Below are 57,671 nucleotides of genomic sequence, written 5' to 3'. Positions count from 1 at the left end.
GGGTTTGTGAACAATAAAGCTGAGAATTTGGCACTGCTTGATGTTGTCAAAACCCACAACACGGATATAGCTGGTGTTGAATTGAGAACGGCATCCTTGAACTTCGCTCAATACTTCTTGAGTGGATCTAGCACCGAACAGAGGCAGCTTCCACAGTGTCCAATATAATTCTGTTGGCTCAGAAGTTTCGTTAAACTCGATCGCTGGAATGTAACCTTGATTCAAAATGTACTGGATCTGCTTGGCAATTTGAGCGTCAGACAGGGGGGGCAGATAAGAAAGGGTTTCGTAACGACGCTCTTTTGGTAAAGTTTGCATAGCTTTTGATAATGGGTTGCGATTTTTTACTACTAGGTTGACCGAACTAATTGGATAAGTTATCCAAATTCGGATCTGAAGTTGCTTGCTGTTCTGGTTGCAGACTGGGGTTAGATGTGTCTATTCGTGTGATGCGTTCTAAATGCTGGCGACGCTGTTCCATGTTGGCTTGCTGAATGCCAGTGCGAACCATTTCCGGTAAAAATTCGATGATTTCTTCGGCAATGTGTTCCCTGACAGTCATGATTCGCAAAGCCAAATCTGGTTTTTCTTGCAACAGTTGCTCAATGTATGATTCACCATTCTGAATTTTGCCAGACGAAAAGTTATGCAACCAAAGTTCTAATGGAGGATTCGTTTCGCCTAGCTGTGCCAGTACTATCCTTAGAGCCTGATAAGTCAGGTAGCTTTGGAGAGTCTTGGCTGTGTCCTTCGCAATTTGCTTAAGATTCATGCTTCACCCCAGCCCTGAAGAGTTATGAGTTATGAGTTATGAGTTATGAATTAATGCAAATCCTAACTCTTGTACAGACGCGATTAATGAGCCAGCGCGTTGCGGTGAAGGGGTCGCAGTCTTGGCGGTTCCCGTCGATTGCGAACCCTCGAACCCGAAGGGGGGTTCCCACGCCACTTGCTCCACTTGGGGAAACCCCAGACGCTCGATGACTCGCTACCGCTTCGCTATCGCCCTTGGCGTCTCCCCTTGGGAGAAGACCGCAGTGGCTCCCCGTTGTAGCGACTGGCGTCGCGTCTCTACTGTACAGACGCGATTAATCGCGTCTCTACTTCTAACTCTTAACTCTTAACTGTTAACTCAGATCAGACGGTATCCATTGCTTCAAACTCGAACTTGATTTCTTTCCACAGTTCGCAAGCAACAGCTAGTTCAGGAGACCACTTGGCAGCTTCGCGGATGATATCGTTACCTTCACGAGCCAAGTTGCGGCCTTCGTTACGAGCTTGAATAACGGCTTCCAAGGCGACGCGGTTAGCGGTTGCACCAGGAGCGTTACCCCAAGGGTGTCCCAGAGTACCACCACCGAATTGTAGTACGGAGTCATCACCAAAGATTTCTACCAGCGCGGGCATGTGCCATACGTGGATACCACCAGAAGCAACTGCCATTACACCAGGTAGAGAAGCCCAGTCTTGGGTAAAGTAAATACCACGAGACTTGTCTTGCTCAATGTAGTTTTCACGCAACAGGTCAACGAAGCCCATTGTGATGCCGCGCTCACCTTCCAACTTACCAACTACGGTGCCAGTGTGGATGTGATCACCACCGGATAACCGTAGAGCTTTAGCCAATACACGGAAGTGGATACCGTGGTTTTTTTGACGGTCGATTACAGCGTGCATGGCACGGTGAATGTGTAGCAGGATACCATTGTCACGGCACCAACGAGCCAATGTAGTGTTGGCGGTGAAGCCTGCGGTGAGGTAGTCATGCATGATGATGGGCTGTTTGAGTTCCTTAGCGAACTCAGCCCGTTGCAACATTTGTTCACAGGTGGGGGCGGTGACGTTTAGGTAGTGACCTTTAATTTCACCGGTTTCTGCTTGGGCTTTGTTGATAGCTTCAGAAACGAACAAAAAGCGATCGCGCCATCTTTGGAATGGTGCGGAGTTGATGTTTTCGTCGTCTTTGGTGAAGTCCAAACCACCGCGCAAGCACTCGTATACAGCGCGTCCGTAGTTCTTAGCGGAAAGACCCAATTTCGGCTTAATTGTACAACCCAGCAAAGGACGACCGTATTTGTTTAACTTGTCGCGCTCAACTTGGATACCGTGAGGAGGCCCTTGGAAGGTCTTGATGTAAGCTACTGGAAAACGGATGTCTTCTAGACGCAGTGCCCGCAGGGCTTTGAAACCAAATACGTTACCTACAATTGAGGTCAATACGTTGGTTACAGAGCCTTCTTCAAACAAGTCCAAAGGATAGGCAACGTAACAGATGTACTGGTTGTCTTCACCGGGAACTGGTTCGATATCATAGCAACGACCTTTGTAGCGATCGAGGTCGGTGAGCAAGTCTGTCCACACAGTTGTCCAAGTACCTGTGGAAGACTCAGCCGCTACAGCCGCACCTGCTTCTTCGGGAGGAACACCAGGCTGGGGTGTCATGCGAAACGCAGCTAGAAGATCGGTATCTTTTGGTGTGTAATCGGGTGTGTAATAAGTTAGTCTGTAATCTTGAACACCGGCCTTATACCCAGATTTGCTCTGAGTCTTCGTTTGAGCGTAAGACATATTTTATCCTTCCCTGAAATCACTCTTTTTAATTATCAAATCACGTTTTGTGCAACTTCCCTTCACCGCACTCTTTCCCCCCTTCAGTGGCACAGGGAAATTTTTTGTTAGGGGTTGTCTTTGGAAAAAGGTAGTAGTTTTTTGCGGCAGACACTTTGGTAGCGGTAGTAACCCCCCTCACCAGTGTTTTCCCCTTCTGGGGATACACGTCCTAGCGCTTCTACTTTTCCCCCTTCCTACGAATCAAAATTCTTTTTTATCTCTTTTTCGCACCCAACTAAATCTTCTCAACTTCACCAAAACTTCCGCGCTTTGCTGGCAGCATTTAGATAATTCCCCTATGGATTGGGGTATTTAGGGGATTGGGCTGGCTGGCACACATTCCCGTCTCTACACTCCTTATATCTTACCCGTTGATGGAAAAGATACCATAAAAGAGTTTACTTCACAGAGATTTAGCATGGTGAGCGAAAGATAAAAAATTCCACACCACGTAATTTGTAACTTGTTTCACAATATATCAAGAAATTGATAAGTTATTCTTTGAAAGTTTTTAACTTAACTATATGAATTTGTTATTACATAAAGATTTAAACATTTTGTTACAAATGATTTACAAAGTGTCATGAATAACTGTATAGAGCCTTTGGGGACTGGGGACTGGGGAGTTATAGCAGGAGGCAGGAGGCAGGAGGTAAAACTATTACTATTCCTAGCTTTCACGCTGGTCATTATGTCCTAACCTATGTGACTACGGCTATATAAAAATAAGACTTACGCACTGTAAAAATTGGCTATTATGTGCATAACGATTGGTTGAGAGGATAAGTCTTTTGGTTGAGAGGACAAGTCTTTCGGTTTAGAGGACAAGTCTTTCGGTTCAGAGGATAAGTCTTTTGGTTCAGAGGATAAGTCTTTCGGTTCAGAGGATAAGTCTTTCGGTTCAGAGGATAAGTCTTTCGGTTCAGAGGACAAGTCTTTTGGTTCAGAGGACAAGTCTTTTAATTCAGAGGACAAGTCTTTTGGTTCAGAGGACAAGTCTTTTAATTCAGAGGACAAGTCTTTCGGTTCAGAGGACAAGTCCGTAGTGATGTCTATGAGGGGCTACGCCTACGCATTCGTAAAGCTATCATCACCCGGTTAAAATCGACAATACTTTGAGACAACCAAATATCCTTATTCGCATAATAGACAATTTGTACAGTGCGTAAGTCCTAAAGAATAGCCCTTTCAAGGTGGGTAAAAATGTTAGTCAAAAAACCTCTTTTTAACTTCTTACCTCTGTGTTCTCTGCGGCTCTGTGGTTAGATAAATTACTTTTAAACCACAGAGGCACAGAGGAGGGCAGTTGCGTGGGCGGGTTTCCCGACTTGAGCAAACTGCCCGTAGCGCAGAGAGAAAAAACGAGATTTTTCGAGTCACCTTGAAAGGGCTAGTCCTAAAGAATTACTTTCGCCAATGCTCAATACAACTCTTGGAAAGGCTGCGCCCTAAGCGTAGCTATGCCGCAGGCTTTACAACGCCGCCCTTACCTCGGCTTCGCCCAACTCTTGGAAAGGCTGCGCCCTAAGCGTAGCTATGCCGCAGGCTTTACGACGTCGCTACTTCGACTACGCTCAGTACAAGTCAGGGCAAGCTCAGGACAAGCTCAGTACAAGTGCCCAATGCCCATTGAATTTGAGAAAAATTCCAGATGACGTTTAATTAATCCCAGCTAGGGGAACACTGGAATTAACCTAAAGCCAGTTTAGGTAACGGCTATGGGTACTGTCTCCAAAGGAAATGTCACCGTGGTATTGTTTTACAAGCGTGCTAATTTATTGATTACTTCTATCTTGCTGGGGTTGATCGCTGTGCCAAGTATAGGATGGGCACAAAAAACCCCTGACACTAATTCATCTGATATAACCCCAGTTTACCCACCTTCTGCACCGCCACCGCGAGTAAAACCCTTACCCGATCAGCGGGGAGTGCAAGAACATTCGCCAGAAACTGATTATCGTGTCGGCAACTTACTAGAAGATTTTACGGGCAATCTTTGGGTAGGTTCTTGGCGAGGACTATCGCGGATTGATCCTAAAACCGGCAAGATTGTTTCTCGTGTAAGCTTATTGAATGCTACCATTGGTGCTTTAGCCCAAGACAAAGTAGGACGTTTGTGGGTGGGAAGTTATGAGGGACTAATGCGAGTTGACCCCCGTACTAGCGAAATTACCGCACAGAACTTATTTTTGCCTTCTAAACGGGTGTTGTCGCTGTTACTTGACAAGCGGGGTTATTTGTGGACTGGAACTGATAGCGGTTTAGCCCTAATTAGTCCCGACCAAGGCTTGATTATGACAACATTAAAAAATCTGCCTGGTGTCAGCGGCAACACCATGATTTTAGATGCTGAAGGTCAACTGTGGGTTGGCACTCTTGATGGATTAGTGCGGGTAAATACTGCTAGTGCAGCGATTATGAAGCGGATAGCCGATTTACCTGGGACGACTGTACAAGCTTTAGCTATTAGTCCAGAAGGATTAATTTGGGCGGGAATGCCGAACAATTTGCTAGTTATTAACCCAAAAACTGGTGCAGTGTTGCGGTCTGTGACTCGCCTACGTGGGCGTAACGTGACAGCAGTACGTTTTGCTAAAGATGGTAGTGTCTGGGTCGGGACTAACAATGGTTTGTTACGATTAAATCCAAATACAGGAGCTGTCTTAGACTCAGAAGTTGCTGGACTCCCTTCTAGTCGGGTTCTTACCCTTGCACCTGACATCGGCAATAAATTATGGATAGGTACTAGTGAAGGTCTAGCTTGGTTAATGCCCAAAACAAATAGTGCAAAACCCCATATTGCTTTCAGTCGCGCCGTTAAATGAGGGAATGGCGAGTGGGGAGTGGGGAGTGGTGAAATTCCCTACTCCCTACTCCCTACTCCCTACTCCCTACTCCCCACCTAGAAAAATGGCAATCACTACCCAGCAATTAATTCAATGGAAACAACAGGGACGTTCAATTGTGGCATTGACCGCCTGGGATTACGCGATCGCTCAACTCCTCGATGCAGCTGGTGTAGACTTAATCCTTGTGGGTGACTCTATGGCAGTAGTTCTAGGGTATGAAACAACACTACCGATAACTTTGGATGAGATGATATACCACGCCAAAGCTGTGCGTCGAGGAGTTAAACGCGCATTAGTAGTTGTAGATTTACCATTTTTGACGTATCAAGAAAGTCTCCAGCAAGCGATGCATTCAGCTGGGCGGGTACTGAAGGAAACAGGCGCTCAAGCGGTAAAATTGGAAGGTGGCTATCCAGCGATCGCAGAAACTATTGCTCGTTTGGTAGAAGCCGGAATTCCGGTAATGGGTCATGTTGGTTTGACACCGCAATCAGTACATCAACTTGGTTTGCGACAACAAGGGAAAACGCAAGAAGCGAGTGAGAGGATTTTACTTGAAGCGATCGCTCTGGAACAAGCTGGTGTATTTTCTCTAGTTTTAGAGCATATCCCCGCAGATTTGGCAATGGAGATTACACAAAAACTGAGCATTCCAACAATTGGTATCGGTGCAGGAACTCACTGTGATGGACAAGTTTTAGTTACCTCAGATGTAATCGGGCTTACAGAGAAGCAGCCACCCTTTGCCAAGGTTTACACAAATTTGCGCGAGACGATTACTAAAGCCGTGCAAGATTATGCTGTAGAAGTGCGCGATCGGAAATTTCCATAATAGTAGAATCTGAGTTGAGTCCAAATTTCTATGACTACTAAAACCCATACTTGGAGGTGCAGCAATGGTACAACAAGTTACACCAGAAACCACCACCGAAGTCATCTACCCGGAAAGCGACGGACAACCAATGGCGGATAATACAGAACAATTTGCATGGATTGTCAAAATTAAAGAAAATTTAGAAATCTTATTTGCATCCCAAGCTGATGTATTTATCGCCGGAGATTTGTTTTGGTATCCAGTTAAAGGAAACCCGAATATTAAACAAGCGCCGGATACAATGGTAGTTTTTGGCAGACCAAAAGGAAAACGGGGTTCCTATTTACAATGGAATGAAGATAATATCCCCCCACAGGTAGTATTTGAAATTCTATCGCCAGGTAACACCCTCAAAGAAATGACCAAAAAATTGCAGTTTTACCAGCGTTACGGCGTGGAAGAATATTATATTTATGATCCGGATAAGAACGATTTAAATGGCTTGATCCGTTCTGAGGATAGTTTTGAAGTTATCGAAGAGATGAATGGCTGGGTAAGTCCGCGTTTGGGAATCCGTTTTACATTAACACTGGATACCCTGGAAATTTTTTCTCCCACTGGACAAAAGTTTTTGACTACCGTAGAAATTAACCAGTTACGGGAACAAGAACGCCAACGTGCAGAACGGGAATGTCAAGCAAAGGAAGCGGCTTTACAAGAATTAGAAAAAGAGCGCGATCACTATCAAGAATTGTTAGCTAAACTCACAGAAAAGGGAATTGATACAAATAATTTATAATTATTGACTCCAAATCAGTTCTTTTTTGAAAGTTACAGAAAATCCAGGCATAGCAGAGATTATCTGATGTTGTTGCTCCACCATGTTTTACGCTGATTATATAGTCAGCATGACTTTTTATTTAATTTTACTTCTGTGATGCTGATGGATACTTATAATATAGAAATTAAAATTTAATTATGGAACAACAACCGATACAAGTAATTGGAGGTGGACTAGCTGGAACTGAAGCAGCTTGGCAAATAGCCCAAGCTGGAGTACCAGTAATTCTCCATGAAATGCGTCCAAAACGCTTCAGCCCTGCTCATCATACAGAACATCTGGCAGAATTAGTATGTAGTAATTCCTTTGGGGCAATGGCAAGCGATCGCGCAGCTGGATTATTGCACGAAGAGTTACGCCAACTTGGCTCTATCGTCATTTCTAAAGCTGATGAACACGCCGTTCCGGCAGGTGGGGCGCTAGCCGTCGATAGAGGACAATTTGGCCAAGACTTGACTCAAACTTTAACTAGCCATCCTTTAATTGAATTTCGTCGGGGTGAAGTGTCTGCAATTCCAGAAGGAATTGTGGTTTTGGCAACTGGACCTTTAACCAGTCCCGACTTAGCCCAAGATTTGCACCGCTTTACCGGGATGGAATACCTCAGCTTTTTCGATGCGGCTAGTCCGATTATTGTGGGAGAATCGATTAACCGTGACGTTGCTTTTATGGCATCACGTTATGACAAAGGTGAAGCCGCCTATCTCAACTGCCCAATGAATAAAGAGCAGTACTTGCAGTTTCGAGAAGAACTTTGTAAAGCTGAACAAACAGAACTCAAAGGTTTTGAACGGGAAACGGCAAAATTTTTTGAAGCTTGTTTACCCATTGAAGAACTAGCACACCGGGGGGAAGATACCATGCGCTACGGCCCCCTAAAGCCAGTGGGATTGTCAGATACTCGCACAGAAGAACGTCCTTATGCTGTGGTGCAGTTACGACAAGAAGATAAAGTCGGTCAACTGTGGAACATGGTAGGATTCCAAACTAACCTGCGCTGGGGTGAGCAAAAGCGAATATTTCAGCTAATTCCAAGTTTGGAAAAGGCGGAGTTTGTGCGGCTGGGAGTGATGCACCGCAATACTTTTATTAATGCTCCTCAGCTAATGCATCCGACTCTGCAATTTAAAGAGCGTCCGACATTATTAGCAGCTGGACAGTTGATTGGTACTGAAGGCTACACCGCAGCGGCTGCGGGTGGCTGCTTGGCAGGAATTAATGCAGCACGGCTAGCTTTGGGTAAAGAACCTTTAGTTTTACCACCAACAACAATGATCGGTGCGTTATTGGAATTTATTAGTTCCGCTTCGCCAAAGCATTTCCAACCAATGCCGCCCAACTTTGGGATTTTTCCCGAACTGGGTGCGAAAATCAAAAGTAAACAAGAGCGTTATGGACGTTACCGCGATCGCTCTTTAACTGATCTAGCAAACTGGAAAGCAAATCATAATTAATGGGCATTGGGCACATATCATGATCAAAAATCTCGCAAAAGGTAATATTTGCATCTCTTACAAATCATCTGAAACTCAATTATAGATAGGGATTTGAGTGACGCGATCGCAAGTATGAGCCAGAGCAGAAAAATCAACCGAGACCATGCCAAAAAACCCAGCGACCGATGATGGAAGATGAAGTGATATCATGTCCGGGTAATTAGTTACGATAAAAAATTTCCATAGTTCTTATATTTGAACATCTCAGCCTCAATTTTAGACCAGAGGCGAACAAAATCAGGACTGAAGTCCTAACTACGAAAATTTTTTTCAGGTTGATTAGCTGGACATGATATTACTCAGCACTCAGAACTGTTTCGGAGATGTCTGACGAAAAGTACACATCTACGTGTAGTTTATTAAACACCTGATTTTAAATTTATTTTGTTTAATAAAACTTAAAATAGGTTTATTATCCTTTAAAATCTTTTGCAGAGATTTAGGTAAGATATATGGCTGATATTGTTGATATTGCAGTTACGGCTGAGTCTTTTAAAACACTGGTAGCGGCTGTACAAGCTGCTGGTTTAGTAGAAACATTAAAAAGTCCTGGCCCGTTCACTGTCTTTGCACCAAATGACGATGCTTTTGCCAAGTTACCAGCGGGAACTATCCAAACTCTGTTACAGAATATTCCCCAGCTAACGCGGATTTTAAAGTATCATGTCGTTCCGGGAAAGCTGCTAAAGGCTGATTTGGCACAACTCGGTACGGTTAATTCTGTGGAAGGTTCACCCATTAAAATTGATTCTTCTGATGGTTTTGAAGTCAAAAATGCCACAGTTCTAGCAGCAGATATTGAAGCTGATAATGGTGTGGTACACGTTATCGATACAGTGATTTTACCGGGTTAATTCAGCTAGGGTGGGTATTTTCCACCCTAATTATCCAAAATCTTTATAATTAACTAACTATTGGTAGTATCAAAATGCAACTAAATAGTTTAAGTTATGTTATATTTGCAATGTGATTACTCACTCATATGTAAATGTAGATTTAGTTATTTGAAAATAGAATAAATTAAATTCTTAAAAAGCTAACGTCTATCCCAAGAAATTAATGCTCGATTTTAACACCTTACTTGAGTTCTCTCGTGGCAACTGCGTAAGTATTTGTGCATTTCTCGTCCCAGCGAACTTGCTTGTCACAATTTTAACGATGAGCTTGGTAGCGTTACGTCGCCCATCATATCAAGTGTGGCAATCTGCTGGAATTGCCAGCTTTTTCGCTTCCGTGATGATATTGCACGTATATACTTGGTTCATGATTGGGGTGGTGATGGCTCCTACTTATATCTTGCTGTGGTTAGCAATTAGCTGTTTGATGACTAATTTGGCAGCAATTCTTTTTCAAAGACGCTACGGTAATAGCCCTAGTCTTTCCAACAACGCCTGAAATTTACACATACGAGCGATGTCTAAGACAAGCCGCCTACGCCTATACGCACTATTTTTCCAACTCGCTGGTGCAAGTAGTGCGTATGTGTAGATAAAATTGATGGTCTGAATACAGTTTCAGTCGCTAATTTGATTCAATTTAGCACTGTTGCGAGTCTGCATCTTTCAGATGTACAGCAGCTATTGACTGCAACTGCTTTTGTGGCTAAAGCTGCGGTAACTTTCACTCTAAGTAAAGGCACTGCTCAGTAGACTTTTCTGGCAGTTAATGATAGTACTAATGGATTCTCTGCTCTCACAGATGCCGTGATTGAGATTAGTCGCTACAAAGGCAACTTAACTAACTTAGCCATTATCTAAGTTTAGTTACTTCAAAAAATTTGCTGGTATTGGCGGGTTGCACCCACGAATATATCAGATCATATCAGAAAAAGCGATCGCTTGCAGGTAAAAAATCGGTTCGAGTATCCCTACCTAATCGACGCTTCTTGATTCATGCTCAAGGATCGCATATAGCCAAGAGTCTCGCCATTCTCCTTTAATCCAATGGTGTTCTCGCAAATATCCTTCCTGCTGCATTCCAATTTTTTGCAAAACTCTTGCTGAGGCAATGTTTTCTGGGGAACAATTAGCAAAAATGCGATGTAAGCCTAACTCTAGAAAACCAAATGATACAACTGCTTTTACAGCTTCAGTCGCATATCCTTGTCCCCAAAATTCTTTACTAAAACAGTATCCAATAGAGCCTATTTTGTTGTCAGTATCTAGAGTAGAAATGCGACAAGCACCAATTAATTGCTTTTGGGCTTTTAAAGTCACAGCCAAGGCAAAATGCTGACGGGGTTCTTCGCCTTGCAATGAAATCTCTCTTTGCAAAAAATTTTTGGTATCTTCTTCGCTATTAGGGCCAAACGTCAAATAACGCACAACTTCATCATCGCTGGTATATTTATGAACCGCTTGCCAATCTGATTCTACAAAGTCTCGCAGTATAAGACGTTGGGTTTCTAGCGGTATCATTTGGGAAATTCTGCACGTAACTGATTGACTACCTGATCTAGTCCGACGGAATGGGCGGCTTTGAACAATAAACGATCGCCTGCTTGCACAAATGTCTTCAATCTAGCCACCAAATCAGCATGAGTTGCAAAGCACTCTGATGGGATACCTTCGGCACTAAGGGCGATCGCTTCGGCATCTTGTCCATCTACCAAAACCAACAAGCCGTCTAGATTCAATTTTCGCACTGTTTCTCCCACTCGCTGGTGCAACTGCTGCGATCGCTCTCCCAATTCTTTCATTGCACCCAATACAGCAATCTTTCGCTTTCCGGGTGTGTCTACCAATAATTGCAAGGCTGCTATCATAGCTTCTGGTGCAGCATTATAAGTTTCATCTAAGATTACCACATCGTTGGGTAAGGCAAACTGCTGCGATCGCCCTATGGGCATATCCACCACCACACCTGCTTTGAGACTTGCCCAATCGATCCCCAACACTTTTGCTACCGCTAAAGCTGCCAAAAAATTAGTCGCATTGTGACGCCCAGGCAACGGCAGAGGTAGTTGGATTCCTGCAACTTCCACAGTTTGGTGATCAATTAACTGCCCTTGGATATCCCCACCATAAAAGCCGTAAGTCAAAACTTGTCCGTGCCAAACTTTCGCTGCTGTGGCCATTAATAGGGGATTGTCGTGGTTGAGAATTGCCACACTATCAGCAGCCATTTCGGCTAATAATTCACATTTTGCCTGAGCGATCGCTTCTTCCGACCCCAGTAACTCAATATGCGCCGTCCCCACATTAGTAATCACTCCAATTGTTGGATGCGCTATTTGCGTCAGTTCGGCAATTTGTCCCGTACCGCGCATCGCCATTTCGATCACGGCGTAGTCATCTTCTGTGCCAAGTTCTAGGAGAGTTTTCGGAACACCGATTTCGTTGTTGTAATTTTCATAAGTTTTGTGAACTCGTCCCTTTGTTCCTAAAACTGCGGCGATCAGTTCCTTGGTTGTAGTTTTGCCCACGGAACCTGTTACGCCAATCACTGGAATGTTAAAGCGATCGCGCCACCATCTGCCAATTTTCTGATATGCCTTGAGGGTGTCTTTTACCTGTAATATAGGAAAGCCAGGATTTTCGTATTCAAAATCTACAATTGCAGCTATTGCACCTTTTGCGATCGCAGTTGCCACAAATTCATGTCCATCAAACTTATCACCTCGCAAAGCTAAAAATACTTCACTCGGTTTCAGGTTACGGCTATCTGTTTGGATACCGCTACTTACTTGTGTTAAAGCAGTTTCAGATAAGTTTACCGGACTGGCCAAAAGAACTTCAACCAGTTGGGTTAGGGTGGCAGAACAATGCATAAGTAATTTACAACTTAAAGTTCAAAATTATAAAATCGAATTATGACATAATACTGCATTGAACAACAAGATTTGCGACTTATTGAAAAAGTTGCGAATTTAAGCCTAATGAAAAAGATGAGGAAAGGGAACCCCATATTTAAAAATACTTGCTCTGTAACCTGTGGGGAAAAGTTATTTCTTTCTTCTTGCTTTACCCGCAATCCTATTCCCCTTTTACCTTTTTTGAGTTAAAGATTAAAAATTAATAATTTTGAAGAATAATTTTTAATTGGAGCGTTCGCCCAGCGTCTCGTAGAGAAGCGACTTAACCCTCTTTGGTCACAATAACACCAAAAATAGTGCCAAAGAAGCTTAACTCCTTTGGCACGCTTTGTTTATAAGCTATTTATATAGTTTAATTAAGCATATGTTTTATCGTCCTATCCCCGGTTTTTAATCAAGATTACTTGCACAATTTTGATTGCTATCTCACTAGAAACACCTAAAGCTTGATATAGATCATTTAAGAAGTATTTTTCTTCTTCAGCGAGAATACCTTCAGCTAAGACTAAATCAGTGGCTACTGCAAAGGCTGCTTCCCGCAAGTCTTGAGATAGAGAATTTTTTGCTGTGTCAAATAAACTATTAAAATCATCACCCTGGAGAATGCCCAAGATTTTGTCAAACAGCCTGTTCATCATCTCATGGGGATAACTTTTAAAAAGTTTCGTCCGGGACAGCACTGAAGTGATAGAATTTGCTTGCTCAACAGAAAGGTAACCGTCTGAGGCTGTTGCCATCAAGATAATCACAGCAAAAGCTTCTTCTGGATTGAGTGCTGCTTGGCTTTGGGTTTCTGTACCCAACACAGCGTCGAATAGACCCATTGTAGTAGCTCCTTGGTTAGAGTCCCAATAGCGCTACAGTTACCTGTGTGTTTGATGGATTTCCAGGTAAGACTGCAACGCTGTGAGACTTACATGCTTTAGTGTTCCCAAGATTTATTCACGGCGAACACATGCACCCAATGGTTTTTGGCAAGAACTACATTGCCATCTGTAAACTTAAGGTTCTCCTGTCTTTTCTATTGTTTCAATTACCGCCAAACCTATACTAGAAGCTGCTATTAACAGTACTGCTGACATTAAATAGGCATTGGTCAGCATTCGTAGGGCTTCATCGAAAAAAATGTAGGTGGTCATTGCTTCACCTTTTGAACTTTGTGCTGCTAGTACTTTTTATTTCTCCATACCCCGATAGGTAAATTTCGCTGAGAAACTGCTAGCAATTGCATCTTAACAAAACTTTAGCTCTTTCTGAACCAACTCAAACTTTTCTTTCTGAAGATTCGATGAAGTTTACAAAAAAGGGCATTGGGACAGAGAAGAAAGACTTACTGCAATTTCCCCTCTGTTCCCCTGCTTTTTTGGTCGAGAAACCTTTGCCTGGATCATTTCTGTAAACTTTTGTCCGGCAATGAGGTAAACAAGGAAAGCTTAAAGTAAACAGCGTTCAATCGTCGCTACAACTGATTGAGAAAGAGTTTCAAAGTCGTAGCCACCTTCTAAACCAAACAGAATTTTACGAGTTAACCCTAGACAATAATCAGTAAATAAAGCGTAGTCTTGTGGCTGCAAATTGATACTTGCCAAAGGATCTGCGGCATTGCCATCATAACCAGCACTCACAATCAGTAAATCCGCTTGAAAGTTAGCTAAAAACGGTACAACCTGTGTTTCAAATAGTGGCTGATATACTGCAATATCACTACCAGGGCGTACAGGTAAATTTAAGACATTATTATGAAAGCCGCGTTCTGTCGATCTTCCAGTACCGGGATAGCATGGGTACTGATGTAGGGAACAGTAGGCGATGCGTGCTTCAGTCTCGACGATCGCCTGAGTACCATTACCGTGATGCACATCCCAATCGAGGATGGCGACGCGGTTAATTCCAGGTTGTTCTAGGGCAAATAAAGCTGCGATCGCTGCATTAGAAAATAGGCAAAAGCCCATTCCCGCATCACTTTCTGCATGGTGTCCTGGGGGACGTGCTAGTACAAAAGCTGGATTAGCCGACTTTAATACGGCCTCAACTCCATCTAACCAGGCACTGACTGCCAACAATGCTACATCATAACTGCGAGGGGAAACTGGCGTGTCTCCATCCAAAGGGCCGCCGCCACTAGAGGCGATTTGCCAAAGTTTTTTGATATAGGCTGGGCTATGCGCTTTAACCAACATAGACATCAGTGATGGCTGTTCTAATGCTGGTGTGGGCGATCGCCAACCAATTTTATCTGCAAAGGTAGCTGCTTTTAGGGCAGTGGCGATCGCACTTAAACGTTCTGGTCTTTCGGGATGGTATTTTCCAGTCTTGTGATCTAAAAATTCGTCGGAATAGATGACTGGCAGCATAAGACGAAAAAGGTTGGCAGCAGGTCAATGAATGCTATTGTATCGTCACTGGTACAAACAGTTTTTCCTTGTGACTAGAGCATTGGTCGTTTACTTTCGAGGATTTCTGTTGCAATCTTTGCAGAAAGCGGCCGGTAGAGTAAAAAGCCCTGTACCTCCTCGCAGTTGATAGATTTCAAGAACTCCAGTTCCTCTTCTTTTTCTACCCCTTCGGCTGTCAACTTCAATCCCAAGCTGTGCCCCAAGCTAACTATGGCCTTGATAATATGAGCTACTTTGACATCCTGTGTCAAATCTTGAATAAAAGATTTATCTATTTTCAGATTGTGGAGTGGCAAAAGCTGTAGGCGCGAGAGCGAGGAATGACCCGTACCAAAGTCATCTATAGAGATGTAAATACCCATCTGCTGTAGATTTTGTAACACCGTTCTGGTAAAATTTAAATTTTCAATAGCTGTAGTTTCGGTAATTTCTAATTCTAAAAAGCGGGCTTCTAGCCCAGTTTGTTTTAAAACCTCGGCTATAGTCTCCACCAATTTGGGTTGGTGGAACTGCTTAAGAGAAAGATTGACTGCAATCATCATGGGTGGTAATCCTGCATCTTGCCAGGTTTTATTTTGGCTACAGGCTGTCCGCAGCACCCATTCGCCAATGGGGACAATTAATCCACTTTCTTCGGCGAGGGGAATGAAGACACTGGGTGCAACTAAGCCCATCTCTGGGTGCTGCCAACGCAACAGAGCCTCCATACCAGTAATTTCTCCTGTGATAATGTTCACACGAGGCTGATAGTACACCGTAAATTCTTTGCGTTCTAGGGCATAGCGCAAGCTCTTTTCTAAAGTCAGGAGTTCAGGATTTTTAGCGCTCAGGGAAACACTGTAGAATTGGTAGTTATTCCGCCCTTTGTCCTTGGCGTAGTATAAAGCGGCATCCGCGTGCTGGATTAGTGTTTCGGCATCAGGACTGTTGTCATCAAGCAACGCAATACCGAGGCTAGCAGTCACGTAAAGTTCATGCCCTTGAAGATGGAAAGCATCCTCTAAGGCTTGTAAGATTCTCTGCGCCACCTGGTTTACCTCTTCAATATCATTGACTCGGGGGAGTAAGATAGTGAACTCATCACCTCCCCAACGGGCTATGGTGTCTCCGCCTCTGAGTAAGTCTTTTAATCTTTGAGTGACACTTTGTAACAATTGGTCTCCCAAAGTGTGCCCTAAAGTATCATTAATGACCTTGAAGCGATCCAGGTCGAGGAAGATCACAGCTAAACTTTCACCATTCCGAGTAGCGTTTGGCAAAGTTTTACCGAGCAGCTCATTAAATAGTAAACGATTAGGCAACCCTGTCAGCAGGTCATGAAGGGCTTGATAGCGAATCTTTTCTTCTACTTGCTGACGCTGCTGCGTACTAATGATACTGGCGGCCATCGTCAAAAGGGTAGATTCTTCATGTCTTGACCAATGCCGCTCAAAAGTGCAGTCTGCCAAGCCAAGGTAACCCCATAATTCGTTCTCCAACCGGAGAGGCACCAGGATAAGCGATTGAATGCCATCTCTAATCAGCAATTCTTGTTCGGCGACAGGAAATTTTTGGGTGAGTCCGCTAATCGACTCGCCGCGAGAGAGAACAGTATACCAACGGGCTAATCCAGAAGCTTGATAAGGCTGATTCTGCCAATGCTGTTGCGTAGGTTCAATAAAAGAGTGCGTCCATTCAAACCGTAGGCTGACTGCTATTTCCCCTGTAGCAGGATGGGGATGGTTCTGAAAGAGATAGGCACGATCTGCCTTGGCAGCTTCGCCCAATACAGCTAGAGCTCGATCAATACCAGTTTCAGAATTCATTTCCCCTAGCAAATAATTAGCGGCTTCTGCAACTCCCTGTAGCAAGCGATCGCGCTGGCGCAGTTCCGCTGTGGCTTGCTTTTGCTCTGTAATATCTCTAACAATAAAAGTTCTAATTAAATCACTTTCAGGAAGGTAGAGAACGGATTGTTCAAAAACTTCTGCACCTACTTCCACCTCCCGCACAAAAGAATTTTTTTCTAAATTGTTAACTGCACCCAGGAGTCCTGTTAAAATAGGGTGTTGTGTCCCAACTTCTCTAAGTTTGGGGAACTTGAGAGCTGCGGCTGGATTGAGATAAGTCACTGTTCCCTCGAAATCCATCTCAATAATTGGATTAGGGATGAGTTCAGGGAAGGATGCTAGGCGAGCTAGGGCGGACTCACTAGCTGCTTCAAAGGTGGGATCAATAGCTAGGGTTTGAAAAGGATTGGCAGGACTGGCTTGCTGTGATAAGAAACCAGATAAGTCTTCAACATCAGAAGATTCAGAAAATGCTTGTTCTGAGAGGTTGGAAATAGCATAATATTTTGCTTGAGCTTGATTACCGCCAAAGGCAATGACATCTCCGTTTCTGAGATTATGAGAAAAGCATTTAGTGCCATTTACAAATAAGCCATTAGTACTTGCTTTCCCCTTGTAGTTGCCATCAATAATCTGGAAGCCGTATTGGTCAGTCTGTGGAACAGTTACTCGCAATAAAATTGCATGTTGCATTGATACTGACCGGGAAGCCAAGACAATAGTGTTTGCGGAATGCCGCCCCAAAGAATAAGTAGCCTCTTGCAAAACGACAGTTCGCTGCCCTTGTAGGTCCTGGATAACCAACATATGGCGTATTTTTTCCCGCTCATTTCCTAGCATGGCTATTCCTCAAATTCTCATATCTTTAATGTCTTAGTCTAAAAAATACTACTCCCAGAAGTTCCAATCCACTTAGGTTAAGGCTTAATCTTCCTAATCCTCATTAAAAAGAAGGGAATTAAGTCCCCCTTTTTAAAGGAAGCCACTTGCTCCACTTGGGGGGATCTTCCGGGGCAAAATATCACTAACACCAAGCGTATTGCCATAAATTTAAGACTTTCAGGCTGAACTTATGGAAAATTTGCTCAATTAAAGTTGTCACTGTCTGTAATCCCAAAATTGGTATGAGGGTGCAAATCAGCGCTTCTCTTCATGATTGACCTTCTGAAATGAGATGGCTAATTGTTCAATCAGTTTTTGCAGTAGAAGTTCTAGCTGTTTTCTGCACTCATACATAAGTTATAAACTTTGTGCCTTTGTCTATATCATCCAACCTTGTCTTCCTTAGGATACCCAGAATAAAATCAAATACTGAATAGAACACATGGTATATTTGCGGATTTTTATTTTGAGTAGTGGGGAAACTCCGAATTATGTAAATAACCATCTGATTTATATTTTTTAATCACTCAAATAAGTTAAGTAAGCATAATTGGACGCATCCCACTGGGTAAAAAATATCTGACAATTGGAAATCGCACGCTAGTTGATTCAATGGCGTCAACCCTCGTTGGCGCAGCCTCTGATAGCAAAAGGAGGAGAATGAAACCCTAAATTTTAAAAAGGATTATAGAGTAAACTGAAATACAAACCGTTATCTTGTAATGTTCTATCATTTGAGTCAACAGATACTAAAGGAATGCCCCAGTCAAGACGAACGGTGAAGCGATCGCCCTGTGACCAACGCAACCCCAGACCAACAGCAGCTAGAGTATTATGGTCGGGATTCTTTCTACCAGAACTATTCCAACCAACACCAAAATCTATAAACGGCACAACCTGTAATGTGCTATTTATCTGGGGTAAGCGCAGAATCGGTACTTGAACTTCAGCAGAAACAAAAGTGCCATTATCTGTCAACAGGTAATCTTGACGGTAGCCTCGAATACTATCTTGCCCACCTAAGCCAAATTGCTCTAAAGGCAAAAGTGCTCTGGATGCGAGTTGCGTATTTAAACGAAGTAACAGTAAGGTTTCAGGAGCTAAAAGGCGTACCCACTGCGCTTGCCCTTGCCAAGCAAAAAAACGGCTATCGGGAGCATCTTGGTTAATTGTGGCATTCAACACATTTATACCCAAGCTAAATTGAGAGCGGAGGGCGATGACTTCACGGCTATTACGACTCGTCCATTCTTGAAAAAATCGCAACGCAGATACCTTGGTGCGTCCCTGTTCATCCGCTCCAGGCGAAAGTACAGAACCGGGAAACCCATATCTCTGTAGCAAGGATGAAATATCACTTTCCCGTCGGGACGCCGTTAATCCAAGGACGAATTCTTGTGTGGGAGTTTGAACTATTGGCTGTCGGAATGTCAGTTCGTAATAGGGAGAAGTTGATTCGATATCTAAAAAGTCGAAAGGAGGTTCAATGACATGACTCGATGTAGTGCCATAGTTGAAGGTGAGGGTTCCGTTGCGGGGATTGAGTGGTAATGTATAGTTGGCGTCAAAGGAGTTGCTACCATCGGTATTAGTGTATCCTAAACTCAGACCATCTCCAAATCCGAGTAAGTTGGCTTCATTCAATCGTAATCCGCGGCGGAAACTGCCAACGCTAGGCGATCGCCCATTATCAAGAACTATTTGGCTAGTAAGGGTTTTTGCCTCGCTGATCTTGACTTCTAAGAGACTTGTACCAGCCCGCGATCCTGTTGAGAGTTCAGCAGACACCTTTTGAATCAAAGGATTAAGTTGCAAAAGTTGCAGCGCCTCTAGTAGACGCTGGCGATTAAGAGGTGGTGATGTCGCTATTGCTAGTCGGCTACGGACATAATTCGGATTCAACCGCCGAGTTCCAGTTACCTGGATATCTTCTAATTTACCTTCGACCACCTGAATTTTGACAATATGGGATTTAAGTGCTTCTAATTTACCTCCAACCACCTGAATTTTTACAACACGGGATTGGAGTGTTTGGGGTGGAATATACGCACCAGAAGTAATGTAACCATTGTTGACGTATAAATCAGTGATTTTAGAACTGGCTTGAAACAGTTGAGCCAGTGAGATCGGTTGTTTGATAAATTCAGCAGTGGCGAGGGCTAACTCTTCAGGACTGAAGACTGTGCTACCAACAACTTCAAACCGATCAACAACAATAGTTTGAGGAAACTTGCCAGGAAATGGTTCTTCAGGTATGGGAGTTGGGGCAGAGGGGGGAAATAGTTCTGCTGGTGGGGGGAGTGGCTGTGGCAGTTCGGGTGAGGGAAGTGGCGAAGGTGCGGGTGGTTGGATATCCTGTGGTGGTGGAATTCTTTGTGAAAGGATGAAATTACTAGTTGGTAATTGTGTAGTATCAATAGCGTGGGCTTTTAGTGGATTAGAAAATATGCTGCTGAGTAATACAAGCATACTCAGCGGTAAGCAGGACACTATAAGATTCTGAGGATATTTATCAATCATCACACTGGACTATTTTTTGTTAGGAATTATGGGATTATACGGGGAGTGCTTCAGATGTGAATTTTACTTCATGTTTTGCTGCTAAAGTTGATATCTTGGGCAAATCTCAATTTCAAAGCTAAATCATCTGGTTATTGCAGACTTAAAAACATTGATGGTGTTCAAACTGCATAAGCAAGCAGATATGTTGGAATTATCTGTTGCTGCAAGAGAAATAGACCTAGTACAGCACGGCGTGTAAATCCACCTACTATCTCAATAGACCTCTTGCAAAAGTCAAAAAATCAGGAATGTCATTCTGAGCAAAACGTAGTGGAGAGAAGAATCCCACTACTCTGTTTCGCTCCGCTCAACATGACAATTTAAATTTATGCAAGAGGTCTAATTAACAAGACTTGGGGCAAAATCTCCTTGTTAAAGGTAGATAAACTGACGCCACAATTTATATTTCTTAATTTAGTTGTATTTTTTCACGTCCACTTACTTATGGCGCGATCCAAGTTACACTTATTACTTCAGAAGGTAAGCAAAAAGATTTAGAGCAAAGAAAGTGGTGTAATGGCAGATTAAGCATTATCGAGTTTATTCATCCTCTAATCCATTTTGAATATGGTTTAGGCTTACAAACAATAATTTTCACTCTATAGCTTTTTTCTTAAAGATGCCCATGAATTTATGTTTACGAACGTGGGTTTGTATCTCCTAGTCAGCGCGAGCTCACTATATCACCTTGACAGGGCTACTCCTAACTCCTAACTTCCCACTTCCTTTGGAGTATAAAAAAAATAAGTATCTAGATTTGACTATAATTACTGAAAACATCCATCTTTTCGCTAGAAGTGAGTGAATCATAATTTAAGTTAGCAACACCCGAACGTTAAATCAGTAAAAAGTTATCAGGCGGATGGTAAAGGATTTAAATCAGTTACCAGTTCCCAGTGTTCACTGATAACTCTGTGCTGGGGGCTTAAACCCAGCAACAAAACTGATAACTAACTGTTAAAGGGGTTGCGCTGATTGTCGGTCAAGTTGAGAATAAATAGGCGAAGCACACAGGGAAACTAACGTGAGTCAAGAATTTGATTACGATTTAGTAATTATAGGCGCTGGTGTAGGCGGACATGGCGCAGCCTTACACGCCGTAAGTTGTGGTCTGAAAACAGCGATTATTGAAGCTGCTGATATGGGAGGAACCTGTGTTAATCGGGGCTGTATCCCTTCTAAAGCGCTGCTGGCTGCATCTGGACGTGTGCGGGAGTTACGCAATGCCCACCACCTCAAGTCGCTGGGAATTCAAATTGGTAGCGTGGAATTTGATCGCCAAGCGATCGCTAATCATGCTAATAATCTGGTATCAAAAATTCAAGGCGACTTAACCAACAGTCTCAAACGTCTAAAAGTCGATATTATCAGGGGTTGGGGAAAAATCGCTGGGGCGCAAAAAGTCTCTATTACCGGAGACGGTGGCGAAAAAACGATCACGGCCAAAGACATCATCCTTTCGCCTGGTTCAATTCCTTTTGTGCCTCCAGGGATTGAAGTAGACGGCAAAACTGTCTTTACCAGCGACCAAGGCGTTAAGTTGGAGTCGCTACCAAACTGGGTAGCGATTATTGGTAGTGGTTACATCGGCTTGGAATTTTCTGACATTTACTCAGCTTTGGGTTGTGAAATCACCTTGATTGAAGCCCTAGATCAGCTAATGCCAGGATTTGACCGCGATATTGCCAAACTTGCTGAACGGGTGCTGATTACTCCCCGCGATATTGAAACCAAAGTAGGGATATACGCCAAAAAAGTCATTCCAGGTTCACCTGTGGTGATTGAGTTAGCAGATTTCAAAACCAAAGAAGATGTAGATGTCATCGAAGTAGATGCTTGCTTAGTAGCTACAGGACGCATCCCGGCGACACAAAATCTTGGTTTAGAGTCTGTAGGTGTGGAACTTGATCGGCGGAATTTTATTCCAGTTGACGATCGCATGGCAGTGCTATCAGCCGGTGAAGTAGTGCCGCATTTGTGGTCAATTGGCGACGCTAACGGGAAGATTATGTTGGCACATGCGGCTTCTGCTCAAGGCATCATCGCGGTGGAAAATATAATTGGGAGGGAAAGAATAGTAGACTATCGCAGCATCCCCGCAGCGGCGTTTACCCACCCAGAAATCAGCTATGTGGGCTTAACGGAAACCGCAGCTAAGGAGTTGGGACAAACCGAAGGGTTTGAAATCGCCACAACTAAGAGTTACTTCAAAGGAAATTCCAAAGCGTTAGCTGAGAATGAAGCCGATGGTGTTGCCAAGGTGATATATCGCAAAGACACAGGAGAAGTCTTGGGCGTCCACATTTTCGGACTGCACGCCTCAGACATAATTCACGAGGCGTCAGCCGCGATCGCTAACCGTCAATCTGTCCAAAGTCTCGCACATTTAGTTCACGCTCACCCGTCACTTTCGGAAGTGCTGGACGAAGCTTATAAACGAGCGATCACTATCTAAAAGTTAGGAGTGAGAAGTTAGGAGTGAGGAGTTAATAACTCATAACTCTGTCAATTTTAGATTTTGAATTTTGGATTTTGGATTGAAGAAAAAATCTAAAATCTAAAATCCAAAATTGAATGATTCATAACTCCTAACTCATAACTCCTAACTCATAACTCCTAACTCAGCACTAATTATGCAAATCCGTCGCCGTTCCCCTAACCCAGCTATTAATGTATCCATATTACGTTATCAGGCTGTCATGCCTGATGCAGCGCCAAACAACATCTTGGAGGAAATTGTCTGGCAGAAAGAAGTAGAATATGACCAAATGCGGGAAAAGGTTCCTTTACAGGAATTGCAGAAGCAGGTACTTAGTGCGCCGCCAACCCGTGATTTTGTCGCCGCCTTGCGCCAAGGTAAGACTAAGCCAGCATTGATTGCAGAAGTTAAAAAAGCTTCACCCAGCAAAGGCGTTTTCCGAGAAGATTTTGACCCAGTAGCGATCGCCCTTTCTTATCAGCAAGCCAAAGCAAGTTGTCTTTCTGTGCTGACAGATGTGAAGTTCTTTCAAGGTAGTTTTGAGAACTTAGCCAAGATTCGGGCTGCGGTAGATTTGCCCCTACTGTGCAAAGAGTTTGTCATTTATGCTTACCAAATATACTTAGCGCGGGTTCACGGTGCAGATGCTATTTTGTTGATTGCAGCTATCCTGAGCGATCAAGATTTGAAATACTTTCTCAAAATTGCTAACAACCTGAAAATGGCAGCCTTAATTGAAGTTCATAGTTTGGCAGAACTTGACCGTGTGTTAGCCTTAGATGGGGTATCCTTAGTAGGAATAAATAATCGAAATTTGGAAGATTTCTCTGTTGACTTGCAAACTACTTGCCAACTTTTAGCTGCAAGGGGTAGCCAATTGCAGGAGAAAAATATCCTTGTTGTCAGCGAGTCAGGACTACACAACCCAGATGATTTGAGTTTGGTGCTTACAGCAGGCGCATCAGCTGTACTCATTGGAGAATCATTGATAAAACAACCAGATCCCGGTGCTGCGATCGCCCGTATATTGCCGAAGAATTTTTGAAAAAACACCTGCCCTGCACCCTTAGTGCAGGGCAACTAACCACACAGAATTGTTGGGCAATTGGGCACACTATGCGTATCTACGCAGCACTTTGCCATCAAATATCATCATATCTTTACCAAATCTTCATTGCTAATCAAATCAAAACCATAAGCAAGTAGTTATTTATTATGTAACAATCCATTTACAAGAGATAAATTTTTACTAATACAAAATCCCAAATATGAAATCCAAATTTAACTTCATGGAGCAAATTCCTCTACCTTCACCTATTCACTACGAACTTATACTCCAACTTTTAGAAAGACAAACCATGTTAGCGGTAAATGATAATCCAGATTTACGGCATCAGGTGAATCAGCTAATTATTACTCTCCGCAAAGCGGCCGTACAACAAAAACGACTAGAAGAAATTTGCGAATTTTCCTCTGTTACTGTTGATCACCGTTGGTCGATCAACCATCATAACGGTAGTAAAGTTGTTGTCCCCGATTGAAGCTGATAACTTAATATTTCAACCTCAAATTTGGCATCTTTGTTAAGTTAGCTTACTACCATCAGAAAGTGTAATACAAATGTGTGCTTCCTTATCTTAGATCTTAATTCCGGATGAGGGAGCATCTATAAACGTCTATAAACAGCTGCAAAGATATCTTGGTAGGGACTGCCGCGATGCGTTCAAAATCAGAGTGTCCTTGGCTGAGATAACCGGATTGCGATCGCGCCAGTTGACTTAGGATTTGTGTAAAAATAACCTGAACAAATTTTATGTAGAAGCTAGATTTAGCAAGCTATTCCAAATAAATTTTGTACAACTTATTTTTACATGATGCCTTAGGGGAGCCAGTGCGTTGCAGAGGTTTCCGACGCTCGTAAGCGTTGCGTTAGCGACGTAGGAGCGTCTCAATACAGTTCAGTTAAGCATTTCTTCCTTCTCTTTCTTCTCTTCCTTTGCGTTCAACTCTTGGAGACGTTACGCGAATGCGCCCTTCTCTACAAGAGGCTGCGTGTTGGCGTTGGCAAAGCCTCTCGTAAAGAAGGCGGTACCCTGCGGGAAGCCGCTTTGCGTCTACGTTAAAAAAATTGACTTTGATAAAGAGTTAAGCCTTAAGTGAACTGTATTGAGGAGCGTCTGCCATGCCTTTGGCGTTCACGGAGCGTGTTGCAGATAAGCCTCTCGAACGCGAGTGCGTCTCCCTTTGGGAGAAGAGAAGGCTTTACACTGCGCTAGGGAGATCCAAAAAATAAAAGCAAGCGCCGTTTCAAGGATATTGTTGCCAAAACGACGAGATTTTGGCGCTTTCGCCCGGAGGGCGAAAGCTAGGCTCATAGCATTTTATTACTTGTAAGTGCCCTATCCGTTGTAGCAACTGGCGTTGCGTTATCGTGTAGCGCAACGTACTGTCAACAATTTAAGATGCCTTAGCCTACGGCGTAACGCACCCTACTGATAATTTATATTTATTCATATACATTGAATTTTTATAGCCGACATACATAGTTTTTTGCCTAACGATTAAGTTAGCTTTTTATAATTTATACAATAATTAATACTGTATAAAAAATGTAATCTTCACAATAATTTTAGCTCTGAAACAGTTCATATTGATTTATAAAAAATTGTAGATCAGCTAAAATAATTATGATATTCTCTCTCGAATTAGACGAAAGATGAAATATAACAGCATTGATGAACTATTGAGAAATAATCAGGCTTGGGTTGCCGAGAAACTGGCTCTAGACCCAACTTACTTTCAAGAATTATCTAATGGACAAACACCACCTTTTCTATACATCGGGTGTTCTGATAGTCGTCTGGCATTAACAAGATTTACCGGTACAGAACCAGGAGAGTTATTTGTACATCGTAATATTGCCAATCAAGTTTCTCTAACGGACATTAACTTTTTAGCCGTTTTAGAATACGCGATTTTACATCTTGGGGTGGAACATATTATCGTTTGTGGTCACTACGATTGCGGAGGAATTAAGACGGCTTTAGAAGGGAGAACCATCGGAATTCTTGATAACTGGGTAAATCCGATTCGAGAATTATATTTACAGAAACAAGAAGAAATTGATGCCTTGCCAACAAGAGAAGAACGTCTGAACCGTTTGGCGGAAATCAATGTTGTGGCGCAAGTAAAAAATATTTACCAAACTTCCATCATGCGTCAGGTACTCTATGAGCGAAAAGCGCCTATGGTTCATGGCTGGGTACTAGATATAAGCACTGGATTAATCAAAGATTTGAACGTCTTAACTAAGCAATGGCAATTGCACATTTGCCCCTTGCTTCTAGAGTTTAGACTCTACGCCATGTTAAAAAATGATAGTAATTTCGGTATTTAGCGCCACAGAAAGTTATACTTTGGAGACATGATTGCTCGTGTCTTTAGAGTTTTTATTTTAAGTAAAAGAAATAGTTACTTTTTCGCTACAGTCTTGTAATACTCCGGCAAACTTTTGAAAAAGAATGTACAATGCACAATTCCGAATGCTTTTTTCTAAATTCTTACTCAAAACTTTGCAGATATCCAATGTTTAAGCCTTTTTGTAGAGGCAATTTATGAATTGCCTCTGTCGAGATTGGTACACCCAACCTCCACTTACAAAGAATTATTTCTTCAAAATTATCCACACTGCATGAATAATCCCAGGAATGTAACCAAAAAACGTCAAAACTATATTAATCCAAAAGTCTACACCAAAACCTACTTGCAAAAAAACTCCCAAAGGCGGTAAGAAAATTGCACACAGAAGACGAACTAAATCCATTTGAACCTCCTATTAATCTCACAAAAGACAGCTTGTCGGTGAACTGATTCACCACTGCTCAAGTATATTTCTACCTCTCAAAGATAACATTGCCCCTCTCAATCTAGATCACAGTTAAGATCCGGTAAAGCGCACTTAAGATTAGCCACCACTGATTTTGGCCTTGTAACCTAGTTTGGTTAAAATCTCGACAATTTTCTGCTTGTGTTCGCCCTGAATTTCAATTTCATTATCTTTAATTGTCCCACCTGTGCCACACTGGGTTTTCAACTGCTTCACCAAATCAGCCAAGGTTTCTGGTTTGGCTTGAAAACCGCTAATCACCGTGACAGTTTTGCCTTTGCGTCCTTTGCGGGAAGCTTGTACTTTGAGATTTTGTTGTTGTGATGGCAGTTCTGGAATTGGTCTTTCTGTGGCGGCGGAGTTGTCGTTGCCAAATTCGCGGTAAACAAAGCTTTTGTCAGAAGATTTGGGATTGGAAGAAGACATAAAATGAATGTTTAAGAAAAATTTCAAAGGCAGTGGAAACTTCTACGCAACCATTCTGCCCGGATATCAATTTCTAGGCTAACATCACAAATCCATTCCAAGGGATTTAAAGGAATTGGGCATTGGGCATTGAGTGTCAACGAAGAATTTAGTCCTTAATCACCATTTTCCATATATGCCTCAGACTTTTCTATAATAATAATGTCATTCCCGTCATCAAAATCAGCTTGTGACTACCACTCCCCTATCTCCAAGTTCAACTGCTCAGGTTCCCGATACGCTAGGCCGCTTTGGACGCTTTGGCGGTAAGTATGTACCTGAAACGCTCATGCCTGCCCTTGCTGAATTAGAAACAGCTTATCAGCAATACCGCAATGATCCTGGTTTTCAAGCAGAACTACAGCAGTTGTTACGGGACTATGTAGGACGTGCCACACCATTGTATTTCGCTGAACGCCTCACTGCTCATTATGCCCGACCCGATCGCACGGGACCGCAAATTTACTTAAAGCGCGAGGACTTAAATCATACTGGCTCTCATAAAATCAATAATGCCCTTGGTCAGATATTGTTGGCGAAACGCATGGGCAAGCAACGGATTATTGCCGAAACTGGTGCTGGACAACATGGAGTTGCCACAGCCACAGTTTGCGCTCGTTTTGGGCTGGAATGCGTAATTTACATGGGCGTTCATGACATGGAACGCCAAGCTTTGAATGTGTTCAGAATGCGACTGATGGGGGCAGAAGTGCGTCCGGTGGAGGCGGGAACAGGAACGCTGAAGGATGCCACTTCTGAAGCAATCCGCGATTGGGTGACAAATGTGGAAACAACTCACTACATCCTGGGTTCGGTAGCAGGGCCCCATCCTTACCCAATGATGGTACGTGATTTCCATGCAGTAATTGGTCAAGAAACTCGCGCCCAAGCAATCGAAAAGTGGGGTGTATTGCCTGATATTCTTTTGGCTTGTGTGGGTGGTGGTTCCAATGCTATGGGACTATTCTATGAGTTTATCAATGAGTCTTCTATCCGGTTTATTGGGGTTGAGGCAGCAGGAGAAGGTGTCAATACCGAAAAACACGCAGCAACCTTGACAAAAGGACGAGTTGGTGTATTGCACGGAGCAATGAGCTATCTCTTGCAAGATGAGGATGGGCAAATCATTGAGGCACACTCAATTAGTGCGGGGTTAGATTATCCCGGTGTCGGCCCAGAACATAGTTATATGAAGGATACTGGTCGCGCCGAATACTATAGTGTGACGGATGCAGAGGCTTTGGCGGCATTCCAGCGATTGTCGAAATTGGAAGGGATTATCCCGGCATTGGAAACAGCCCATGCGATCGCCTATCTCGAAACTCTATGTCCCCAACTAACCGACAGTCCCCGGATTGTAATTAACTGCTCTGGACGCGGCGATAAGGATGTACATACAGTAGCCAAGTTCTTAAATCATGCGTAAATGCTCTCTACGAGATGTGCAAGGGACGCAGACTCGCTCTAAGCGTCCCTTGTGCGTCTCTAAGAGTTTCTATGCCTTGGCGAACGCGAACAGCGTGTCGCAGATTAGAAACTCTCTACCAAAGCTAGTCGCCCAGAAGTTTTAGTAAAAAAATTTATGCCATTTACAGCAGTTTGCAAGTAAGTGAGGTACAAAAGGCAGGACTCACGCATCAGATATAAAGATTTTTTACCTCCTGCCTCCAAACCTGTAGCTTTGTACTTCATGGAAAAGAAAACTGCTGTATATCTCATATTCCCCAATTTAGTCAGTATTAATCCTTAGTAAATTTATCTCTTTAGATTCAAAAATAATTCATAATAATTGCTTTTACTAAGTATTGCTACTGTTAATTATTAGAAATTTTTGATTGTTCTTTAACCATTATTAGCCAGATATTGGAAATATTCGTGTATTACAAAATGAAGTGCAGAAAGTAGTTTGTCTAAAAATAATCATACTAATGGTAGATGGAAGTTTCTTAAAAAGATGAAAAAGTTTTCGTAAAATCGTGAATTTAAACGTTTGCTGGTAGTTTATGAACATAAAACCCCATAAACAGAGGTATATAGACCGATAACCAATTTGTCACATTGACACTAGCTTGGTTAGATTGTCTGTAACTAAAGTTACAGCAAATGATTAAAACAACAATTTACGGACTTACTTTAAGCAGCATTATTCTCAATAGTGGTGCGATCGCTACTCCGGTAACAAATCCAACTTTTACAGCAAGAAGTTTTTATGTATCAAGTGATACTTTTAAGATTGCGGCATCTAGGATAGACACTGCTGCTCTAGAACAGTCGGTTTTCAACCAAATTAATAACTACAGAGCTTCCCAAGGGCTACCAGCGCTGACTCGTAATTCTGCCATCGACAATCAAGCCAGGATTCACAGTCAGAACATGGCTAATGGTACAGTTCCCTTTGGACATACGGGATTTTCAGAACGTGTTAGAGCAATCGGTATTCCTTATAGAGCAGCTGGTGAAAATGTCGCTTACAACCAGGGATATAGTGATCCTGCCACAATAGCTGTTCAAGGCTGGCTCAAAAGTCCAGGGCATCTAGCCAATATCAAAGGTAATTATGATAAGACGGGGATTGGTGTCGCTAGCAACAGTAAAGGCGCAATCTACTTCACACAAATTTTCCTTCGCTGATAGATTTGGTAAAATTTAGGTTTGTTTCTCAAATTCCCCAGACTTCAGCCTGCTAGCAGGCTGAATAATGTAGTTTCAATGACATTTGTCTATTGAAGACTAGATTATTTTTTTAGTAATTGATGAAAATTCTTAAATTATCAGTAAAAATAACCGTGATTTCATGAAGCTTATTTATTGAAGTATTGACAATTGGAAATGATTGTTTATACTTCCTATACAACGATGTAGCCAGTTTGCCGAAATTCATCAATCCTTAATAGAATCATGGTATATATTGTTGGAACTATAGGGTAGAGTAGAAGTCATCTCTACACATTACGCAATTCTCCATGTTCCGACAAACTGCTTTTGGCATCGCTTTAAGTGCGCTTGTCCTTGCTAGTGGATTAACGACTGTTCCGAAACCAAATTATCTTTCTACAAATACATCCACCCGTAATAAGCTGTTGTCACTTTTTTCCAGTCAGGTTGCAATATCGACTCCTACTTTTAAAACTACAGAGTTAGAAAAATCAGTTTTTGACGAAATTAATCGATATCGGGCTTCTAAAGGACTGCCAAAGTTGACCATAAATGCAAATATCACTCGACAGGCAAGAATTCATAGTCAAAATATGGCTAAAGGTAAAACGCCATTTAGCCATCAAGGATTTGAACGGCGAGTCAAAGCTATCCCTATTCGCTACAACAGTGCGGCGGAAAATGTTGCTTTCAATCGGGGATATAGCAACCCTGTAGACAAAGCTGTTACTGGTTGGATCAACAGTCCCGGACATCTAAAGAATCTTAAAGGAAATTATAACCTGACTGGAATTGGCGTTGCTACTAATAATCAAGGCGAAGTCTACCTTACACAAATGTTTTTCCGCACTAGGTAGATTTAATTTCTGATTTTTGCACAATAATAATGTAGTGTCTGACAAGACTTTTATTTGCTGGACACTGCAATTATTTTTGAACAATTCATGACATTACAAGATTTTCAGGTGAGCGATCGCGACCTCAGTGACGCAGCCCTTGGACAGTATTTAGAATCTACAGCGATCGCAGTTGATACAGAAACGATGGGATTATTGCCGCAACGCGATCGCTTGTGTCTTGTCCAACTGTGCAATCTAGAAGGAAAAGTGACTGCAATTCGCATAGCCAAAGGACAAGCTGACGCTCCAAACTTAAAAAAACTCTTGGAAGCGGCAAATGTTGTAAAAGTGTTTCACTTTGCTCGCTTTGACCTTGCCACTTTACGAGCCAATCTGGGGATTCAGGTTCAGCCTGTTTTTTGTACCAAAATTGCTAGTAAGTTAGCCCGTACTTATACAAATCGCCACGGACTTAAAGATGTGGTGCAAGAGTTAGAAAAAGTGGAACTGGATAAAAGCTCTCAAAGTTCTGATTGGGGTAACGCTGCCAGTTTATCTGAAGCTCAACTGAGTTACGCTGCCAATGATGTGCGCTACTTACTTAGTGTGCAGCAGAAGTTAACAGAAATGCTCAAACGAGAAGAACGTTGGGAAATTGCTCAAGAATGTTTTGAATTTATACCAACAATTGTTTCTTTAGATTTGTTGCAATTTAAGGATTTGTTTGAACACTGAATCAAACAGTAAACCTCTTGCAAAAGTTATATTTCTGGAGGAGAAGCCTCTGGAGGCAGAATATTTTGTCTCCTGACTCTTCAACTTATCACATGCCTTTTTTTATAGTCAACGCCAAGGGCGAACGGCAACTTGTTCTCCTGCACGCTATTACGTAGCTTGCTTCCTCGTAGGGGTACGGGGAATCGCAAAAGCCGCGGCTCAGAGTTCTCTGTGAATTCTGACTTATTTCCTCACGAGAAATTGAGATTTTGCAAGAAGTCTATTACTGATTTGCTAAGTTATTTTATACATAAGAGCCAATATTGGAATCATCTGAACCTGTAGGAGTTCTAGATTCGCTAATGTCTTACTTCACGTCATCGGTTTTCTGTTGAATGTCTTGCTTTACGTCACCAGCTTTCTCTTGAATACCTTCCTTGACGTCACCAGCTTTCTGTTGAATGTCTTGCTTTACGTCACCGGCTTTCTGTTGAATGCCTTCCTTGACGTCACTGGCTTTCTCCTTAGCCTCACCGGCTTTCTGTTGAATGCCTTCCTTGACGTCACTGGCTTTCTCCTTAGCCTCACTTGCTTTCTCTTGAATGCCTTCTTTTAGGTTACTCGCTCCCTCTTGAATGCTTTCCTTTAAATTACTGGCTCCCTCTTGAATGCCTTCTTTTAGGTTACTTGCTCCCCTTTTAATGGCTTCTGTCGGGCTAGTGCCTCCCTTTTGCAGATTCTCTTGGTGATTTTTTAGCCGATCTACCACATTGTAGTCATCTGCACCTGGGGGAGTTGTTGATTCGACAATGCCTTCTGTTGGGCCACCGATCTCCTTCCACGCAGCAAGACCACCTTTGATTTGAGATACATGCTCAAATCCATTAGAACGCAGTTGTTGTGCGGCTTGGGCAGTTTCTTCTTCATTAGCTCCGTAAACGTAAATATCCCGGCTCTTAGCCAAAGAAGCTACTGCCCGCTCTACTAATTGATCTACTGGCATCGGCATCGCTCCCATAATGTGACCTTCGTTGAAGGTGTTGCGATCGCGCACATCCAGTATTGTAAAAGCTGGTTCGCCCCATTCTAGACGAGTCTTCAAGACATGAGCTTCAGATTGTGATTCTATTGGTGGCTGTGGGGGAATGATGCCGCCTGCTAAATTGTTAGTCATAATTATTCCTTACTGACGATATTAATAGCAATTTAATGGACTAAGCATATTTAATTGCTCTTTCTCTGGGATGAATATTTTCAAACTATCTCCTCAGATAGAGTGGTAATTCCAATAATTTCTACCAATTAATCAATTGCCAATAAAGCCATTCAAGACTATAGATGACAAGATAAGGTTTTATATTAAGTTAATTAAATATATTTAAATTTTATGTTGATGATATTGAATAATACAGCCAAATTTAGATTTTTTTAAATCTCCTATCATCTATATATAACTGAAAAAATCTTAGTTTAAAATTAAAAATATCCAATCATTACTATAGTATTTTTGGACTTTTTCAATATCTGCGATCGCTAACAATAATATCTTTTCAATCTCTTGCTGCACTGTTGGAGTTATACAAGCAGCGCTATAGCGATTCTCACCACCAGTCCAAGACTTGTCATAGTTTCATGCTGAAACTTGTAGTATACTATATGCTTAAGAGGGTATCTACATGTAAATGCACGCTGAGTAAATTATCGTAGACCCTCTTCAAGAAGGCATACCTGTTGCCTAGAGTACATTTGGGTAAATAGGAGTTTAGAATCTAGGTTGGCTTATAGCTTTGTTTGTGAGCCTTTGTAGATACCTAATTAATTAGGTAGTGCGTTACTGTTCCAAAGTTGTAGCAATTGCTGTGGCGTTTGTTATTTCTCTCGACTATTTGCAGTTATGGAGATGTCTTCAATTACACTCGTTTTTACTATAAAAGTTTGCAATTATACAATATAAATTAAAAGTTTTACAAAAATCATACAATAATTATATATTCTATAAGCATTACATGATTGAACTTTTCATATTTATGGAAAATTAATTGTACACAAGTACTACAGTAGCGATACTACTCAGCATAGACGCGTGTGAATACATTCTCAACAGAAACACCTCAAGCAAAACTGGCACAATAGCAAATCGCCCAATCCACAATAGGCAGCATTATGGTTATGGTTTCTGAGACTACTCCCAAAATTCTGATCGTTGATGACGACTTCGGTGTCCGAAATCTCGTGTATCGTTTTTTAAGTCGGAAATATCAAATAGAGTCGGCAGCAGATGGTAAGACTGCCTTGTCGTTGTTTGAGCAATTCAATCCAACTTTAGTAATTCTGGATTGGAATTTGCCGGATGTTAATGGTTATAGCCTCTGCCAAGAAATGCAGAGTCGTACTAATGTTTTAGTGCTGATACTGACTAGTAGGACTGACGAGGCTGATAAAATTAAAATCTTGAGCGCAGGTGCTGATGATTTCATGACTAAACCATTTAGTCTTGCAGAAGTTGAAGTTAGAGTAGAAGCTCTTTTAAGGCGGATACGCTACATCAACCCCTCCCCAACACAACGTATTCTCTTCAAGCAGCTAGCAATTAACCCAGAGGGTCGGGAGGTTACACTTAATGATAGACCTCTGGCTTTAACAGCGCTGGAATTTAATATCTTACATTTTTTGGCAAGTCATCCTAATCAGGCTTGGAGTCGTCCACAGCTAATCCAAAAAATCTGGGGTTGTGACTACATAGGAGATGGCCGAGTGGTTGATGTGCATATTGGTCAGCTTCGTAAGAAGATGGAAGTCGATGCCAGCATACCGGAGTTTATTAAAACTGTGCGGGGCTATGGTTACAAGTTTGAAGCGCCCGACGAAAATACTAATTCCTGATCTTTCTGATTTCGGGAGTACTTGATAATAATGAATGACTCAGATAAGTTAGCATTAGTCTTATTGCTTACTTAAATACTTTTACTGAGGCTTGACCGGATAACTTGGGTTAATTTGGGACGTTGATACAAACTGATTTAGTAATTTTGTGTCTGCTCAAGCCTCAGACAGTAACTTTATTGCTTTTAATATATCGTCTCAAGATAAGTTCCAACAAAATCAAAATATACAGAGCTTATCCGAAGTTTCGCCTATAGGTAAAATTTGGGATAAGCACAGAGCTAATACTGATAAAATCTTACATTATTACGCCAAAGCAGAGGAAGATTATTTTCAGCAGTATGCTTGGCGGATGAGAATCTGTTCCGAGTTGCTGAAATTTGAATTAGTGCCAAACGAATCGGAAGGTATTCTCAAGTTAAAGCTATCAGATACCCGATTCTGTCGGGTTCGTCATTGTCCAGTTTGTCAGTGGCGGCGATCGCTGATGTGGAAAGCAAGAGCTTACAAAATTCTCCCACAGGTTGTCACTGATTACCCCAAACACCGTTGGCTGTTTGTCACCTTGACTGTAAGGAATTGCCAAATTAAAGAACTCAGGGGAAACTTGGATTCGATAAATAAGGCTTTTAAGCGACTCACTGAATTGAAATCATGGCCTGCGAAAGGTTGGGTGAAGTCCACAGAAGTTACCAAAAGTAAAGATGGAGTCTCGGCACACCCACATTTACATATTTTGGCAATGGTGCCGCCTTCCTATTTCAGTCATGGCTATCTTTCTCATGCCAAATGGGTAGCGTTATGGCAGCAGTGCTTACGGATTGATTACCAGCCCGTTGTTCATATTAGCGCGATGTCTGGCGACAAGCCGCTTCGCGTCTACGCAAAGCATCATAACCCTTCACTACTTATCCCAGAAATTCTCAAGTATCAGGTGAAAGAGTCAGATTTGGTGGGTGATAGGGAATGGTTTTTAGAGTTAACCCGTCAACTGCATAAAACTAGAGCGATCGCTGTTGGGGGTATACTCAGGCAATATATGCGGGAATTAGAGGAGAAAAACCAAGACCTCATTAATGAAAGTGAAGAGACAGATGAGGTGGATGGGGAAAGTTTGTTTTTCCGATGGGAGCGCAAGTTACAAAGATTTAATATAGAGTGACATCAGCGATGCGACCAAAGTCACATAATCCTTACAGGAAAAAGATTATAGGAATTTAGAACCGTAGATCCTGTGGTTTAATCCGGCGAAAGGACAAAGACCAGCGATCAGATACAACCGGAAGTAGTTCATGTGGAATACTAGAATCAAACTTGATAACCTGACCATCTTCAAGGTGATGTTCCTGATTATCGATGCAGAAAGTAGCACGTCCAATATTGACTAATACTACCAGAGGTTCAAAAACGGAGTGGTCACAGTGTTCTATCATGCGACCACCTAGACGATAATGGCAGAGTAAGGCACAATTCCATCCTGGGAAAATGCGATCGCCAAGTCTATTAACCCTCTCATCCCAATTGCCTGGATTAATTTTCGCATTAGGCTTTAGTAGTATTACCTCGTATCCAAACCATTTGTGAGTTCGACCAGAAGTAACCCGGCTAGAAGACATTGACTTCATGCCAAATTGATGATGAGTCCAATCATGAAGACTTTGAAGATCGGTACGAACATATCCAACAGTTTCAAGGAAATTCATTATTAACTCCTAAAAATTTAAACTCTGAAAATCAAACTTAATTACACCCCCTTCACACGAAGTGTTTAAGAAAAAATATTTAAAGACGTATTGACACCACGACTAGTGGAATACAACTCTTTATTGAAAAGAAAAAATATTTAAAGACGTATTAACACCACGACCAGTGGAGTACAACTCTTTATTTCCTTTGACTTGGAGGGATTAAAAAAACCATTCAAGCAACTAAGCAAGTAAATGAATGCATATCCTCATATCCTTTTAGGCGTTAGCCTATCTTTCCTACAACCTGAAGAATCAATAAAAAAGAAATACCAGCCACCCAACAAGTGGATGACTGGTTAAATGGCCTTGACTTGAAACTAGAAAATAGCTTCGATGATAAAGTTATAAAATCTCAAAATAGATTGGAAAAAAGAACAATGACTGATCCAAAGCCTATTCGCACAGTTCGTCGGGGAAGAATATTCCCTGATATTCAGTGGTCAGAAGAAAAAAAAGCTCGATGGAAAGCTGAACAAGAGGCATTTTACCAACGCTGCAAAGTTATTTTTGACCGAGTTCAGCCAGAGGTGAACGAAATATGCAACTAGCAAAGGGGGAAGCAAAGTTTGATATCTACGCCGGAAAAGTCAGAATAGATGGACAAAAGTTTAATATCCCTGTTTACGCAGGTGATGGAGTTTCAGAACTTTTACTCGGTCGTCAGTGGCTGAAAAATCGACGGTTAGTGGTGGATTTTCCGGCGGGAGTATTAACACTGGGAAACAGTTGAGATTATGAGGAAAATACTGCTTATAATGGGTCTTAGAGACTTTTAATTAGTACTTGATGAGAAGTTATATTTCTAGAAATAATCATTGATAATTTTTCTTAGCCAATCTTCGACTAACCAACTCAGCCGCTAAATGTATTGCTGCTTTCATACTCGTAGCATCAGCAATTCCCTTACCCGCAATATCAAACGCTGTCCCATGATCCGGTGAAGTCCGAACGAAAGGAAGACCAATAGAAGTATTAACTGCCCGATCAAACGCCATCAGCTTCACAGGAATTAAGCCTTGGTCGTGGTAAAGTGCCAAATAGGCATCAGCTGGATTTTGTACTAAAGAATTTCCATACCAAGCTTGACCAGGTTTAACCCACATCGTATCTGGCGGTATCGGCCCATCTAATTGTAATTGTGGTCGCTTTTGCCGCTCTTGCTCCAACCAGGGAATTAACCAATCTTGTTCTTCATGTCCAAGTTGTCCCTGTTCGCCACTGTGGGGATTCAAACCCGCGATCGCAATTCTCCCATTTTCTATCCCAAAATCTTTCTCCAAACACTCCACCAACAAATCCAGTTTCTGTGTCAGCAACTGCGGTGTCAATATATCTGCTACTTGACGTAGGGGAATATGTGTGGTAGCTAGTATTGCGCGGAGTATCCAACCAGTATGGGGCGATCGCGCTACGAATAACATCCCAAAACGGTCAACACCTGATTTCTGTGCCAAAAGTTCCGTTTGCCCTGGATAATTATACCCTGCGGCTTTCCAAGCAGATTTAGCGATCGGTCCGGTGACAATACCATCAAATTTACCAGCGAGTGTTTGAGCGATCGCATATTCCATATAGGCAAAACTAGCCGCACCACTTGCTGCATTACCTGTTCCGGGGATGATTTCACTTTTATTTTCCCTATCAAACTGCACATCACTGACTAACAACTCGTCTGGATTTGCCAAAGCTGCTAAATTCTCAGTTAAATTCAGTTTGTGATAAGCCTGTGCCAGCAAATCCCGGTTACCCACCACTGTTACGTCATATTTTTTACTAATTTCCGCATCTGCTAAAGCTTTCAAAATCACCTCCGGCCCAATCCCCGCCGGATCTCCTAGCGTCAGTACCAAACGCGGACGATTCTCTTTGCAAAAATTTACTAAATTACCTTGATTATTTTGATACATAAAATATATTCATAATTCTTATCATCAATTGTTCCTAATTTCCCCATCTCCCCCTCTCCCAACAGTAGGGATTGCCCCCTAAACCAGTAGGGATTACCTGCTAAACTAGTTTAAAATTATTTACACAGGTCTAATCCTACAGCAACTATTGAAAAGCTTCTGGTAGACCTAGTTTACACACTACTTTGCATAAGGAGAATCACACCAATGGGCGGCGAAATTTTGGATGGAGCTCTATTGTCCTTCGGTTTAATCTTCGTGGGCTGGGGCTTAGGCGCGTTGTTACTGAAAATTCAGGGCACAGAAGAATAATCCCTACGGTAATCGGCTATTGAGAGGGAAGGGGTTTTCCTCTGCCTTGGAAAGTTCTGTTCGCCTCAAGCTGGCGTTCATACTTTTCGCTAACTGGGAAAAAAGCTTGTCCGTTTACCGGACAGCCATTTTCCCATAAATTTTTCCAAATAAATTGATTTTCTGAGAAAAGATGTAAACTTTTGTTTGCATAGGTTATTCTGATAACATTCTTTTCATAAAACATTAAAATTTATTACAACCCTCATGACATTATTAATTGTCGGTGCCACTGGCACCTTAGGAAGACAAGTGGCTCGTCGTGCAATCGATGAGGGATATAAAGTACGCTGTCTTGTTCGGAGTAGCAAAAAAGCAGCTTTTCTCAAAGAATGGGGTGCAGAACTCGTACCGGGAAATTTGCGTTACCCCGAAAGTCTAGCGGAAGCATTGTCAGGTGTAACCCAAGTTATTGATGCCTCAACATCTCGCCCTACAGATTCACTGAGTATCAAACAAGTGGACTGGGACGGCAAAGTAGCATTGATTCAAGCAGCAAAAGCAGCGGGTGTAGAGCGTTTTATCTTCTTTTCGATTTTAGATGCTGATAAATACCCAGAAGTGCCGCTAATGGAAATTAAGCGGTGTACAGAACTCTTCCTAGCTGAGTCTGGCTTGAATTATACCATCTTGCGGCTAGCTGGGTTCATGCAAGGATTAATCAGTCAGTATGGGATTCCGATTTTGGAAGCACAGCCAGTTTGGGTGACTGGTAATTCTTCTCCTATCGCCTATATGGACACTCAGGACATTGCTAAGTTTGCTATTCGAGCATTGAGTGTGCCCGAAACGGAAAACCAAGCTTTTCCTGTAGTCGGTACTCGTGCATGGAGTGCAGAGGAAATCATCAACCTGTGCGAACGCTTATCTGGAAAAGATGCCAGAGTAACGCGGATGCCAATAAACTTGCTGCGTACTGTGCGGGGCTTAATGCGGTTCTTTCAGTGGGGATGGAACGTAGCGGACAGGCTAGCGTTTACAGAAGTGTTGGCTAGTGGTAAAGAGTTAAATGCTCCAATGGATGAAGTATACACAGTTTTTGGTTTAGATCAGCAACAAACCACAACCCTAGAAAGCTATCTACAAGAGTACTTCAGCCGAATAATGAAGAAACTCAAAGAGTTAGACTACCAGAAAAATAAAACTAAAAAGCAGAAACCTAAAAAAACTCCTTTTAAACAGTCTTCAAAAGCCAATAGTCAATAGTCATTACAAAACAGACATTAGTCATGAAACTCTAGACTCTGGATATTTGACTCTAGATTAATGACTACATGACCAAAAATGTGTAAGGATTACATAATACAAAGCATCGCCTAAACTTGGATATTTGAGTGTGCCGAAAGCAGGCATTATCTACAATGACGTTAAACCGATAGCGAGTCGTATCGCTATCGAGTTGAAAGACAAGCTAACCGCAGCCGGTTGGAATGTATGTATCACATCGAGTATCGGTGGCATACTGGGCTACTCTAACCCGGATAGTCCTGTATGCCACACCCCCATTGACGGTCTGACACCCCCTGGTTTTGACTCAGATATGGAGTTTGCAGTGGTGTTAGGGGGAGACGGCACTGTTTTAGCAGCGTCTCGTCAGGTAGCCCCCTGTGGTATTCCACTGCTAACAGTGAATACCGGCCACATGGGATTTTTGACGGAAACCTTCCTGAATCAATTGCCCCAAGCACTAGAACAGTTGATGGCGGGTGAGTATGAAATTGAAGAACGAGCCATGCTCACCGTCAAAGTGTTTCGGGGAGATTCAGTGCTATGGGAAGCCCTCTGCTTGAATGAAATGGTGCTGCATCGGGAACCTTTGACCTCTATGTGCCATTTTGAAATTGCCATAGGGCGTCATGCGCCAGTAGATATTGCGGCGGATGGTGTAATTGTTTCTACGCCTACTGGTTCTACAGCTTACTCATTGAGTGCTGGTGGCCCAGTGGTGACTCCTGGCGTACCTGCTTTACAGCTAGTACCCATTTGTCCCCATTCCCTAGCTTCTAGAGCATTGGTATTTCCAGATACTGAATCTGTCAACATCTATCCAGTCAATATTGCTCGACTGGTGATGGTGGTGGATGGTAATGGCGGGTGCTATGTACTACCAGAAGATAGAGTATATATGGAGCGATCGCAATATAGTGCCAGATTTATTCGCCTGCAACCGCCTGAGTTTTTCCGAATTTTACGAGAAAAATTAGGTTGGGGTTTGCCACATATCGCAAAACCAACTTCGGTAGAATTGCCTTAGTTATTGGCCAAACAGGGCATTGTTAAACAAGCAAGGGAGCAAACAGAAAATTCTTCCCCTCTGTTCCTCTGCTGCCATGCCCCATGCTCAAGAAAGCTGATTTCCTTCCAGAATTACTGGTATGGAGATGGTATTTGGAGTTAGTTATTAAGATTGCATCCGAGAATTCGATGGCTGACACTTGAACGTGCTAAAAGATCCTTAGCCACGTGTCAAATCAGGATTGCTCCATCATTACAAACTCGTAATTGCACTTCTAACTGATGTAAAGATTTTCACTGGAATAACTTTACAATCCCAAATCCAATATCCTAAATTGTTATGACAGTTGCTCAAAGTCCCTGTGTTTTGGTGATTGAAACCGATGAGAGCCTAGCAAATCAGCTTACTTGCGATTTGCAAGAAGCCGGCTATGAATCAATTTTGGCTCATGATGCGACGAGTGGTTTGCAACACTGCCGCGATCGCCAGCCTGCTTTAATTGTTTTAGACCGCATGTTAGCAGGCGAATCAGGACTCTCATTGTGTAAAAATCTGAGAAGCACTGGTATGCGATCGCCTGTATTGATTTTAATGGCAAGAGATACAGTCGATGATCGTGTAGCTTGTCTAGAAGCTGGTGCCGATGATTACATCCTCAAGCCTTACCGCTCAGAAGACTTTTTAAAGTTAATTCGCCTCTACTTAAAACCTGATTTGGATACCACGGAGCAATTACGCTTTGGGGATCTGATTTTAGACATCGCAACTCGCCGGGCCATACACAGCGGACGGGCAATTGACTTGACAATGAAGGAATTTGAATTATTAAAATTCTTAATGGAACATCCCCGTGAGGTGTTAACCCGTGAACAAATTTTAGAAAATGTTTGGGGTTATGACTTTCTGGGTGAGTCGAATGTAATTGAAGTGTACATCCGCTACTTGCGCCTAAAAATTGAAGATGAAGGTCAAAAGCGCCTTATTCAGACAGTGCGAGGCGTAGGGTACGTTTTAAGAGAATCCTAGTACACTGTGGTGGAAGTTTGCCTATCTTTAACAAGGAGATTCGTTGCCGCATTCCCAGTCTCAGACTGGGAATACACATTTGGGGGTTACTGCCTCTCACCCCAACGGTTTCTGCCTACAACACTGTAAAATTAAAATCTAAATTACAAAATCAAAAAGAATTATGACTCGTTGGCTAGGTTTGCTCTCGATGTTACTGAGTATTTTTCTGATCGGCTGTTCTGTGCCAACAACAGCTAAACCTCCCACCCTTACGTCTGGTTCTCAAACTCCAGCACCAGAGAATTTAGGTCAAACACTACCAATTTCTGCAAAAGCCATTGTTCCTAATGGCACAACGATTCAGCTAGAAGTGGCGCAGACGTCAGAACAGCAAGCGAAGGGGTTGATGTATCGACCAGCTTTGCCAGATAACCGAGGGATGCTGTTTGGGTTCCCTTCAGCACAACCAGTCAGTTTCTGGATGAAGAATGTACCTGTGGCTTTGGATATGGTATTTCTACATAAGGGTGTAGTTAAATATATTCAGGCTGCTGCACCTCCTTGTGCAAGTGAGCCTTGTCCTACCTATGGCCCCAATACACCAATCGATAAGGTGATTGAACTTCGCTCTGGAAGAGCTGCCGAATTGAAGTTGAAAGTGGGCGATATTGTCAAAATTGAGTTTTGAAACTCCGGCGCTTTGTAAGGATAAAGATTTTGGTGGTTGCTCTGTTCAGAGCCTATACTATCGAAATATATGTTTTTTTTGTAAAAAATGTCACGTATTGTGGTAAAACAGTCATCTGTAACGCTACTATTTAAAAACTGTGATAACAATCTAAAATTCTACTGCCTCCAAGCTGAAATCGCAGTTTTAAAGTTTGGTTGCAAAAATATTCCCTTCGGCGTAAATCTAAATAGTTGCCAATAAGAGAATATAGGCTATGGAATCTTTGTTACTAGATGTGTAATTAAATAAAGCATAAAAGTAAACAAGATTGAGTCAATTTAACTAAGTAAAAATACTGCTCGATAATCTAGCAGATGATTTGTACGGAAATTTCTATTTCTCATACTCTGTATGAAAAGCCTTTCTTTAAGGCAGATTAAATAACTGTGTTGGGGTGTATAGCCGATAACGGCACAGTGACAGATGAAATATTGGCTACTGGCTACCGAGCAATGGTGAACTGATATATGACAATACATTCTGCACAAGGAGGTGAGATACAAATGTCACCATCAAAATATTCTCGACTTATTCATTTCTTGCAAGAAGATTTGGCAATTTCCACAGCATCGCTAGCGGTGGCGCTTCGGCATCGGGAGCAAGATCCAGGCCCTTTGGCAATGATTCTTTGGCAGTATGGGTTAATTACTCTAGAGCAGTTAGAACAAATTTATGATTGGCTAGAGACAGCATAGATCATACCAATTTTGAATTTTGGATTTTGAATTTTGGATTTTGAATTTTGGATTTTGGTAAAGCAGCGCAGTTTTCTCCCTACAGCCCTTCTCTTAAAGGAAGATGCTCTTGCGTTCGGGCATCCTACGGCAGGCGCTAGCGTCTCCCTTGGGAGAAGGGGAGACGCTAGCGCATACGTAGCGTTAACGAGTTAGACGCTTGCGGACTAGCTAACCCTGTACTATCTGGCGTCAGGGATTAAAAGTATCTACCAAAAGGCTGTTACCGGAATCTCAAACAATGCTATTTATGCCAATTTAGGATCATACTAAGTTACCAAAGTTAGTATTGTTTAGTGTCAAATACGCTGTGCGACTGTCTCCTGAGTAAATAATACTATCTAGGGCAAGTTGGTATCATATAGAAGAATTGAAGCTTGTCAGATCAACTCTACCTTGTGTAAAGGTTGATATATAGGTCTATTGACTGTGGCGGTTTCTACTCATTTACATCCAAATCAAAAGAGCGAGTTGATAATTTAACTCGCTCTTTTGATTTAGTGCTCAGTACTCAGGACTGACTAAACACTCTAACTGCTGCCGCTATACCAGATCCAGGGGTAAAGTCTTCGTAGCCAAGTTCTCTTAGGGTAACTTCTAAGGATGCTATACAGCTAAGGATATCGCGATCGCTCACAAAACCCAAGTGACCAATGCGGAAAATTTTGTTACTCAAATGGTCTTGACCCCCTGCTAGGGCAATATCAAAGCGTTTTTTCATCAATGACCGAATCTTATCCGGTTCAATTCCCTGCGGTGCTACAGCCGTAATCGCCGGACTGGCGGAACTATCTGCTGCAAGCAGGGGTAAATTTAATCCTTGAATGGCGGCGCGGGTAGCATTCTTGAGCCGTTCGTGTCGAGCAAATATTGACTCCAAGCCTTCCTCTTTCATAATTCGCAACGTGGTATGCAGCGCTACGATCAAGTTCACAGGCGGAGTAAATGGAGTTGTATTTTTGGCTGTGGCTTTCCGATATTTGCCTAAATCCAAATAATATTTCGGTAGCTTCGCAGTTTTGTAAGCTTCCCAAGCTTTGGAGTTGACAGAGACAAAACCCAATCCCGGCGGAATCATATAACCTTTTTGGGAACCGGAGGCGACGATATCCAAACCCCAAGCATCCACAGGTAGATTGAACGCACCCAAGCTAGTCACGGCATCAACGATAATTAAAGCTTCACCATGTTCTTTGACGTGGCGGTTGATGGTTTCTAGGTCATTCAACACACCCGTCGAGGTTTCGCTGTGGGTAATGATTACGGCTTTGATTTGCTTTTGGGTATCTGCTTGGAGTTTTTCGGCAAATACCTCTGGAAGTAAGGGTTTTCCCCATTCAACCTTAACTTCTTCTACATTCAAACCGTAGGCTTGACCGATTTCTACCCAGCGTTCGCCAAACTTACCATTAGAGCCAACTAAAATGCGATCGCCTGGAGAGAGAAAATTAATTATTCCAGCTTCTACAGCACCTGTACCACTGACATTCAGCGTCAGCACATCACTTTGAGTTTGGTGCAGCCACTTGAGGTTTTCCGTCACCTCTGCCAATATGTTGCTAAATTCACTGGTGCGGTGCCCAATCGGATGCTTGGCTAATGCCAGTAAGGCAGCTTCTGGCACCGGGGTTGGGCCAGGAATCATCAGCATCAGCTTATCGTTCATGTGTCTATCCTAAAATTAAATAGAAGTCAAAATTGTGGGAAGTTGGTTAAGTCTGGTAGCAAATTCTAGATATTTTTTTACAAATTACACTCAGTTTGTCACCAGTCTTGTTGTATATTTTCCGAATTCATAGGAAAAGTATTGTGGGAGTTATTGATCGGTAAGTTTGACCTTTGCAATTTATATGAGACTCCAACTCAGATGAAACCTCTGTTCCAGGCAATTTTACCACACACCTAGATGCCAGGTTAAGGCGTCTGCTCGTAGGGGAGTCGCTATTTTAGCCAAGGGTGAAGCGTCTATCTATACTTTTACAATTTTAGGCACAGGTATGAGAAATTCTTAAATCTTACCTATAATCCGCCTCTGTTGTTTTTATTGAAACACGCAAAATCCTTTTGAATATCGCGGGAATTTTCGGTGAAAAAGCTATGTTTTGCTTCAACCAAGGAAGTAACCGCCTACACTATGCGGAAGACTAGGATGTTACCGTTTGCTAAGAGATAGAAGATACCTGACCAAAACTTTTCAATCTGCTTGGGTCGAAGATTTGTTATTGGATTGCCATTCTCTAAAGAATACCTCCATCTATAGAGGAGGTGACGATTTATTTAAGTCCAAGTCGCTTCGATGCTAATATCCAAGACTTCTCTGGCTTAATCGATGGCGATTCATTTGCCGCTGAAGTTGAGATATTTATGCTACTAATTGCTGCACATTGTGAACCGGCACTCAGTGGTAAGCGATGGCTACGGCAGGCTACGCCTACTTGAAGAAACTATAAGTTTTTATACTATACTTACAAAATTGATACAGTTGTGCTTAGTCTTGTTAGTTACCATTCATAGTGAGTCGTTTTTAACTAGTGTCAGTTCATAAACTGTCACTCACTAGATCCCCGGTTTTCTTGCAGAAGAGATATTCTTAGTTAGTGCAAGGAGTGATACCATTTCACCACATGTTTGTCACAAGTTATCCCCGCAATACTCCCTGTCAAGGGAGTGTTGCAGATTTCAAATGTTGCATCAGACGAGTGAGTTGGTATAAGCTTTTACGGGAAAGCGCTTGAGTGAGCAAAACTCTCAAGCGCTTTTTCGTGTATAAATAAAACAGTCGTACTCTCTGGACGCTCGGATAGATGTTATTAAATACACATATGCCAGAGAAAGAAACTACTGTTACAATACTTCTTGCAACAGATATTTCATGACTTTAACATCCCTACAGAAGAATTAAAAAGTGACTCCTATAAGACTCTCTAGGCAGAGCAGATAAACTAGCAAGACGCGCCATATACGCTTTGGAAATGCACAATAACAACAGTACCGAGAAAGCCAACAAGTGGTATATTAATCAGACTGCTATCCAATGTCTCACAGGTAGCAAGCCTGCCACAATTAAAGAAATTTTACAGACTTGATGACCACAACGCCAAACACGATTTAAATCCTTACAATAACCGCAAAGGCAATGGTCGCAAAATTGATTTAGAAATCGATTTAGTACCACTTGTACGAAACGGGCAAGATATGATTTAGTATGATTTAGCAATGTGTACTCTCCGTCTAAGACTAACGTTTAGCAGATTGTTGGGAGATGTCAGGATATCAAATTCGGTCTGCTACTCTCTCAATAGACTTTGTATATTGTTCAGGCATTAGGAAGAACAAACACGATGAAAAGAGTTATCTTAGGGTTCTTACCCTGGATCATTTATTCTGTGTTGGCAAATAGAGGGGAGAGTGGTATACTCCACGGGGCAATTATTGCACTCGTGCTGACGTTCATTCTTGGACGTGAAAATTTACGTAAAGGCTTCATTTTAGATTGGTGTACGGTTGTCTTTTTTGCCTTCGTTCTAGTTGTGGGTGTTTACTTGCGGCATCCTTTCATTACGCAACATCCAGGACTTTTTGCTGACGGTGCCTTGGCAGTGATTGCGATTGGTTCCTTACTTGTGGGTATCCCATTTACGATTCAGTATGCCCGTGAGCAAATTACTCAAGAACATTGGAATAGTCCTATTTTTATTCGTGTGAATCAGATTCTTACCCTGACCTGGGGGATTGCCTTTGCGCTGAGTGCATTGATCAGTTGGCTGCTGCCACTCAACGTTTTTACAATTCTACACATTGTCCTGGTTGCGATCGCTATCTTGGTGACGATACGCTTCCCCGCTTGGTATCGCAATCGGGCATTAAAAAATAGGAATACAGAGTTATGAATTCAGATGTGATTTAGCAATGGTTGGTCAGCATGAACGCCTACCGTGTTCTCTTCCTCTACTCTTAGCTAACTACAAAATTTACTAACTTTCCAGGCACCACAATCACCTTTTTAATCTCTTTACCCTCAAGGTTACGCTGGGCAACTTCTGATTCACGGGCGTACTTCTCTTGCGCTGCCTTATCTGCTTGCGCTGGCACTTGAATTGTGCCGCGAGTTTTGCCATTAATCTGAATCACTAAAGTGATTTCATCAGCTACCAAAGCAGCTGGGTCAAATGATGGCCAAGTTTGAGTGTGAACTGAATCAGTTTCACCCAATAAATGCCATAATTCATCAGCAATGTGTGGTGCAAAGGGTGCTAGCAATAGCACCAAATTCTGAATACCTTCTGCGTAAATTGGTGAATTTTTGCTGCTGGCATCCGTTAAAGCATTACTCAACTTCATCAATTCTGAAATAGCTGTGTTGAATTGATATTCACCTTCCACATCTTCAGTCACCGCTTGAATAGCCGTGTGAATTGCCCGCCGCAATTCCTTTTCTGCCTTAGTTAAATCAGATTGGGCTTGCTTACGGGATACCCCAGCCGCAACATAATCTGTTACCAAACGCCAAACCCGATTTAAAAAGCGGAATTGTCCTTCTACATCGGCTTCATCCCATTCCAAGTCTTTTTCTGGCGGCGCTTTAAATAAGATGAACATCCGCGCTGTGTCTACACCGTATTTGGAAATTACATCTTCTGGCGCTACACCGTTACCCTTTGACTTAGACATTGTGGCATAGAGACGTTGTAATGGTTCGCCTGTTTGAGGGTCACGAGGGTCGGCTGAATTTACTAGATTAGAAGGAATCCATTTATCTTTACCGCCCTTGTTGGGATTTAGGTAAGTTAAACCCTGTACCATACCTTGAGTTAACAGGCGTTGGAAGGGTTCATCAAAGTTCAGCAACCCTCTGTCCCGCAACACTTTAGTAAAAAATCGCGAATACAACAAATGTAAAATCGCGTGTTCAATCCCACCTACATACTGATCAACTGGCATCCAGTCATTAATTTTACTGGAATCAAAAACCTGTCGTTCATTCTTAGCGTCAGGGAAGCGTAAGAAATACCAGGAGGAATCTATAAAAGTATCCATCGTGTCAGTTTCTCGCTTTGCTGGAGTGCCACAAGTCGGACAAGGCACATTTACCCAGCTTTCTAACTGACTTAAAGGTGAACCGCCACGTCCAGAAAATTCCACCTCTTCTGGCAACTGAACTGGCAAATCTTTATCAGGCACTGACACTATCCCACAGTTGGGACAGTGAATTACAGGTATTGGTGCGCCCCAGTAACGCTGCCGCGAAATTAACCAATCCCGCAAGCGATATTGCACCCGCACTTTACCAAAACCTTGTTGTTCGGCGTATTCAATTATCGCTTGTTTAGCATCTGCGGAAGCCATACCAGTAAAAGGCCCAGAATTAATTAAAATTCCTGGTTCAGTGTATGCCTCGTTATAGTCAATTTGGATGAGTTGTGTGACTTCATCTATATCTGATGTTGGACTTAAGTCAAAACCTGCAACATCATCTGGGGAAGCTATGACAAAATCAATTGGCAAATCGTAATTTTTGGCAAACTTAAAATCCCGGACATCGTGTGCTGGTACACCCATCACTGCCCCAGTACCATACTCATACAGTACATAGTCAGCAATCCAAATAGAGACTTCTTCTGCTGTAAACGGGTTAATTGCCACCCCACCTGTGGGGATACCCCGCTTAGGTTTGTCTTCAGCAGTCCGTTCCAACTCACTTTGATTGGAAACTTCTTTAATAAAGACTTCTACCGCTGCTTGTTGTTCTTTTGTAGTGACGCGTTTTGTTAAGGGATGTTCTGGTGCTAACACTAAGTAGCTGACACCATAAACGGTATCTGGACGTGTGGTGTACACGCCGATTTTTTCATCTATCCCAATGATCGGAAATTCTAAGTAAGCGCCTGTAGATTTACCAATCCAGTTTGCCTGCATCAACTTGACGCGTTCCGGCCAACCTGTCAATTTATCTAAGTCATTCAGCAATTCTTCAGCGTAGTCAGTAATCTTAAAAAACCACTGCCGCAATAATTTGCGCTCAACTATTGCCCCACTGCGCCAAGAACGTCCTTCGTTATCAACTTGCTCATTTGCTAGTACAGTTTGGTCAATGGGATCCCAGTTTACTGCTGCTTCTTTTTGGTAAGCTAACCCAGCTTGCAAAAACTGCAAGAAAATCCATTGCGTCCACTTGTAATAATCCGGTGAACAGGTAGCAAGTTCACATTCCCAGTCGATGGATAAACCAAGACGCTGCAATTGCTGCCGCATCTGGGCAATATTCTGATAAGTCCACTTTGCTGGCGGCACACCACGGTCAATGGCAGCATTTTCTGCCGGCAACCCAAAGGCATCCCAACCCATTGGGTGTATTACCCGATAGCCTTGCATTCGCTTGAGACGGGCAATCACATCGGTAATCGTATAATTACGGACGTGACCCATGTGTAGGCTGCCCGATGGATAAGGGAACATGGATAAAGCGTAAAATTTTGGCTTGTTGCTAGCTGTAGGTGTCTGATCTAAGCCAAGTTCTACCCATGTTTTTTGCCACTTTTCCTCAATTGCTGCTGGGTTATATCGGGAATCCACCAAAAAAATTCTCCTACTGGGTCTGTCTAGGTTAACCTGCTATGTCAACCTGCTAGGTTAACCTATATTGTAGGTCAACTACTCACAGATTTATATAATTGAGCGTCAACCTGATTATGCCCGAACTACTAGTGTTTCAGGTATAGCAAGAATCATTTGATGAAGGTTTAAATGGTTGAATCAAATATACAATTTTCCGATTTGGTGCGGGTTTTTGTCTACGGCACACTCAAACCAGGTGAAGCTAACTATAAAAAATACTGTGCTGACAAAATAATAGATGTTAAAAGAGCTTTTGTACAAGGTAAATTGTTTGCTTTGCCAATGGGCTACCCAGCGATGACGCTAGGGGATAGCCAAGTTTACGGATATTTACTCTCTTTTTCCAACCCAAGGATTTTGAATGATTTGGATGTGCTGGAAGATTACCAGCCCACTAGACAACCACCAGAAAACCTCTATAATCGACAAATTATCGAGGTTTATCAGCCACAGTCGCTCTCTCTGGGTTGGGCTTGGGTTTATTTGATGACTCTAAACCAAGTTGACCAATTAGGAGGATTCCTCCAACCTGATGGCTGGTGGACAGGCTGTGGTTTAACAGCAAAGTACAGTTATGATCTGTGAACTGTTAATGGAATTAGTTTATATCCTGTTTAGAGTCGTGCCGTTGCGGCTGTACCGGATAGATTGGATTTTCTGGAGAAGCTACTGCTGCTTTAGGAATTTCAATTACTGGGTTATTTAGTCCCACCATCAGTGGGGAAAGTGGAACCATAGACGCTGATGACGTTTGTATCGGTTCTATTTCTGGTCGTTGTGCCAGTTGCGGCGGACTCGAACCACCAGATACTAAGCCAGATACTGCACCGATTACACAAGCAGCAATGGCTGCACCTCCCACCATCCAGTTTAAACGGGAACGGCGGCGTAAACGTGTGAATACTTGCTGAACTGTTGCTTCTGGTGACTGTTGGGCTGTTGGCACTGGGAGAGTCCGCAAGCCTTGGCGCAGCTTTAAGAGTCGGGCATACAAGCATTGAACTGAGGCATCATTTGCCAGCCATTCTTCTACTTGCCTGCGTTCAGTGGCTGTGACTTCACCATCGAGATAAGCACTCAATAACTCGAAGCGATCGCGCTTCACCATATCCATAAGACCCGTTGATTCATTGGTATGCTTGGCCATTCCATCTGACAAATCTTGAGGAAGTTTCAAAGGAGAACGGTCGTAAAACTGAGAATCAGTAGTCATCTTAACATTATTACCAATTTAAACACAGGTAAACTGGACGGAAATTCGGAAAATTTAGCCAATTTTCCTCCTAAGGGCAGAGGCAATCTACATTTTTGTGGTAATTCTTAATCAATACTCAAATTCTGCCATTGGGCAGAGGCAAGATGCTGTAAATTAGGAGTCTAGATAATTCTGCAAGTGAGCTTGCAGCCTCGATCTAGCTCTGGCAATTCTTGATTTCACAGTTCCTAATGAAACTCCAGTGATTTCGGCAATTTCTTCGTATGCCATGCCTTCGATTTCTCTGAGGACAATGGTAGTACGAAAGACTTCTGGTAAATCCGCGATCGCTTCCCGCAATTGCTCGTAAAATTCTCTAGTTGTCAGTTCTTCTTCAGGACCTGGGGTATCGCCGGCGATTTCCCAATCCATCTCGCCGTCATCTAACAAGCGGGGAGCATCCAGTGACAAAGGACTCATAACCCGCTTGCGTTTACGCAACTCATCATAAAACAAGTTGGTGGCAATGCGGCTTAACCAGCCCCGAAATTTAGCAGGCTCTTGTAATCGGTTAATATTCCGATAGACTCGAATCCAAACTTCTTGAGCCAAATCGGCTCTGTCAGCCCAATCTGGAGCCAGGTGGTATAGAACTTTATCAACTTGACTTTGATAGCGACGTAATAGTTCTGCAAACGCAGCACGATCTGGTCGCAGTCCCGCTTGACAGCGCAAAATTAAATCGTGATTAGGGAGTTTGTCAACTTGCACTGATGCTTCTGGATACTTTGCATCAACCGTTGACCAGGATACAGTAATCGACTGACTCATAGATCGTACTGGCTCTAAATCATCCCTATCTATTAGACCTGCTAATGGGACAGAAGTTCCATGCTAAGGTGACGGATTTATGACTGGAACACTGAAGCATACAATTTTGGATACATTTATAGCAATAAGGAGAGCAACTTTTTCCTTATACTATTCGCATAGTTGCCCTTGCACCCATCAACTAACAAAGGCGCAGCAATATGCACGTTTTGGTCATTTTAGCAACTGGGTATATACGCTTGATAAAAATAATTAAATCTGGTTATAAGGATGAAGATAAAAATTTTGTAATTCTAACTTCTTGATAGCTTTAAAATTCAAGCAATAATTTCTGGAAGTTGGCTTGCTGTGGTTACTATAATGGTGATTTATTTTTTTGATTTTATTACCAGAATAGTTGCTGATTGTTCTGGTTGTGAACCGTAGGTAGCACCATTTTGTTGCTCTGGTACGCGAACTTGAAAAAATAAATTGAGGGAAAATGTAATTGTGACTGCTAGCAATAGTTTTTCAAACATGGTTTTTCTCCCACCTACACCATTAATGATTGATTGCTACATTTCAAAGGTTCCACCAGAAAGTCCGAGTATTGGCTTACAACCCCCAGAACTTTGGAGGAATGAGGTTGGTCACTTGGAGTTTTGCTGCTGGGACAATTTGCATAGTCTTAGTTTGCCCAGAGGTGTTGGCAGATTTATATCGGAAATGATAAGTATTGATAAATTTTTGATAATCGGATGATGAACACATCCAATTGCTCGGCTGGATATGTCAGGGATAAACAATAGGCGATGGCAATGGTAAGAAACGAATCTGTAGGGCGGATGGTAATGTTGCTCTGTTTTGGCACAGCATTTTTATCTTTAGCTGTCCATTGGCGCATTACTACGGCCCAAGGGCAGTCTGAGAAGTCTGCATTTAGTTCGATGCGGCGAGATTCTACCCTAACCAATCCTAAGGGAAGCCGCTCAGAGAAAGTCTACAAGAATGTTTCACAAGTGAGTTTAGGGGAAATTGCGCTGGGTGCATCTGTGCCAGTTGGTGAAGTTACCCAAGGCTCAACTCCTCAGAGGGCGTTTACACCAAAGTCCTCTGCTATTAAGCCTCAAACTAAATCGAAAATAATTAAGAAGAATGTAGCGAAAGCAACTGATAGAGGCACAATTGTTCGGAAGACACCTACACTCAGGTCTGCTGCTATTAAGCCTCAAACTCAGCCTCAAATAATTAAGAATGATGTAGCTGAAGCAACCGACCTACCAACTAAGACGCGGCTGGTGGCGCAAGCAGAAAGACAAAATCCAGTTGCGGATAGTTGGCCAAAAGCTCTATGGTCTCAGGCTTCAGCCCAACAAATACCTTCTAATAGGCTGGCTGATGCCAAGACGCAAGTAATGGTTGATTTAAGCGATCGCCGCACCTATGTATACGCAGGAGATGAGGTCATAGCCAGCTACCCAATTGCTGTAGGTAAGAAAGGTTGGGAAACGCCCACAGGTTCTTTCCAGGTGATCCACATGCGACACTATCCAATCTGGCGTCACCCGATCACTGGTAAAGTATTTCAGGCTGGTACGGATAGTCCTTTGGGAGACAGATGGATTGGTTTTTGGTCAGATGGAAGGAATGAAATTGGCTTTCATGGCACACCGGATATTGGCCTGGTAGGAACGGCTGTATCCCACGGCTGCTTAAGGATGCGTAATTCTGATGTCCGATTGTTGTATGAGCAAGTGAGTTTAGGGACAACAGTGTTAGTGCGTGATTGATTAATTAAGAGTCCTTTGTCCTTTGTCTAAAACTCCTGACAAATGACTAATGACTCTTAAAGTTATAATTTTTGCTCAAAGTTAGGTGCGTATGTCTGGAGTAAAGCACTAACTTGACGTACAACCTCATTGCCAGTGTTTTTGCCTAAGGCTTGCCGTTCTGGGAAGAAATGGGGTCGATCAAGGTAACGGTTAATTGCCTCACTTACTTGCTGAGAAATTAACTCTTGCAGTTGTGCCCGAGCCGTTTGGCGCTGAAAGGTAGCACCTTCTTCTGTAGTAGCATACAAAGGTGGTAGCCGATTGAGAGCGTAAGCAGCAATATCGCCGACATCTAGAGAACTTTCGCTGGTGGCTTCAATTTCTGCGACTCGGGCGATCGCTTCAGTTAGTACCAATTCTTCCATGACGTTAATGAATTGTTTCCGAGGTACCGCCACTACCTCACCAGTCAATAATGCTCCCATCAGCCGATCGAGTGCCATATACTCTTCAATTGAGAGTTCCGAGGCATTGTCACAGATTCTACCGACTTCTGCTTCCATTGCTGGTGTTAAATAACCATCCTGGAGAGCTTGTTCTACAATTTTTTCGATACTCATAACGCTGATCATCATTTATGTTAGCAAAGCTTGGTAGGGACGGTATCAATCCAATTTCTTTTGCCTAATTATCAGCAAAAAAAACACAAATTATGCACAGACGCGATCAATTCCGCCTCTACTAGTTAACGACCTTAGTCCGCCAAGGTGTTGGATCAACAGATTGTCCGTTGACATATAGACCCCAGTGTAAATGTGGCCCTGTGGCAGCACCCGTGGAACCCACTGCGCCAATTAGTTGACCAGCTTTCACAAAATCACCTTCTTTAACGTTAATACGACTCAAGTGCATGAAAATACTGATTACGCCTTGACCGTGGTCAATGCCAACTACATTACCGTGAACCCGAAACCCTTGGGATACCCTACCTACCAAAGCAACTCGCCCAGCGGCTGGGGCAATCACGGGTGAACCGGCAGCACCAGCGTAGTCAAGACCACGATGATAGTAGTCTTTTGCAAATGTACCATTATAGTAGCGACGTACACCATAGTTTGTACTCATCCGCCCAGCATTTGGCTTCAGAAATACTCCATTCCAATACTTTTGTGGTGTTTGTAGTGCCTTGAAAGCTGCCACCCGTTTTAGTTCATATTCTGTGGCATCCACTCCGGCTTTGCCAGGTGGCAAAGTTATGCGCTGTATAGGAAATTTACGATTTAGCACATTCACTGTCAAGTTTTGCACCTGACCATCCGCTGCAACCCGAAGTGGTCTAGTTCCAGCTTTTTCTAGTGGAGTTGTGGGAACAAAAGCCCGATACTGATTGGGGGCTATTTTAAAGGCTGGGTATGTATTTTTACCACTGGCTACTGTTGGATTTGTACCATTCTCCTGATGATCTAGATTAATCTCCACTGAGAGCGTATCTCCTAATTTAGGTTTAGTTGGAGTCACCTTTACTTGTAAAGCATCTACAGGCAATGCCAAGGTGAGAGGGAGAACAGCAAATATTCCCTTTAACACATTTATTGCACGGCGATTAGGTGTCAAACTTTTGACATCAAAACCGAGCAACTTATTGTTTGAATTATCAGCGCGATTCTCAGTAATCATAGAGCTATAAAAAATACCTTGCTTGGTTTGGAAAATAGACTAGCTTATTTCTAGTAGTGTTTCCTGTTTGAAGCAAATGTTGTTGAAAACCATAGATTTTGGGAAATCGTCTAGGGACTTATGGAGAGTACAGGGGTAGGGGTAGGAGACAAGGGAGAATGATTTGTAACTGTAATTTAATGAATTGATATTAACTTTAATAACCAAGGTGTATTATATTGTCAATGATCTCAAAACTTAATTAGTATACTGTAGCGTCAGTTTGCCTACTCTAATTACCGTTTATATACTTATAACAGCTTTTACTGATCTTGAAATAGGGTGTAAAATAGCAGCGATTTTACCTAAAATTTCCTCGTTTTGAGTTCTGATCTGGAATAATGGAGTAAAAAGCTCGACGTTCCGAGTTCTGAACTGGAGTAATGAACGCTTTTGAAGCTCACACCACTTGAAGTGGCGTGATTCCTACTCCAACGATCTTTGCCTGGATTACTCCAGGACTTATACCAATTCGCTATGAAGATACACTTAATCTTTATTAAAGGAACCGCCCTTTGGGTGACGCTCGTTGCGCGGCATCGTCTCCCTTTGGGAGAGGACTCATCCTCTAAGCTGGTAGTTTTAATTTTGACTTGAGCTTACCATCTTCCATGTGAAGGATGCGATCGGCAATGTCTAGGATGCGGTTGTCGTGAGTAACCATCAAGATGGTACAGCCTTGTTCTTTTGCCAGTTTGTGCATGAGATTGACTACATCTCGTCCTGATTGACTGTCAAGGGCGGCGGTGGGTTCATCCGCTAAGATAATTTGAGGATGACTGACTAAGGCGCGAGCGATCGCTACTCTTTGTTTTTGTCCCCCAGACAGTTTATCAGGATAGTAATGCAGGTGATTTCCTAATCCTACCTGCTCTAGCATCTGGGCTGACCTAGCTAGCATCATTTTTAACCCAAGATGTTTGTGCAATTCCAAAGCCATTTTGACGTTTTGCAGTGCCGTTAAACTACCATGCAAGTTATGTGCTTGGAAAATATAACCGTTACGGCGTCGCGCCTGCACTAATTCTTCAGCACTAGCACCACAAAGTTCACGTCTCAACACCTGCAAACTACCAGATTGGGTAGAACGCAACCCACCTACTAAGGTCAGCAAGGTAGTCTTTCCAGAACCAGAGGGCCCGGTCATAATAATAATTTCACCGGCGTTAATCTCTAAGTTGATGTTAGATAGAACTTGCTTTCGGAGTGAGGCGTGACCAAAGTAGTGGTCGAGATTACGGATGGAGATGACGGGAAGCATATTTGGGGAGTGGGGAGTGGGGAATGGGGAGTGGGGAATGAGGAATGGGGAATGGGGAGTGGGGAATGGGGAGTGGGGAATGAGGAATAGGGGATGGGGAGTGGGGAATGGGGAGTGGGTAATGGGGAATTGTCAGTTGTTTTTCACTACTCCCTACTCCCTACTCCCCTAGTTCTAAAACATATCAGCGGGGTCGGTGGCTTGGAGTTTGCGGGTGGCGATCGCACCAGAAATTGCACACATAATGATAGTCAGCACTAATACCTGCAATGCCCGAATCACAGTCATGTACATGGGCAAATTTGTAGCTGTGCGAGTCAGTTGGTAAAGTGCTAAGGACACTCCCAATCCGGGGAAGAAGCCCAGTGCTGCCAATATCAACGATTCTTCAAGCACCACACCTAGCAGGTAATAATTGCGATATCCCATTGCTTTGAAGGTGGCGTATTCCCGAACATGGGCATTTACATCGGTGGAGAGGACTTGATAGACGATAATCACGCCCACCACAAACCCCATCGATACACCCAGGCTGAAAATAAACCCAATTGGGGAATTTGTTCTCCAAAAGTTGTTCTCAAATTCAATAAATTCGGCGTGGGTTAAGACTCTGACATCATCTCTCAGGTAGGCTTTGAGCATTGCTGCCACTTTTTTCGGGTCATAGCCTGGTTTAAGAAGAATCAAACCTAGACTGACACTACTTGACTGTCGCCCGGAATATAGCCGCAAAAAGTTTTGATCGCTGGTAATCAGGTTGCCATCAGAGCCAAAGGAAGCCCCGACTCGGAATAAGCCGCTAATGGTAATTGTGCGCCGTTCTATTTCGGTGGTTAGGGTTTTACCTTGATCAATTTGAGCGATCGCTTTTTGATAATCTCCTCTTGCACCGCGATCAAACAAAACGGTATCTGGCAGCTTAATTTTCTGCAATTGCTGGTTAACATCCGCTAAGTCAAAGGCTGGCTTGTCTGGATTAAAGCCAATAACTAACACCCCCGTCTCACGATGTGTTTGGGGATTCTTCCAGATTGTATTGTTGAAATACATTGGTTCTGCCGACTTTACCCCTGGTATATCCATTGCTTGATAAAGTCGCCGACGAGAAAATGTAGACAAGCTTGGCAAGTTACGGGCTTGGGGACTGGTTAAAACAATGTCTGCTTGCAAACTGCGATGCAGTCTGGTGTTACTGTCATACAGCGCAGTCTGAAAGCCTAGCTGCATAAACATGAGAAGATCCGCAAAGGCAATACCTGACAATGCCACTAACAAACGGCTTTTTTCATAGTTCAGTTGCAGCCATCCTAGAGGGGTTCGTCGTCGCAGTTGTTTAATTAATCCCATCATAAGAAGTGGAGGGCAGGGGGCAGGGGGGGCAGGGGAGAGTTAAAACTGGATTCATCCACCTCAGATACTCGTTCATCCACCTCGAAGACTCGTTCATCCACCTCGAAGACTCGTTCATCCACCTCGAAGACTCGTTCATCCACCTCAAAGACTCGTTCATCCACCTCAAAGACTCGTTCATCCACCTCAAAGACTCGTTCATCCACCTCAAAGACTCGTTC

Annotated in this window: 58 protein-coding genes and 1 pseudogene (1 of these 59 running past the window's edge); 31 read left to right on the top strand and 28 right to left on the bottom strand. The window is 42.7% G+C overall.

Going from position 1 to position 57,671, the window contains the following annotated elements; genetic code table 11:
- On the bottom strand, window positions 1-318 hold the 5' portion of the coding sequence (locus V7K46_RS21960; RefSeq protein ID WP_335116783.1) for a ribulose bisphosphate carboxylase small subunit. It extends 21 nt beyond the left edge of the window; 318 of the gene's 339 nt are visible here — the first part of the coding sequence; it begins with the start codon at window positions 316-318; the stop codon falls past the left edge of the window.
- A 46-nt stretch (window positions 319-364) separates the two neighbouring features.
- Window positions 365-772, bottom strand: coding sequence for a RuBisCO chaperone RbcX (rcbX, locus tag V7K46_RS21955; protein WP_335116781.1), 408 nt, complete (start codon window positions 770-772; stop codon window positions 365-367).
- A 121-nt stretch (window positions 773-893) separates the two neighbouring features.
- Between rcbX and V7K46_RS21950 the strand changes: the two genes are divergently transcribed.
- Entirely contained in the window at window positions 894-1,124 is a 231-nt protein-coding gene (locus V7K46_RS21950) for a hypothetical protein (protein WP_335116778.1), read from the top strand.
- Between the two features lie 13 nt (window positions 1,125-1,137).
- Here the strand turns inward: V7K46_RS21950 and V7K46_RS21945 are convergent, their stop codons facing one another.
- Window positions 1,138-2,568: a form I ribulose bisphosphate carboxylase large subunit gene (locus V7K46_RS21945; protein WP_335116776.1), complete on the bottom strand. Its 1,431-nt coding sequence runs from the start codon at window positions 2,566-2,568 to the stop codon at window positions 1,138-1,140.
- Window positions 2,569-3,342: 774 nt separating this feature from the next.
- Complete coding sequence (locus tag V7K46_RS21940; protein WP_335116774.1) at window positions 3,343-3,648, bottom strand: hypothetical protein; 306 nt, start codon at window positions 3,646-3,648, stop codon at window positions 3,343-3,345.
- A gap of 680 nt (window positions 3,649-4,328) precedes the next feature.
- Here V7K46_RS21940 and V7K46_RS21935 point away from each other — a divergent pair.
- The 7 genes from V7K46_RS21935 to V7K46_RS32140 all read left to right on the top strand — a co-directional run bounded on the left by V7K46_RS21935 (window position 4,329) and on the right by V7K46_RS32140 (window position 10,367).
- The gene (locus tag V7K46_RS21935) at window positions 4,329-5,435 is read left to right on the top strand and encodes a ligand-binding sensor domain-containing protein (RefSeq protein ID WP_335116772.1); all 1,107 of its coding nucleotides are present in this window, start codon (window positions 4,329-4,331) and stop codon (window positions 5,433-5,435) included.
- Between the two features lie 85 nt (window positions 5,436-5,520).
- Window positions 5,521-6,291, top strand: a complete 771-nt coding sequence (panB, locus tag V7K46_RS21930; RefSeq protein WP_335116770.1) for a 3-methyl-2-oxobutanoate hydroxymethyltransferase — start codon at window positions 5,521-5,523, stop codon at window positions 6,289-6,291.
- A gap of 64 nt (window positions 6,292-6,355) precedes the next feature.
- Window positions 6,356-7,072, top strand: coding sequence for a Uma2 family endonuclease (locus V7K46_RS21925; RefSeq protein WP_335116768.1), 717 nt, complete (start codon window positions 6,356-6,358; stop codon window positions 7,070-7,072).
- A gap of 179 nt (window positions 7,073-7,251) precedes the next feature.
- On the top strand, window positions 7,252-8,568 hold the full coding sequence (gene trmFO / locus V7K46_RS21920; protein ID WP_335116766.1) for an FADH(2)-oxidizing methylenetetrahydrofolate--tRNA-(uracil(54)-C(5))-methyltransferase TrmFO: 1,317 nt from the start codon (window positions 7,252-7,254) through the stop codon (window positions 8,566-8,568).
- A gap of 494 nt (window positions 8,569-9,062) precedes the next feature.
- Window positions 9,063-9,464: a fasciclin domain-containing protein gene (locus tag V7K46_RS21915; protein WP_069073559.1), complete on the top strand. Its 402-nt coding sequence runs from the start codon at window positions 9,063-9,065 to the stop codon at window positions 9,462-9,464.
- Window positions 9,465-9,669: 205 nt separating this feature from the next.
- Window positions 9,670-10,005, top strand: coding sequence for a hypothetical protein (locus V7K46_RS21910; RefSeq protein WP_335116764.1), 336 nt, complete (start codon window positions 9,670-9,672; stop codon window positions 10,003-10,005).
- A gap of 260 nt (window positions 10,006-10,265) precedes the next feature.
- On the top strand, window positions 10,266-10,367 hold the full coding sequence (locus tag V7K46_RS32140; RefSeq protein WP_442939862.1) for a bluetail domain-containing putative surface protein: 102 nt from the start codon (window positions 10,266-10,268) through the stop codon (window positions 10,365-10,367).
- 114 nt (window positions 10,368-10,481) lie between these two features.
- On the opposite strand, the gene V7K46_RS21905 is transcribed toward V7K46_RS32140, so the two are convergent.
- The 7 genes from V7K46_RS21905 to V7K46_RS21875 form a co-directional block, all read right to left on the bottom strand.
- Window positions 10,482-11,027 (bottom strand): GNAT family N-acetyltransferase, encoded by a 546-nt coding sequence (locus tag V7K46_RS21905; RefSeq protein WP_335116762.1) that lies wholly within the window; start codon window positions 11,025-11,027, stop codon window positions 10,482-10,484.
- Window positions 11,024-12,379: a UDP-N-acetylmuramoyl-tripeptide--D-alanyl-D-alanine ligase gene (locus tag V7K46_RS21900; RefSeq protein ID WP_335116760.1), complete on the bottom strand. Its 1,356-nt coding sequence runs from the start codon at window positions 12,377-12,379 to the stop codon at window positions 11,024-11,026. The genes V7K46_RS21905 and V7K46_RS21900 overlap by 4 nt, the downstream gene beginning before the upstream one ends.
- A gap of 422 nt (window positions 12,380-12,801) precedes the next feature.
- Window positions 12,802-13,248, bottom strand: coding sequence for a tellurite resistance TerB family protein (locus V7K46_RS21895; RefSeq protein ID WP_335116758.1), 447 nt, complete (start codon window positions 13,246-13,248; stop codon window positions 12,802-12,804).
- A gap of 177 nt (window positions 13,249-13,425) precedes the next feature.
- On the bottom strand, window positions 13,426-13,563 hold the full coding sequence (locus tag V7K46_RS21890; RefSeq protein WP_335116756.1) for a hypothetical protein: 138 nt from the start codon (window positions 13,561-13,563) through the stop codon (window positions 13,426-13,428).
- A 294-nt stretch (window positions 13,564-13,857) separates the two neighbouring features.
- Window positions 13,858-14,778 carry a histone deacetylase family protein gene (locus tag V7K46_RS21885; protein WP_335116754.1) on the bottom strand — a complete coding sequence of 307 codons (921 nt, stop codon included), beginning with the start codon at window positions 14,776-14,778 and terminating at the stop codon, window positions 13,858-13,860.
- A 74-nt stretch (window positions 14,779-14,852) separates the two neighbouring features.
- Window positions 14,853-17,489, bottom strand: coding sequence for an EAL domain-containing protein (locus V7K46_RS21880; protein WP_335116752.1), 2,637 nt, complete (start codon window positions 17,487-17,489; stop codon window positions 14,853-14,855).
- 717 nt (window positions 17,490-18,206) lie between these two features.
- Window positions 18,207-20,051, bottom strand: a complete 1,845-nt coding sequence (locus tag V7K46_RS21875; protein ID WP_335116815.1) for a ShlB/FhaC/HecB family hemolysin secretion/activation protein — start codon at window positions 20,049-20,051, stop codon at window positions 18,207-18,209.
- Window positions 20,052-21,117: 1,066 nt separating this feature from the next.
- On the opposite strand from V7K46_RS21875, the gene lpdA reads away from it, so the two are divergent.
- The 3 genes from lpdA to V7K46_RS21860 all read left to right on the top strand — a co-directional run bounded on the left by lpdA (window position 21,118) and on the right by V7K46_RS21860 (window position 24,113).
- Window positions 21,118-22,548, top strand: coding sequence for a dihydrolipoyl dehydrogenase (gene lpdA / locus V7K46_RS21870; protein ID WP_335116750.1), 1,431 nt, complete (start codon window positions 21,118-21,120; stop codon window positions 22,546-22,548).
- 178 nt (window positions 22,549-22,726) lie between these two features.
- Window positions 22,727-23,617 carry an indole-3-glycerol phosphate synthase TrpC gene (trpC, locus tag V7K46_RS21865; RefSeq protein ID WP_335116749.1) on the top strand — a complete coding sequence of 297 codons (891 nt, stop codon included), beginning with the start codon at window positions 22,727-22,729 and terminating at the stop codon, window positions 23,615-23,617.
- A 244-nt stretch (window positions 23,618-23,861) separates the two neighbouring features.
- On the top strand, window positions 23,862-24,113 hold the full coding sequence (locus V7K46_RS21860; RefSeq protein WP_273769510.1) for a DUF5340 domain-containing protein: 252 nt from the start codon (window positions 23,862-23,864) through the stop codon (window positions 24,111-24,113).
- Window positions 24,114-24,767: 654 nt separating this feature from the next.
- On the opposite strand, the gene V7K46_RS21855 is transcribed toward V7K46_RS21860, so the two are convergent.
- A complete protein-coding gene (locus V7K46_RS21855; protein ID WP_335116747.1) occupies window positions 24,768-24,947 on the bottom strand; it encodes a hypothetical protein in 180 nt (59 codons plus the stop codon).
- Window positions 24,948-25,288: 341 nt separating this feature from the next.
- On the opposite strand from V7K46_RS21855, the gene V7K46_RS21850 reads away from it, so the two are divergent.
- Window positions 25,289-25,969 carry a carbonic anhydrase gene (locus V7K46_RS21850; RefSeq protein WP_335116745.1) on the top strand — a complete coding sequence of 227 codons (681 nt, stop codon included), beginning with the start codon at window positions 25,289-25,291 and terminating at the stop codon, window positions 25,967-25,969.
- Window positions 25,970-26,236: 267 nt separating this feature from the next.
- On the opposite strand, the gene V7K46_RS21845 is transcribed toward V7K46_RS21850, so the two are convergent.
- Entirely contained in the window at window positions 26,237-26,395 is a 159-nt protein-coding gene (locus V7K46_RS21845) for a YqaE/Pmp3 family membrane protein (RefSeq protein ID WP_335116742.1), read from the bottom strand.
- A gap of 141 nt (window positions 26,396-26,536) precedes the next feature.
- Entirely contained in the window at window positions 26,537-26,884 is a 348-nt protein-coding gene (locus V7K46_RS21840; RefSeq protein WP_273768123.1) for a translation initiation factor, read from the bottom strand.
- A 229-nt stretch (window positions 26,885-27,113) separates the two neighbouring features.
- On the opposite strand from V7K46_RS21840, the gene trpB reads away from it, so the two are divergent.
- The 4 genes from trpB to V7K46_RS21820 all read left to right on the top strand — a co-directional run bounded on the left by trpB (window position 27,114) and on the right by V7K46_RS21820 (window position 31,152).
- On the top strand, window positions 27,114-28,349 hold the full coding sequence (trpB, locus tag V7K46_RS21835; protein ID WP_335116740.1) for a tryptophan synthase subunit beta: 1,236 nt from the start codon (window positions 27,114-27,116) through the stop codon (window positions 28,347-28,349).
- Between the two features lie 677 nt (window positions 28,350-29,026).
- Window positions 29,027-29,554 (top strand): CAP domain-containing protein, encoded by a 528-nt coding sequence (locus tag V7K46_RS21830; protein ID WP_335116739.1) that lies wholly within the window; start codon window positions 29,027-29,029, stop codon window positions 29,552-29,554.
- 332 nt (window positions 29,555-29,886) lie between these two features.
- Complete coding sequence (locus V7K46_RS21825; RefSeq protein WP_298910621.1) at window positions 29,887-30,435, top strand: CAP domain-containing protein; 549 nt, start codon at window positions 29,887-29,889, stop codon at window positions 30,433-30,435.
- A gap of 87 nt (window positions 30,436-30,522) precedes the next feature.
- Complete coding sequence (locus V7K46_RS21820; protein ID WP_335116737.1) at window positions 30,523-31,152, top strand: ribonuclease H-like domain-containing protein; 630 nt, start codon at window positions 30,523-30,525, stop codon at window positions 31,150-31,152.
- Window positions 31,153-31,861: 709 nt separating this feature from the next.
- Here the strand turns inward: V7K46_RS21820 and V7K46_RS21815 are convergent.
- Window positions 31,862-32,308: pseudogene (locus tag V7K46_RS21815) on the bottom strand (rhodanese-like domain-containing protein); the annotation flags it as partial.
- Window positions 32,309-33,297: 989 nt separating this feature from the next.
- On the opposite strand from V7K46_RS21815, the gene V7K46_RS21810 reads away from it, so the two are divergent.
- Both V7K46_RS21810 and V7K46_RS21805 read left to right on the top strand, forming a co-directional pair.
- Window positions 33,298-34,017 carry a response regulator transcription factor gene (locus tag V7K46_RS21810; protein ID WP_273769511.1) on the top strand — a complete coding sequence of 240 codons (720 nt, stop codon included), beginning with the start codon at window positions 33,298-33,300 and terminating at the stop codon, window positions 34,015-34,017.
- A gap of 148 nt (window positions 34,018-34,165) precedes the next feature.
- Window positions 34,166-35,179, top strand: a complete 1,014-nt coding sequence (locus V7K46_RS21805) for a protein rep (RefSeq protein ID WP_335116735.1) — start codon at window positions 34,166-34,168, stop codon at window positions 35,177-35,179.
- Window positions 35,180-35,234: 55 nt separating this feature from the next.
- Here the strand turns inward: V7K46_RS21805 and V7K46_RS21800 are convergent, their stop codons facing one another.
- Complete coding sequence (locus tag V7K46_RS21800; protein ID WP_335116733.1) at window positions 35,235-35,720, bottom strand: hypothetical protein; 486 nt, start codon at window positions 35,718-35,720, stop codon at window positions 35,235-35,237.
- A gap of 422 nt (window positions 35,721-36,142) precedes the next feature.
- Here V7K46_RS21800 and V7K46_RS21795 point away from each other — a divergent pair, with 422 nt between their 5' ends.
- Window positions 36,143-36,313 (top strand): hypothetical protein, encoded by a 171-nt coding sequence (locus V7K46_RS21795; protein ID WP_335116731.1) that lies wholly within the window; start codon window positions 36,143-36,145, stop codon window positions 36,311-36,313.
- A complete protein-coding gene (locus V7K46_RS21790; protein WP_335116729.1) occupies window positions 36,304-36,495 on the top strand; it encodes a hypothetical protein in 192 nt (63 codons plus the stop codon). The genes V7K46_RS21795 and V7K46_RS21790 overlap by 10 nt, the downstream gene beginning before the upstream one ends.
- 82 nt (window positions 36,496-36,577) lie before the next feature.
- On the opposite strand, the gene pdxA is transcribed toward V7K46_RS21790, so the two are convergent.
- Window positions 36,578-37,672 (bottom strand): 4-hydroxythreonine-4-phosphate dehydrogenase PdxA, encoded by a 1,095-nt coding sequence (gene pdxA / locus V7K46_RS21785; protein ID WP_335116727.1) that lies wholly within the window; start codon window positions 37,670-37,672, stop codon window positions 36,578-36,580.
- 207 nt (window positions 37,673-37,879) lie between these two features.
- Between pdxA and petM the strand changes: the two genes are divergently transcribed.
- Window positions 37,880-37,984 (top strand): cytochrome b6-f complex subunit PetM, encoded by a 105-nt coding sequence (petM, locus tag V7K46_RS21780; RefSeq protein ID WP_334970983.1) that lies wholly within the window; start codon window positions 37,880-37,882, stop codon window positions 37,982-37,984.
- Window positions 37,985-38,000: 16 nt separating this feature from the next.
- Here the strand turns inward: petM and V7K46_RS21775 are convergent, their stop codons facing one another.
- The gene (locus tag V7K46_RS21775) at window positions 38,001-38,210 is read right to left on the bottom strand and encodes a hypothetical protein (protein ID WP_335116725.1); all 210 of its coding nucleotides are present in this window, start codon (window positions 38,208-38,210) and stop codon (window positions 38,001-38,003) included.
- Between the two features lie 20 nt (window positions 38,211-38,230).
- Between V7K46_RS21775 and V7K46_RS21770 the strand changes: the two genes are divergently transcribed.
- From V7K46_RS21770 to V7K46_RS21750, 5 genes are all read left to right on the top strand, one after another.
- Window positions 38,231-39,229 (top strand): SDR family oxidoreductase, encoded by a 999-nt coding sequence (locus tag V7K46_RS21770; protein ID WP_335116723.1) that lies wholly within the window; start codon window positions 38,231-38,233, stop codon window positions 39,227-39,229.
- 130 nt (window positions 39,230-39,359) lie between these two features.
- On the top strand, window positions 39,360-40,277 hold the full coding sequence (locus V7K46_RS21765; RefSeq protein WP_335116721.1) for an NAD(+) kinase: 918 nt from the start codon (window positions 39,360-39,362) through the stop codon (window positions 40,275-40,277).
- Window positions 40,278-40,598: 321 nt separating this feature from the next.
- On the top strand, window positions 40,599-41,285 hold the full coding sequence (gene nblR / locus V7K46_RS21760; RefSeq protein ID WP_335116719.1) for a response regulator transcription factor NblR: 687 nt from the start codon (window positions 40,599-40,601) through the stop codon (window positions 41,283-41,285).
- Window positions 41,286-41,448: 163 nt separating this feature from the next.
- On the top strand, window positions 41,449-41,955 hold the full coding sequence (locus V7K46_RS21755) for a DUF192 domain-containing protein (protein ID WP_335116717.1): 507 nt from the start codon (window positions 41,449-41,451) through the stop codon (window positions 41,953-41,955).
- 509 nt (window positions 41,956-42,464) lie between these two features.
- Complete coding sequence (locus tag V7K46_RS21750; protein WP_012410503.1) at window positions 42,465-42,692, top strand: DUF2949 domain-containing protein; 228 nt, start codon at window positions 42,465-42,467, stop codon at window positions 42,690-42,692.
- Window positions 42,693-43,242: 550 nt separating this feature from the next.
- Here V7K46_RS21750 and V7K46_RS21745 read toward each other — a convergent pair.
- Window positions 43,243-44,397 (bottom strand): pyridoxal-phosphate-dependent aminotransferase family protein, encoded by a 1,155-nt coding sequence (locus V7K46_RS21745; RefSeq protein WP_335116715.1) that lies wholly within the window; start codon window positions 44,395-44,397, stop codon window positions 43,243-43,245.
- Between the two features lie 599 nt (window positions 44,398-44,996).
- Between V7K46_RS21745 and V7K46_RS21740 the strand changes: the two genes are divergently transcribed.
- Together V7K46_RS21740 and V7K46_RS21735 are read left to right on the top strand one after the other, a co-directional pair.
- Window positions 44,997-45,170 (top strand): hypothetical protein, encoded by a 174-nt coding sequence (locus V7K46_RS21740; protein WP_335116714.1) that lies wholly within the window; start codon window positions 44,997-44,999, stop codon window positions 45,168-45,170.
- Window positions 45,171-46,072: 902 nt separating this feature from the next.
- Complete coding sequence (locus V7K46_RS21735) at window positions 46,073-46,621, top strand: hypothetical protein (protein WP_335116712.1); 549 nt, start codon at window positions 46,073-46,075, stop codon at window positions 46,619-46,621.
- A gap of 64 nt (window positions 46,622-46,685) precedes the next feature.
- Here the strand turns inward: V7K46_RS21735 and leuS are convergent, their stop codons facing one another.
- Window positions 46,686-49,304, bottom strand: coding sequence for a leucine--tRNA ligase (leuS, locus tag V7K46_RS21730; RefSeq protein WP_335116813.1), 2,619 nt, complete (start codon window positions 49,302-49,304; stop codon window positions 46,686-46,688).
- 171 nt (window positions 49,305-49,475) lie between these two features.
- Between leuS and V7K46_RS21725 the strand changes: the two genes are divergently transcribed.
- Window positions 49,476-49,931, top strand: coding sequence for a gamma-glutamylcyclotransferase family protein (locus V7K46_RS21725; RefSeq protein ID WP_335116710.1), 456 nt, complete (start codon window positions 49,476-49,478; stop codon window positions 49,929-49,931).
- A gap of 13 nt (window positions 49,932-49,944) precedes the next feature.
- On the opposite strand, the gene V7K46_RS21720 is transcribed toward V7K46_RS21725, so the two are convergent.
- From V7K46_RS21720 to V7K46_RS21710, 3 genes are all read right to left on the bottom strand, one after another.
- Window positions 49,945-50,559 carry an anti-sigma factor family protein gene (locus V7K46_RS21720; protein ID WP_335116708.1) on the bottom strand — a complete coding sequence of 205 codons (615 nt, stop codon included), beginning with the start codon at window positions 50,557-50,559 and terminating at the stop codon, window positions 49,945-49,947.
- A 156-nt stretch (window positions 50,560-50,715) separates the two neighbouring features.
- Window positions 50,716-51,372 carry a sigma-70 family RNA polymerase sigma factor gene (locus V7K46_RS21715; protein WP_334797282.1) on the bottom strand — a complete coding sequence of 219 codons (657 nt, stop codon included), beginning with the start codon at window positions 51,370-51,372 and terminating at the stop codon, window positions 50,716-50,718.
- Between the two features lie 368 nt (window positions 51,373-51,740).
- The gene (locus tag V7K46_RS21710; RefSeq protein ID WP_334724397.1) at window positions 51,741-51,890 is read right to left on the bottom strand and encodes a hypothetical protein; all 150 of its coding nucleotides are present in this window, start codon (window positions 51,888-51,890) and stop codon (window positions 51,741-51,743) included.
- A gap of 279 nt (window positions 51,891-52,169) precedes the next feature.
- Between V7K46_RS21710 and V7K46_RS21705 the strand changes: the two genes are divergently transcribed.
- A complete protein-coding gene (locus V7K46_RS21705; protein WP_442939861.1) occupies window positions 52,170-53,141 on the top strand; it encodes a L,D-transpeptidase in 972 nt (323 codons plus the stop codon).
- A gap of 62 nt (window positions 53,142-53,203) precedes the next feature.
- Here V7K46_RS21705 and V7K46_RS21700 read toward each other — a convergent pair whose 3' ends face one another.
- From V7K46_RS21700 to V7K46_RS21690, 3 genes are all read right to left on the bottom strand, one after another.
- A complete protein-coding gene (locus tag V7K46_RS21700) occupies window positions 53,204-53,743 on the bottom strand; it encodes a late competence development ComFB family protein (protein WP_298921257.1) in 540 nt (179 codons plus the stop codon).
- A 121-nt stretch (window positions 53,744-53,864) separates the two neighbouring features.
- On the bottom strand, window positions 53,865-54,800 hold the full coding sequence (locus V7K46_RS21695; protein WP_335116704.1) for a M23 family metallopeptidase: 936 nt from the start codon (window positions 54,798-54,800) through the stop codon (window positions 53,865-53,867).
- Window positions 54,801-55,407: 607 nt separating this feature from the next.
- The gene (locus V7K46_RS21690; protein ID WP_335116702.1) at window positions 55,408-56,100 is read right to left on the bottom strand and encodes a DevA family ABC transporter ATP-binding protein; all 693 of its coding nucleotides are present in this window, start codon (window positions 56,098-56,100) and stop codon (window positions 55,408-55,410) included.
- On the opposite strand from V7K46_RS21690, the gene V7K46_RS21685 reads away from it, so the two are divergent.
- Window positions 56,053-56,190, top strand: a complete 138-nt coding sequence (locus V7K46_RS21685; RefSeq protein WP_335116817.1) for a hypothetical protein — start codon at window positions 56,053-56,055, stop codon at window positions 56,188-56,190. The two genes, V7K46_RS21690 and V7K46_RS21685, sit on opposite strands and share 48 nt — an antisense overlap.
- Window positions 56,191-56,274: 84 nt before the next feature.
- Here V7K46_RS21685 and devC read toward each other — a convergent pair whose 3' ends face one another.
- The gene (gene devC / locus V7K46_RS21680) at window positions 56,275-57,447 is read right to left on the bottom strand and encodes an ABC transporter permease DevC (RefSeq protein ID WP_335116811.1); all 1,173 of its coding nucleotides are present in this window, start codon (window positions 57,445-57,447) and stop codon (window positions 56,275-56,277) included.
- The coding region (locus V7K46_RS21675; RefSeq protein ID WP_335116700.1) for a hypothetical protein at window positions 57,447-57,671 on the bottom strand (225 nt) is incomplete at its 5' end. The genes V7K46_RS21675 and devC, both read right to left, overlap by 1 nt.

Source organism: Nostoc sp. (assembly GCF_036917395.1).
In the GTDB taxonomy this organism is placed as follows: Bacteria; Cyanobacteriota; Cyanobacteriia; order Cyanobacteriales; family Nostocaceae; genus Nostoc.
The sequence above is the reverse complement of the archived record's forward strand: the minus strand, read 5'-3'. Positions and strand labels throughout refer to the sequence as shown.

Coding starts and splice junctions, on each gene's coding strand:
- petM (WP_334970983.1), top strand. CDS start 37,880: ATGGGCGGCGAAATTTTGGATGGAGCTCTATTGTCCTTCGGTTTAATC.
- V7K46_RS21910 (WP_335116764.1), top strand. CDS start 9,670: ATGCTCGATTTTAACACCTTACTTGAGTTCTCTCGTGGCAACTGCGTA.
- V7K46_RS21695 (WP_335116704.1), bottom strand. CDS start 54,800: ATGATTACTGAGAATCGCGCTGATAATTCAAACAATAAGTTGCTCGGT.
- V7K46_RS21700 (WP_298921257.1), bottom strand. CDS start 53,743: ATGAGTATCGAAAAAATTGTAGAACAAGCTCTCCAGGATGGTTATTTA.
- V7K46_RS21735 (WP_335116712.1), top strand. CDS start 46,073: ATGAAAAGAGTTATCTTAGGGTTCTTACCCTGGATCATTTATTCTGTG.
- V7K46_RS21860 (WP_273769510.1), top strand. CDS start 23,862: ATGGAGCAAATTCCTCTACCTTCACCTATTCACTACGAACTTATACTC.
- rcbX (WP_335116781.1), bottom strand. CDS start 772: ATGAATCTTAAGCAAATTGCGAAGGACACAGCCAAGACTCTCCAAAGC.
- V7K46_RS21755 (WP_335116717.1), top strand. CDS start 41,449: ATGACTCGTTGGCTAGGTTTGCTCTCGATGTTACTGAGTATTTTTCTG.
- V7K46_RS21925 (WP_335116768.1), top strand. CDS start 6,356: ATGGTACAACAAGTTACACCAGAAACCACCACCGAAGTCATCTACCCG.
- V7K46_RS21905 (WP_335116762.1), bottom strand. CDS start 11,027: ATGATACCGCTAGAAACCCAACGTCTTATACTGCGAGACTTTGTAGAA.
- V7K46_RS21790 (WP_335116729.1), top strand. CDS start 36,304: ATGCAACTAGCAAAGGGGGAAGCAAAGTTTGATATCTACGCCGGAAAA.
- V7K46_RS21715 (WP_334797282.1), bottom strand. CDS start 51,372: ATGAGTCAGTCGATTACTGTATCCTGGTCAACGGTTGATGCAAAGTAT.
- V7K46_RS21810 (WP_273769511.1), top strand. CDS start 33,298: ATGGTTATGGTTTCTGAGACTACTCCCAAAATTCTGATCGTTGATGAC.
- panB (WP_335116770.1), top strand. CDS start 5,521: ATGGCAATCACTACCCAGCAATTAATTCAATGGAAACAACAGGGACGT.
- V7K46_RS21875 (WP_335116815.1), bottom strand. CDS start 20,051: ATGATTGATAAATATCCTCAGAATCTTATAGTGTCCTGCTTACCGCTG.
- V7K46_RS21770 (WP_335116723.1), top strand. CDS start 38,231: ATGACATTATTAATTGTCGGTGCCACTGGCACCTTAGGAAGACAAGTG.
- V7K46_RS21935 (WP_335116772.1), top strand. CDS start 4,329: ATGGGTACTGTCTCCAAAGGAAATGTCACCGTGGTATTGTTTTACAAG.
- V7K46_RS21795 (WP_335116731.1), top strand. CDS start 36,143: ATGACTGATCCAAAGCCTATTCGCACAGTTCGTCGGGGAAGAATATTC.
- devC (WP_335116811.1), bottom strand. CDS start 57,447: ATGGGATTAATTAAACAACTGCGACGACGAACCCCTCTAGGATGGCTG.
- V7K46_RS21800 (WP_335116733.1), bottom strand. CDS start 35,720: ATGAATTTCCTTGAAACTGTTGGATATGTTCGTACCGATCTTCAAAGT.
- V7K46_RS21750 (WP_012410503.1), top strand. CDS start 42,465: ATGACAATACATTCTGCACAAGGAGGTGAGATACAAATGTCACCATCA.
- V7K46_RS21855 (WP_335116747.1), bottom strand. CDS start 24,947: ATGAGCCTAGCTTTCGCCCTCCGGGCGAAAGCGCCAAAATCTCGTCGT.
- trpC (WP_335116749.1), top strand. CDS start 22,727: ATGCAAATCCGTCGCCGTTCCCCTAACCCAGCTATTAATGTATCCATA.
- pdxA (WP_335116727.1), bottom strand. CDS start 37,672: ATGTATCAAAATAATCAAGGTAATTTAGTAAATTTTTGCAAAGAGAAT.
- V7K46_RS21945 (WP_335116776.1), bottom strand. CDS start 2,568: ATGTCTTACGCTCAAACGAAGACTCAGAGCAAATCTGGGTATAAGGCC.
- V7K46_RS21895 (WP_335116758.1), bottom strand. CDS start 13,248: ATGGGTCTATTCGACGCTGTGTTGGGTACAGAAACCCAAAGCCAAGCA.
- V7K46_RS21830 (WP_335116739.1), top strand. CDS start 29,027: ATGATTAAAACAACAATTTACGGACTTACTTTAAGCAGCATTATTCTC.
- V7K46_RS21890 (WP_335116756.1), bottom strand. CDS start 13,563: ATGACCACCTACATTTTTTTCGATGAAGCCCTACGAATGCTGACCAAT.
- nblR (WP_335116719.1), top strand. CDS start 40,599: ATGACAGTTGCTCAAAGTCCCTGTGTTTTGGTGATTGAAACCGATGAG.
- trmFO (WP_335116766.1), top strand. CDS start 7,252: ATGGAACAACAACCGATACAAGTAATTGGAGGTGGACTAGCTGGAACT.
- V7K46_RS21775 (WP_335116725.1), bottom strand. CDS start 38,210: ATGTTTTATGAAAAGAATGTTATCAGAATAACCTATGCAAACAAAAGT.
- V7K46_RS21705 (WP_442939861.1), top strand. CDS start 52,170: ATGGTAAGAAACGAATCTGTAGGGCGGATGGTAATGTTGCTCTGTTTT.
- V7K46_RS21915 (WP_069073559.1), top strand. CDS start 9,063: ATGGCTGATATTGTTGATATTGCAGTTACGGCTGAGTCTTTTAAAACA.
- V7K46_RS21725 (WP_335116710.1), top strand. CDS start 49,476: ATGGTTGAATCAAATATACAATTTTCCGATTTGGTGCGGGTTTTTGTC.
- V7K46_RS21820 (WP_335116737.1), top strand. CDS start 30,523: ATGACATTACAAGATTTTCAGGTGAGCGATCGCGACCTCAGTGACGCA.
- V7K46_RS21690 (WP_335116702.1), bottom strand. CDS start 56,100: ATGCTTCCCGTCATCTCCATCCGTAATCTCGACCACTACTTTGGTCAC.
- V7K46_RS21845 (WP_335116742.1), bottom strand. CDS start 26,395: ATGGATTTAGTTCGTCTTCTGTGTGCAATTTTCTTACCGCCTTTGGGA.
- V7K46_RS21840 (WP_273768123.1), bottom strand. CDS start 26,884: ATGTCTTCTTCCAATCCCAAATCTTCTGACAAAAGCTTTGTTTACCGC.
- V7K46_RS21710 (WP_334724397.1), bottom strand. CDS start 51,890: ATGTTTGAAAAACTATTGCTAGCAGTCACAATTACATTTTCCCTCAAT.
- V7K46_RS21885 (WP_335116754.1), bottom strand. CDS start 14,778: ATGCTGCCAGTCATCTATTCCGACGAATTTTTAGATCACAAGACTGGA.
- V7K46_RS21825 (WP_298910621.1), top strand. CDS start 29,887: ATGTTCCGACAAACTGCTTTTGGCATCGCTTTAAGTGCGCTTGTCCTT.
- V7K46_RS21880 (WP_335116752.1), bottom strand. CDS start 17,489: ATGCTAGGAAATGAGCGGGAAAAAATACGCCATATGTTGGTTATCCAG.
- V7K46_RS21850 (WP_335116745.1), top strand. CDS start 25,289: ATGAAATATAACAGCATTGATGAACTATTGAGAAATAATCAGGCTTGG.
- V7K46_RS21720 (WP_335116708.1), bottom strand. CDS start 50,559: ATGACTACTGATTCTCAGTTTTACGACCGTTCTCCTTTGAAACTTCCT.
- V7K46_RS21745 (WP_335116715.1), bottom strand. CDS start 44,397: ATGAACGATAAGCTGATGCTGATGATTCCTGGCCCAACCCCGGTGCCA.
- V7K46_RS21900 (WP_335116760.1), bottom strand. CDS start 12,379: ATGCATTGTTCTGCCACCCTAACCCAACTGGTTGAAGTTCTTTTGGCC.